This window comes from Bradyrhizobium zhengyangense, assembly GCF_022012555.1.
Lineage (GTDB): Bacteria > Pseudomonadota > Alphaproteobacteria > Rhizobiales > Xanthobacteraceae > Bradyrhizobium > Bradyrhizobium zhengyangense.
This window is the reverse complement of sequence record NZ_JAKLTZ010000018.1, coordinates 1-54,664: the sequence shown is the minus strand read 5'-3', so window position 1 is coordinate 54,664 and position 54,664 is coordinate 1. Positions and strand designations below refer to the sequence as shown.

Annotated in this window: 58 protein-coding genes and 3 pseudogenes (1 of these 61 cut by a window edge); 27 read left to right on the top strand and 34 right to left on the bottom strand. The window is 60.3% G+C overall.

Features of this window, described 5'->3' with window-relative positions; translation table 11 throughout:
* Positions 1-555 carry the 5' portion of a UbiX family flavin prenyltransferase gene (locus L6639_RS36740; RefSeq protein WP_237866379.1) on the bottom strand. 66 nt of this gene lie to the left of the window's left edge, so the window shows 555 of its 621 coding nt (coding positions 1-555); it begins with the start codon at positions 553-555; its stop codon lies off the left edge, out of view.
* 164 nt (positions 556-719) lie between these two features.
* Between L6639_RS36740 and L6639_RS36735 the strand changes: the two genes are divergently transcribed.
* Positions 720-1,679, top strand: a complete 960-nt coding sequence (locus L6639_RS36735) for a LysR family transcriptional regulator (RefSeq protein WP_237866426.1) — start codon at positions 720-722, stop codon at positions 1,677-1,679.
* A 212-nt stretch (positions 1,680-1,891) separates the two neighbouring features.
* Positions 1,892-2,932 carry a Bug family tripartite tricarboxylate transporter substrate binding protein gene (locus L6639_RS36730; RefSeq protein ID WP_237866378.1) on the top strand — a complete coding sequence of 347 codons (1,041 nt, stop codon included), beginning with the start codon at positions 1,892-1,894 and terminating at the stop codon, positions 2,930-2,932.
* Positions 2,933-3,699: 767 nt separating this feature from the next.
* On the opposite strand, the gene L6639_RS36725 is transcribed toward L6639_RS36730, so the two are convergent.
* The 3 genes from L6639_RS36725 to L6639_RS36715 all read right to left on the bottom strand — a co-directional run bounded on the left by L6639_RS36725 (position 3,700) and on the right by L6639_RS36715 (position 6,473).
* Positions 3,700-5,100: a TAXI family TRAP transporter solute-binding subunit gene (locus tag L6639_RS36725; protein ID WP_237866377.1), complete on the bottom strand. Its 1,401-nt coding sequence runs from the start codon at positions 5,098-5,100 to the stop codon at positions 3,700-3,702.
* A gap of 201 nt (positions 5,101-5,301) precedes the next feature.
* Complete coding sequence (locus L6639_RS36720) at positions 5,302-5,697, bottom strand: PRC-barrel domain-containing protein (RefSeq protein WP_237866376.1); 396 nt, start codon at positions 5,695-5,697, stop codon at positions 5,302-5,304.
* 131 nt (positions 5,698-5,828) lie between these two features.
* Positions 5,829-6,473, bottom strand: a complete 645-nt coding sequence (locus tag L6639_RS36715) for a response regulator transcription factor (RefSeq protein WP_377802876.1) — start codon at positions 6,471-6,473, stop codon at positions 5,829-5,831.
* Between the two features lie 263 nt (positions 6,474-6,736).
* Here L6639_RS36715 and L6639_RS36710 point away from each other — a divergent pair, with 263 nt between their 5' ends.
* Together L6639_RS36710 and L6639_RS36705 are read left to right on the top strand one after the other, a co-directional pair.
* The gene (locus L6639_RS36710) at positions 6,737-7,081 is read left to right on the top strand and encodes a DUF1236 domain-containing protein (protein WP_237866375.1); all 345 of its coding nucleotides are present in this window, start codon (positions 6,737-6,739) and stop codon (positions 7,079-7,081) included.
* Between the two features lie 91 nt (positions 7,082-7,172).
* Entirely contained in the window at positions 7,173-7,595 is a 423-nt protein-coding gene (locus tag L6639_RS36705; RefSeq protein ID WP_237866374.1) for a hypothetical protein, read from the top strand.
* Positions 7,596-7,654: 59 nt separating this feature from the next.
* On the opposite strand, the gene L6639_RS36700 is transcribed toward L6639_RS36705, so the two are convergent.
* Positions 7,655-8,071, bottom strand: a complete 417-nt coding sequence (locus L6639_RS36700) for a hypothetical protein (protein WP_237866373.1) — start codon at positions 8,069-8,071, stop codon at positions 7,655-7,657.
* A gap of 93 nt (positions 8,072-8,164) precedes the next feature.
* Between L6639_RS36700 and L6639_RS36695 the strand changes: the two genes are divergently transcribed.
* Positions 8,165-8,566 carry a hypothetical protein gene (locus tag L6639_RS36695; protein WP_237866372.1) on the top strand — a complete coding sequence of 134 codons (402 nt, stop codon included), beginning with the start codon at positions 8,165-8,167 and terminating at the stop codon, positions 8,564-8,566.
* A 625-nt stretch (positions 8,567-9,191) separates the two neighbouring features.
* Here the strand turns inward: L6639_RS36695 and L6639_RS36690 are convergent.
* Both L6639_RS36690 and L6639_RS43370 read right to left on the bottom strand, forming a co-directional pair.
* Positions 9,192-9,416, bottom strand: a complete 225-nt coding sequence (locus L6639_RS36690; RefSeq protein ID WP_237866371.1) for a hypothetical protein — start codon at positions 9,414-9,416, stop codon at positions 9,192-9,194.
* A gap of 316 nt (positions 9,417-9,732) precedes the next feature.
* The gene (locus L6639_RS43370) at positions 9,733-10,080 is read right to left on the bottom strand and encodes a hypothetical protein (protein ID WP_338076574.1); all 348 of its coding nucleotides are present in this window, start codon (positions 10,078-10,080) and stop codon (positions 9,733-9,735) included.
* Between the two features lie 94 nt (positions 10,081-10,174).
* On the opposite strand from L6639_RS43370, the gene L6639_RS43365 reads away from it, so the two are divergent.
* Together L6639_RS43365 and L6639_RS36680 are read left to right on the top strand one after the other, a co-directional pair.
* Positions 10,175-10,756, top strand: a complete 582-nt coding sequence (locus L6639_RS43365; RefSeq protein WP_333909376.1) for a DUF1236 domain-containing protein — start codon at positions 10,175-10,177, stop codon at positions 10,754-10,756.
* Between the two features lie 162 nt (positions 10,757-10,918).
* Positions 10,919-11,086, top strand: coding sequence for a hypothetical protein (locus L6639_RS36680; protein WP_237866369.1), 168 nt, complete (start codon positions 10,919-10,921; stop codon positions 11,084-11,086).
* A 926-nt stretch (positions 11,087-12,012) separates the two neighbouring features.
* Here L6639_RS36680 and L6639_RS36675 read toward each other — a convergent pair.
* Positions 12,013-12,495, bottom strand: coding sequence for a lipocalin-like domain-containing protein (locus tag L6639_RS36675; protein ID WP_237866368.1), 483 nt, complete (start codon positions 12,493-12,495; stop codon positions 12,013-12,015).
* A 484-nt stretch (positions 12,496-12,979) separates the two neighbouring features.
* Complete coding sequence (locus L6639_RS36670; protein ID WP_237866367.1) at positions 12,980-14,014, bottom strand: ABC transporter substrate-binding protein; 1,035 nt, start codon at positions 14,012-14,014, stop codon at positions 12,980-12,982.
* Here L6639_RS36670 and L6639_RS36665 point away from each other — a divergent pair.
* Positions 14,013-14,246: a hypothetical protein gene (locus L6639_RS36665; protein ID WP_237866366.1), complete on the top strand. Its 234-nt coding sequence runs from the start codon at positions 14,013-14,015 to the stop codon at positions 14,244-14,246. The genes L6639_RS36670 and L6639_RS36665 overlap by 2 nt on opposite strands.
* A 45-nt stretch (positions 14,247-14,291) precedes the next feature.
* Positions 14,292-15,990: pseudogene (soxB, locus tag L6639_RS36660) on the top strand (thiosulfohydrolase SoxB).
* A gap of 44 nt (positions 15,991-16,034) precedes the next feature.
* Here soxB and L6639_RS36655 read toward each other — a convergent pair.
* Positions 16,035-16,955, bottom strand: coding sequence for a transcriptional regulator GcvA (locus tag L6639_RS36655; protein ID WP_249798501.1), 921 nt, complete (start codon positions 16,953-16,955; stop codon positions 16,035-16,037).
* A 157-nt stretch (positions 16,956-17,112) separates the two neighbouring features.
* Here L6639_RS36655 and L6639_RS36650 point away from each other — a divergent pair, with 157 nt between their 5' ends.
* Together L6639_RS36650 and L6639_RS36645 are read left to right on the top strand one after the other, a co-directional pair.
* Positions 17,113-17,334, top strand: a complete 222-nt coding sequence (locus L6639_RS36650) for a DUF1127 domain-containing protein (protein ID WP_237866364.1) — start codon at positions 17,113-17,115, stop codon at positions 17,332-17,334.
* An 18-nt stretch (positions 17,335-17,352) separates the two neighbouring features.
* A complete protein-coding gene (locus tag L6639_RS36645; protein ID WP_237866363.1) occupies positions 17,353-18,042 on the top strand; it encodes a glutathione S-transferase family protein in 690 nt (229 codons plus the stop codon).
* Between the two features lie 148 nt (positions 18,043-18,190).
* On the opposite strand, the gene L6639_RS36640 is transcribed toward L6639_RS36645, so the two are convergent.
* Both L6639_RS36640 and L6639_RS36635 read right to left on the bottom strand, forming a co-directional pair.
* Positions 18,191-20,599, bottom strand: coding sequence for a 3-keto-alpha-glucoside-1,2-lyase-like domain-containing protein (locus L6639_RS36640; RefSeq protein ID WP_237866362.1), 2,409 nt, complete (start codon positions 20,597-20,599; stop codon positions 18,191-18,193).
* Between the two features lie 206 nt (positions 20,600-20,805).
* A complete protein-coding gene (locus L6639_RS36635) occupies positions 20,806-21,504 on the bottom strand; it encodes a 3-keto-alpha-glucoside-1,2-lyase-like domain-containing protein (RefSeq protein ID WP_237866361.1) in 699 nt (232 codons plus the stop codon).
* Positions 21,505-21,593: 89 nt separating this feature from the next.
* Between L6639_RS36635 and L6639_RS36630 the strand changes: the two genes are divergently transcribed.
* Positions 21,594-21,884: a hypothetical protein gene (locus tag L6639_RS36630; protein ID WP_237866360.1), complete on the top strand. Its 291-nt coding sequence runs from the start codon at positions 21,594-21,596 to the stop codon at positions 21,882-21,884.
* Positions 21,885-21,989: 105 nt separating this feature from the next.
* Here the strand turns inward: L6639_RS36630 and chrA are convergent, their stop codons facing one another.
* The 6 genes from chrA to L6639_RS36600 are packed head-to-tail and all read right to left on the bottom strand — an operon-like array spanning position 21,990 to position 25,570.
* Positions 21,990-23,174 (bottom strand): chromate efflux transporter, encoded by a 1,185-nt coding sequence (gene chrA / locus L6639_RS36625; protein ID WP_237866359.1) that lies wholly within the window; start codon positions 23,172-23,174, stop codon positions 21,990-21,992.
* Positions 23,174-23,581, bottom strand: a complete 408-nt coding sequence (locus L6639_RS36620; RefSeq protein ID WP_237866358.1) for a hypothetical protein — start codon at positions 23,579-23,581, stop codon at positions 23,174-23,176. Before L6639_RS36620 ends, chrA begins: the two co-directional genes overlap by 1 nt.
* Before the next feature lie 2 nt (positions 23,582-23,583).
* Positions 23,584-23,769 (bottom strand): hypothetical protein, encoded by a 186-nt coding sequence (locus L6639_RS36615; RefSeq protein WP_237866428.1) that lies wholly within the window; start codon positions 23,767-23,769, stop codon positions 23,584-23,586.
* An 11-nt stretch (positions 23,770-23,780) separates the two neighbouring features.
* Positions 23,781-24,377 (bottom strand): superoxide dismutase, encoded by a 597-nt coding sequence (locus tag L6639_RS36610; protein WP_237866357.1) that lies wholly within the window; start codon positions 24,375-24,377, stop codon positions 23,781-23,783.
* Between the two features lie 30 nt (positions 24,378-24,407).
* Positions 24,408-25,319 (bottom strand): DUF1259 domain-containing protein, encoded by a 912-nt coding sequence (locus L6639_RS36605; RefSeq protein WP_237866356.1) that lies wholly within the window; start codon positions 25,317-25,319, stop codon positions 24,408-24,410.
* Positions 25,320-25,336: 17 nt separating this feature from the next.
* Positions 25,337-25,570 carry a PepSY domain-containing protein gene (locus L6639_RS36600; protein ID WP_237866355.1) on the bottom strand — a complete coding sequence of 78 codons (234 nt, stop codon included), beginning with the start codon at positions 25,568-25,570 and terminating at the stop codon, positions 25,337-25,339.
* Between the two features lie 732 nt (positions 25,571-26,302).
* Between L6639_RS36600 and L6639_RS36595 the strand changes: the two genes are divergently transcribed.
* From L6639_RS36595 to L6639_RS36585, 3 genes are read left to right on the top strand one after another with little or no spacing between them, the layout of a single operon-like run.
* Positions 26,303-27,337 (top strand): Cj0069 family protein, encoded by a 1,035-nt coding sequence (locus L6639_RS36595; protein ID WP_237866424.1) that lies wholly within the window; start codon positions 26,303-26,305, stop codon positions 27,335-27,337.
* 3 nt (positions 27,338-27,340) lie between these two features.
* A complete protein-coding gene (locus L6639_RS36590; protein ID WP_237866354.1) occupies positions 27,341-27,937 on the top strand; it encodes an ABC transporter ATP-binding protein in 597 nt (198 codons plus the stop codon).
* Positions 27,934-28,740 carry an ABC transporter permease gene (locus L6639_RS36585; protein ID WP_237866353.1) on the top strand — a complete coding sequence of 269 codons (807 nt, stop codon included), beginning with the start codon at positions 27,934-27,936 and terminating at the stop codon, positions 28,738-28,740. The genes L6639_RS36590 and L6639_RS36585 overlap by 4 nt, the downstream gene beginning before the upstream one ends.
* A 59-nt stretch (positions 28,741-28,799) precedes the next feature.
* Here the strand turns inward: L6639_RS36585 and L6639_RS36580 are convergent, their stop codons facing one another.
* Complete coding sequence (locus tag L6639_RS36580; RefSeq protein WP_237866352.1) at positions 28,800-29,465, bottom strand: hypothetical protein; 666 nt, start codon at positions 29,463-29,465, stop codon at positions 28,800-28,802.
* Between the two features lie 588 nt (positions 29,466-30,053).
* On the opposite strand from L6639_RS36580, the gene L6639_RS36575 reads away from it, so the two are divergent.
* The gene (locus L6639_RS36575; protein ID WP_237866351.1) at positions 30,054-30,965 is read left to right on the top strand and encodes an NmrA family NAD(P)-binding protein; all 912 of its coding nucleotides are present in this window, start codon (positions 30,054-30,056) and stop codon (positions 30,963-30,965) included.
* Between the two features lie 42 nt (positions 30,966-31,007).
* The gene (locus L6639_RS36570) at positions 31,008-32,102 is read left to right on the top strand and encodes an NmrA family NAD(P)-binding protein (protein ID WP_237866350.1); all 1,095 of its coding nucleotides are present in this window, start codon (positions 31,008-31,010) and stop codon (positions 32,100-32,102) included.
* A gap of 145 nt (positions 32,103-32,247) precedes the next feature.
* Here L6639_RS36570 and L6639_RS36565 read toward each other — a convergent pair whose 3' ends face one another.
* Positions 32,248-33,204: a GlxA family transcriptional regulator gene (locus tag L6639_RS36565; protein WP_237866349.1), complete on the bottom strand. Its 957-nt coding sequence runs from the start codon at positions 33,202-33,204 to the stop codon at positions 32,248-32,250.
* Between the two features lie 247 nt (positions 33,205-33,451).
* Between L6639_RS36565 and L6639_RS36560 the strand changes: the two genes are divergently transcribed.
* Together L6639_RS36560 and L6639_RS36555 are read left to right on the top strand one after the other, a co-directional pair.
* A complete protein-coding gene (locus tag L6639_RS36560) occupies positions 33,452-36,316 on the top strand; it encodes an ATP-binding protein (RefSeq protein WP_237866348.1) in 2,865 nt (954 codons plus the stop codon).
* A gap of 77 nt (positions 36,317-36,393) precedes the next feature.
* Complete coding sequence (locus tag L6639_RS36555; protein WP_237866347.1) at positions 36,394-37,125, top strand: response regulator transcription factor; 732 nt, start codon at positions 36,394-36,396, stop codon at positions 37,123-37,125.
* A 229-nt stretch (positions 37,126-37,354) separates the two neighbouring features.
* Here L6639_RS36555 and L6639_RS36550 read toward each other — a convergent pair.
* From L6639_RS36550 to L6639_RS36510, 9 genes and pseudogenes are all read right to left on the bottom strand, one after another.
* Positions 37,355-38,178: pseudogene (locus tag L6639_RS36550) on the bottom strand (alpha/beta fold hydrolase).
* Between the two features lie 387 nt (positions 38,179-38,565).
* A complete protein-coding gene (locus L6639_RS36545; RefSeq protein WP_237866346.1) occupies positions 38,566-38,829 on the bottom strand; it encodes a hypothetical protein in 264 nt (87 codons plus the stop codon).
* A 175-nt stretch (positions 38,830-39,004) separates the two neighbouring features.
* Positions 39,005-40,582, bottom strand: a complete 1,578-nt coding sequence (locus tag L6639_RS36540; RefSeq protein ID WP_237866345.1) for an MFS transporter — start codon at positions 40,580-40,582, stop codon at positions 39,005-39,007.
* A complete protein-coding gene (locus tag L6639_RS36535) occupies positions 40,551-41,576 on the bottom strand; it encodes an HlyD family secretion protein (protein WP_237866423.1) in 1,026 nt (341 codons plus the stop codon). Before L6639_RS36535 ends, L6639_RS36540 begins: the two co-directional genes overlap by 32 nt.
* A gap of 196 nt (positions 41,577-41,772) precedes the next feature.
* Positions 41,773-42,675 (bottom strand): alpha/beta fold hydrolase, encoded by a 903-nt coding sequence (locus L6639_RS36530; RefSeq protein WP_237866344.1) that lies wholly within the window; start codon positions 42,673-42,675, stop codon positions 41,773-41,775.
* 215 nt (positions 42,676-42,890) lie between these two features.
* A pseudogene (locus L6639_RS36525) lies at positions 42,891-43,346 on the bottom strand (helix-turn-helix domain-containing protein); the annotation flags it as partial.
* Positions 43,347-43,470: 124 nt separating this feature from the next.
* Entirely contained in the window at positions 43,471-44,007 is a 537-nt protein-coding gene (locus tag L6639_RS36520; RefSeq protein ID WP_237866343.1) for a carbonic anhydrase, read from the bottom strand.
* 113 nt (positions 44,008-44,120) lie between these two features.
* Positions 44,121-44,546, bottom strand: a complete 426-nt coding sequence (locus L6639_RS36515) for a hypothetical protein (RefSeq protein WP_237866342.1) — start codon at positions 44,544-44,546, stop codon at positions 44,121-44,123.
* Positions 44,543-45,412, bottom strand: a complete 870-nt coding sequence (locus L6639_RS36510) for an alpha/beta fold hydrolase (protein WP_237866341.1) — start codon at positions 45,410-45,412, stop codon at positions 44,543-44,545. The genes L6639_RS36515 and L6639_RS36510 overlap by 4 nt, the downstream gene beginning before the upstream one ends.
* Before the next feature lie 247 nt (positions 45,413-45,659).
* On the opposite strand from L6639_RS36510, the gene L6639_RS36505 reads away from it, so the two are divergent.
* The 3 genes from L6639_RS36505 (at position 45,660) to L6639_RS36495 (ending at position 48,578) form a co-directional block, all read left to right on the top strand.
* Positions 45,660-46,526 carry an alpha/beta fold hydrolase gene (locus L6639_RS36505; RefSeq protein ID WP_237866340.1) on the top strand — a complete coding sequence of 289 codons (867 nt, stop codon included), beginning with the start codon at positions 45,660-45,662 and terminating at the stop codon, positions 46,524-46,526.
* 229 nt (positions 46,527-46,755) lie between these two features.
* Positions 46,756-47,670, top strand: a complete 915-nt coding sequence (locus tag L6639_RS36500; protein WP_237866339.1) for an ABC transporter substrate-binding protein — start codon at positions 46,756-46,758, stop codon at positions 47,668-47,670.
* Positions 47,671-48,191: 521 nt separating this feature from the next.
* Positions 48,192-48,578, top strand: a complete 387-nt coding sequence (locus L6639_RS36495) for a response regulator (RefSeq protein WP_338076573.1) — start codon at positions 48,192-48,194, stop codon at positions 48,576-48,578.
* A gap of 312 nt (positions 48,579-48,890) precedes the next feature.
* Here L6639_RS36495 and L6639_RS36490 read toward each other — a convergent pair whose 3' ends face one another.
* Positions 48,891-49,241, bottom strand: coding sequence for a carbonic anhydrase (locus L6639_RS36490; protein WP_237866338.1), 351 nt, complete (start codon positions 49,239-49,241; stop codon positions 48,891-48,893).
* Between the two features lie 280 nt (positions 49,242-49,521).
* Here L6639_RS36490 and L6639_RS36485 point away from each other — a divergent pair, with 280 nt between their 5' ends.
* From L6639_RS36485 to L6639_RS36465, 5 genes are all read left to right on the top strand, one after another.
* Positions 49,522-50,475, top strand: a complete 954-nt coding sequence (locus tag L6639_RS36485; RefSeq protein WP_237866337.1) for a GlxA family transcriptional regulator — start codon at positions 49,522-49,524, stop codon at positions 50,473-50,475.
* A 365-nt stretch (positions 50,476-50,840) separates the two neighbouring features.
* Positions 50,841-51,032 carry a hypothetical protein gene (locus L6639_RS36480; protein WP_237866336.1) on the top strand — a complete coding sequence of 64 codons (192 nt, stop codon included), beginning with the start codon at positions 50,841-50,843 and terminating at the stop codon, positions 51,030-51,032.
* 300 nt (positions 51,033-51,332) lie between these two features.
* A complete protein-coding gene (locus tag L6639_RS36475; protein ID WP_237866335.1) occupies positions 51,333-51,635 on the top strand; it encodes a hypothetical protein in 303 nt (100 codons plus the stop codon).
* Positions 51,636-51,637: 2 nt separating this feature from the next.
* Positions 51,638-52,360 (top strand): SOS response-associated peptidase, encoded by a 723-nt coding sequence (locus L6639_RS36470; RefSeq protein ID WP_237866334.1) that lies wholly within the window; start codon positions 51,638-51,640, stop codon positions 52,358-52,360.
* A gap of 128 nt (positions 52,361-52,488) precedes the next feature.
* On the top strand, positions 52,489-52,755 hold the full coding sequence (locus L6639_RS36465) for a hypothetical protein (protein ID WP_237866333.1): 267 nt from the start codon (positions 52,489-52,491) through the stop codon (positions 52,753-52,755).
* Positions 52,756-52,789: 34 nt separating this feature from the next.
* Here the strand turns inward: L6639_RS36465 and L6639_RS36460 are convergent, their stop codons facing one another.
* From L6639_RS36460 to L6639_RS36445, 4 genes are all read right to left on the bottom strand, one after another.
* Complete coding sequence (locus L6639_RS36460) at positions 52,790-53,092, bottom strand: hypothetical protein (protein ID WP_333909324.1); 303 nt, start codon at positions 53,090-53,092, stop codon at positions 52,790-52,792.
* A 79-nt stretch (positions 53,093-53,171) separates the two neighbouring features.
* Complete coding sequence (locus L6639_RS36455) at positions 53,172-53,468, bottom strand: hypothetical protein (protein WP_237866331.1); 297 nt, start codon at positions 53,466-53,468, stop codon at positions 53,172-53,174.
* A 60-nt stretch (positions 53,469-53,528) separates the two neighbouring features.
* Positions 53,529-53,816, bottom strand: coding sequence for a hypothetical protein (locus L6639_RS36450; protein ID WP_237866330.1), 288 nt, complete (start codon positions 53,814-53,816; stop codon positions 53,529-53,531).
* Between the two features lie 87 nt (positions 53,817-53,903).
* Positions 53,904-54,356 (bottom strand): Hsp20 family protein, encoded by a 453-nt coding sequence (locus tag L6639_RS36445; RefSeq protein WP_237866329.1) that lies wholly within the window; start codon positions 54,354-54,356, stop codon positions 53,904-53,906.
* Between the last annotated feature and the right edge of the window lie 308 nt (positions 54,357-54,664).

Genomic DNA, 54,664 nt, shown 5'->3' with positions numbered 1-54,664 from the left:
CACCACGCCGATGTCGATATCGAACAAGTCGAGCACGCGGCCGACGGTGTGCTCGACCATGTCTTCAAGATTTTCCGGCTTGACGTAGAAGGCCGGCACGGGCGGCGCGACGATCGCGCCCATCTCCGATAGCGCCGTCATGGTCCTGAGGTGCCCGGTGTGCAGCGGAGTCTCGCGCACCATCAGCACTAGACGGCGGCGCTCCTTAAGCACGACGTCGGCAGCACGGGTCAGCAGCGTCGTTGTCACGCCCGAGGCGATCTCGGACATCGAGCGCATCGAGCACGGTGCCACGATCATGCCGGCGGTGCGGAACGAGCCGCTCGCGATGGCTGAGGCCATGTCGTCGATAGCATGGTTGACGTTGGCGAGCGCCCTCACCTCCGCGATCTTCAGGTCGGTCTCGTAGGCAAAGGTCTGCTCGGCGGTCTTCGACATCACGAGATGCGTCTCGACGCCGGCATTGCGCAGAAGCTGCAGCAGGCGCACGCCATAGGTGACGCCCGAGGCGCCGGAAATGCCGATAATCATCCGCTTGGGGCTGGCGTCCTGCATAGGTCTGGTTTCGCTCCCTGGAACTTCACCCGAGGTTACCCGGTCTGTGGCCAGACTAGGTGGTTGCATCCATCATCACAAATAATGATTGATTATGCAGACGATCATTTGTGATGATAACAGGAGATCAGCGACCGAAGGACAGGCCAGTGGAACTCAGGCAGATGCAATATTTCCTGTGCCTAGCCGAGGAAAAGAACGTCACAAGGGCCGCGCGCCAGCTCAACATCGTGCAGCCGGCACTAAGCATGCAGATCGCCAAACTCGAGGCCGAGCTTGGTCAAAAGCTGTTCGACCGTAGCGTCCAGGGCATGACGCTGACCAGCGCCGGCGAAGCGCTGGTGCGGCTGACGGCGCCGATCCTGCGCGACGCCGAATATGCCCGACAGGAGATGGCCCAACTCGGCGGGCGCATCTCGGGCCGCGTCTCGGTCGGCCTCATCACCTCGGTGGCGCAGAGCACGATGGCGAGGTCGTCGGCGACCGTCGCCAGCCGCTATCCAGAGATCATGCTGTCGGTCTGCGAGGGCTATACCGAAACGCTGATCGACTGGGTCAGCACCGGCCAGCTCGATTTCGCGCTGATCAACGTGCCGCGCCGCAAGACGCCGTTAGCCGCGCAACATGTCATGGACGAAGAGATGGTGTTCGCCTGCCGGAAGGACGGGCCGATCAGGCCGCCTGCAAAACTACGCTTCGACCACATCGCCAAGGTCGATCTCGTGCTGCCGTCGAAGCGCCACGGCCTGCGCCTGATCCTCGACGAGCATGCCGCCGCAATCGGAATCGACCTGCGGCCACGCCTTGAGCTCGACACCCTGCCCGCGCTCTGCGACGTGATCGCGACAACCGATTTCGCGACGGTGCTGCCGACCATTGCGCTCCGGCAATCGCTCGCCAGCGGCAGCATCCGGGCGCATCGCTTCGACGAGCAGAGGATCGTGCGCTCGATTGCCTGGGTGCATCACCCCAGGCGCGCCGTGTCGGTCGCGGCCAAGGCCGTGCTCGACGTCATCAGCCAGGATCTTGCGCAGGCCGCCGCCGTGGCGAGCGGGTTCGTGGAGCCCGCCTCGCGCAACGCAACTTCGCCTTCGCGCAACGCGCGCAGGAAACCGATCTCCTGAATGCAGAATTCCGCACGGACAAGATGTCGCGCCCGCTGCAAAATGAGACGCGTTGGTAAGTTTTGAGACCAGCCGGCATCACGGCCGCAATGGCCTGCTAAATACGGTCCAGGCGCAGAAACTCGCGAACCTGGCGCTCATCACCGACGACTCCTGTCCCGGACGATTCCAGGTCTTGCAGAACAAGACACAGTCGGGAGGTCCAGTCCGAGATGACACCATTCGGTCGCGGCAAGATCACGGACAGCACGGCGCCGTGCGCCAACGGCTTTCACCTCAACCGCAGGTCCTTGCTGTCGTTCGGCGCGGGCGCTGTGCTCGCCGCCACAGGACTTAGTCCTGCACGAGCACAGGACTATCCCGCCCGGCCGGTGCAAGTGCTCGTTCCCTTTGCCGGCGGGAGCGCCAGCGACGTCGTCACGCGTATCCTGCTCAACCGTATGTCCACATCTCTCGGGCAGGCCTTCGTGGTCGACAACCGCCCCGGCGCCGGCGGCAATATCGGCACTGCCGCCGCAGCACACGCAGCCTCCGACGGTTACACGCTGCTGATGAGCACCTCCGGGCCGCTGGCCGCTAACAAGTCGCTCTACAAGGACCTCCCCTACGATCCGCTGAAGGATCTAGCCCCAATCGGCCTGTTCGCGACGCTGCCGAATGTCATCGTGATCAACTCAAAATTGCCGCCGAAATCGCTGGCCGAGCTGATCGACTACGCCAAGGCGCATCCGCGCGAGCTGAACTACGGGACGGTCGGCGTGGGCTCCTCGCAGCACCTGGCAGCCGCCTACTTCGAGCAACTCACCGGCGCCGAACTGACCCACGTGCCCTACCGCAACATCGCCGCCTACACGCCGGACTTCATCGCCGGACAGGTCCCGCTCGGCTTCCAACTCCTGCCGAATGTCCTCGGTCTGATCAAAAGCGGTGATGCACGTCCGCTCGCGGTTGCCAACGACAAGCGCATGACGGCACTGCCGGATGTGCCGACCGCGGCCGAGGCCGGCCTTAAAAATTACGAGAGCGCGGCCTGGCTCGCGCTGCTTGCGCCGGCGAACACCGAGAAAGCTGTGGTCGAAAAGCTATATAAGGCGATGGTCGCAGCGGTGAACGATCCGAAAGTGCGCGCCCTCTTCGTCGAACAGGGCGCCGAGCCGCTGGTGATGGACCCGCAAGGCCTGAAGGACTTTATGACCTCGGAAGCCGCGAAATGGGCGAGGATCATCAAGAAGATTGGCATCGAGCCGATGTGACTCCGAGGCCTTGCTTCTCGTGGCTCTGGCTGTTCTGCACGCTATGATGCGCTACAATACTCTGCCCGCGGAAGCACGTGGAATTCACGCACCGATCGGGGTTCAATGGGGTCAACGCTCGAATATGAGAGGAAGTGAGAACATCCCCACCAAACCACGCCAAATTACGTGACAGCCGCCTTCCCTACTACTCCCACTCGATTATTCGGGAAGGTACTTTCGCGTTGATTTCCAAACACAAATCCTAGGAGCTGACGGACAAATGCCGGCGGTACGGCCGTTCCAATTCTTTGGTCTTGAATTCACAGAAAAATTCGAGCTCCTCGCGATCCTCATCATTTCGCTACCTATTGGAGTCAATCGACTGATCGGCGCTGCCTGCCTAGGCAGGGCCGCAATTACCGCGCTTCTTCGGCGAAGGTTCAAATACCGTCAAAGAGCGGGAGCGCGCTGGTCCGGCCGTTCGATTTCTTTCACCTAGTCGTTAGGACGCCGTCGACATGGCTCCGTGGCGGCTTTGAGCTAGCGCAAGGGTCGGCCGCCGGACTCAGCGAACTTGATCCGCATGAACCAGCCAGACGACCAGAACCAGCTGAGCGCGCCGTCGGAATCCAAGCCCTCGCGTTTGGAGCAGGCGCGTCGGATCGCAGAGTAATATGCCGCAGATCTTCGTGAGATCGTGGGAAAACTTCGCTAGCGCCTTCTTCACTCACCCCACGCGCGGCGCAGAAACCGGTCGACCGCGGCGGAGCCACCGCGCTTGAGGCCTACCGGCGCGATGCCAGCGTCGGGCTCGGAGATCTCGCCGGGTCCGGACCGCTCTCCAGCGCCGCACGTCTGTCTGCAAGGGCATGATCGAACAGTTCGAGGACGAGGCTGAACGCTACCATGTCCTCCTGTTCGATCGTTCCGTCGTCGTAGCACTTCAACGTTTCGGCGATGATCGCATCGACTTCTCGTCGCGATGCCAACAGATCCTGTTCGGACCCCGCTTCACGAAGCTCCGACGCCAACGCCAAGATGCGGTTGCGGCGGCTGGTGTCGTCGTCCCGGTCGTCCCTGTTCAAATAGCGGCGCAGCCAGGCGGCGGCCGACCCGATGCCGGAGAGAAGAAGCAGGGCGAACCAGAAGTAGTCGCTGTACTTATCCAGGAAGGTACGCTCCGTCCCGTTGATGACGGCTGCGGCGCCGCGGTGCACGGAGGGCTCGGTTTCCTTCTCCGTGTCGGGTTTGGTGATGTGAGCGGCGCCGGCGACGCGTCGCGTGATCGCGTCGCGGACCGCAAACAGCTGGCGATAGAAGGCCGCCGCTTTGGTCTCCGATAGCGCCCGTCTGGCTACAATGAGATGGCTGACGCTGATGGTGTCGACTTTGTCCTCCGGCCAGGCCGGATTCGCGTTGAAGACGCTGCCCGGGATTTCCTCGGCTTCGTAGCGCGGTTGCCTCAATGCGATGGCCTCGGATGCATCGACCGGAAGAAACTTCGGAGCACCGCGCGATCGCGAGGTCGCGGTGATCGCGTCGGCCGTGATCCTGCTGTCGAGCGGACCGACCGCGAGATAGGCGTCGAGGGAGGTATCTTGCGCAAGCTTTTCGATCTGATCGGTCCCGAATTGAACCGTCGTCACCTTGTCCGGCTCTACGCCGGAGCCGACCAGAACGGTGCGCAGGAGCGCCAGATTGGCGCCGGTCCTTCCGATGATGCCGACCTTGTGGCCGGCGAGATCGGCGATCTCTCCGATCGTCCCCTTCGGCTTCTTCCGGGATTCCTTGCCCGGCCGTCCGGATGGCGTCCACAGGACGACGTAGTTCTTCCGCAGCACGGCCAACGTCTGCGCGTCCGACGGCATGCTCAGGTCGCCGCGACCGACCGCGAGGTCGGCCTTACCGGCGCCCAGCAGTGCGAGCGACTCGGCCGCGCCTTCGGTTGTGATCGGAGATAGCCTGACCGACCTGCTCTCATCGGCGAAGGCCTCGGCCATCGCCTCAACCACTTGATGGTCGTCGCTGCCGGCGGGGCCGACCGCGATCCGGAGGGTCTCGGGCTGCAGGATATAGTAGAGAGCGGCGGCGGCAGCAGCGAAGACGATGAATCCCAGCGCCAGCACCACCAGCAGCCTTCGTTGGCGTCCATTGTGCGCGATCTGGCCGGGGTCAGACGGGGTCATCGGCAGAGCCTCCGCCACCAAACGAGTGGCTCAGGGATCGGTTCACGCGCCGCTTTTATTTTCCTGCCGAGCTTCCCTCATTGCATCGGTTATATCGAGAAGCTGCCTCTCATGGATTGGGCGGACGGGTCACAACCGAGATCCCACGCCTGGATCGGAGAGCGAGCGCTTCGATCGCATTCGCTCTCCGCGATGGTCCAGTTACTTCTTTTCCGGCACCCAGGTGGTGCTGGCTCGATCGTACTTGAAGCCCGGGGCGCCCTTCAGGTCGTCCTTGGTTTCGTCGAGGGTCAGCCACCACTTGTCGTTCTTCTTGGCGGTCTTGACCGCGCTGAACGGCACGATGACGTCCTTCTCGCCCGCGCCGAGGAACCCGCCCACCCCGATGACGAGTCCCGTGATCTTGCCCGATTTGTCGACGAGGACATCATCGATGTCGCCGATCTTGCTCTCCTTCGGATCGTACACAGCCTGCTTGTAGTAGTTCGTCACAGTCCAGCTTTCCGTCGGGGCCGCGGTCAGCACGGTGGTGGCAGCGAAGGCCCCGGTCGCCGTCGTCGCGGCCAGCAGACATCCGATCGCAAGATTCTTCTTCATATCCGAACTCCTCGTTTCGTAATGGACCCATCCAACGGGATAAAATGGCAAATGTTCCGATGCTGGAACGGGCTGAGCGCCGTGCAGCAGGGCGTGGGGTTTGCGCGAAGCGAGCGCTGTCGGCCTCACCCTCAGTGCAGGTCGATCTCAACCGCCACCCTGACGAGGTCCGAGTGGCTCTTGGCGCCCAGCTTCGTCTTGAGCGCCGAAGTGACGTTCGCGACGGTTTTGTAGGAGATGCCGAGTTCGGATGCCACTTCCGCTATCCGGTCTCCCCTTCCCAGCAGCCTGAGTATTTCGAGTTCGCGTGCGCTCATCTGTGTCAACGGGCTGGCTTTGATCTCGGCGCCGGCGAAGGTCGTCGCTTCGGCCAAGCGAGGCGATACGAAGCGCCCACCCGCTGCAACTTTCCGTATGGCCTCGGCCAGGATCTTTGGATCGTCGCTCTTTGAGACGTATCCTTGGATGCCCATGTCGACGGCGCGCACCACGAAGGCCGGATCATCGCTCACGCTGAGCATGACGATCCGCGCGGCGGGATCGTCCTTACGGATCCGGCGCGTCAGTTCGAAACCCGTCAGGTCTGGAAGTCTCAGGTCCACGACGGTTACGTCCGGATGCTGCTGCAAGTACGCCTGATGGCCCGTCTTCGCGTCGAAGGCTTCCTCGATTTCGACGGAATGGTCCGATGCGAACAGCGCGCGGCATCCCGTCACGACGACAGGATGGTCGTCGACGACCAGCACCCGCACCACCGATTTTGTCTTATCCTGCACCAACGATCCTCGATTCACGCGACAGGAACGCCGGGCACGCGCCATTGGTTCGATATCATCCCAACGGAAAACGAGCGAAGCGCTCGAAGAGCGCAAGTTGCCGAAGCATCCAGATCGCTTCTTCCTACGGCGGCCGCAGCACGCCGAGGCTGCAAGCAAATGCACTAGCCGGGAAAAACAGGCAATCGGCCTCTCACAAAACCGGAACCTTGCCACCATCCGCGTGTTCTCGCAGGCCGCATGTTGCGGAGAGGGAGATATTCATGAAGAAGCTGATGCTGACGTGCGCGGTTGCCGCGCTGATCTCGACGGGCGCGATGGCACAGTCCACGGTCGTCACCACCACCGGCACGGGTCACACCGCCGCGGTCCAGATCGAGCCGGAATACCGCACGAAGATCCGCACCTTCGTGACCGAACACAAAATCCGCCCGGTGGAGACCCGCGAGAGGATCGTCGTCGGTCAGCCGGTGCCGCGCGAGGTGGAGCTCGAGGCCGTGCCCGCCGACTGGGGTCCATCTCTCACCAGGTATCGCTACGTCTACTCCGGGGAACGCGTGATGCTGGTCGACCCGTCGACCCGCACGGTCGTTCAGGAGATCGACTAAGTCCTTCGGGGTGGGTCGCCGAACAGTGGCCCGCCCCGACATCAATCCGGCGCCCGCCGAGTGTTGATTCCTTCCCCGCGAGCGGCCGTCCATGCCCATCATCCGGTACTTCGTTTTCGTCGGCGCGCTGCTGCTGGCGTTGCTCTTCGCGGCCAGCCGATACCTGCCGGCTCCCGTCGAACGCGCAGCGGCGGCCGAGCCGGACAGAACCATCATCCGGATCACCTCGGCGAGAAGACTTCCCGACCGGATCGTCTTCGATACGCGTCCGCGGTCCGACCTTCCAGCCATCGCGCAGGCCGATTCGGTGGCTGAACGGCCGCAGCAGCTTGGACGCGAAGCCATGGCCGCCGCGCCCGCAGCGCCTCTTCCGGAGTCCAAGAACGATCAGCCGATGCGCTTCTCCACAGCGCCTCGTCCGCGTCCCAAGCGCGTTGCCAAGCCATCGAAAAGAGTACCCGAGCCGCAGCTTGCCTTCGACCGACACGACCGGTTTTCAGCTGAATGGAGGTAGAGAAAAGGAAGAGGCAGCGCCTTGCGGAGCGCGGCCTCTTCTGCGTCGGACCGACAGGTTTACCAGTGGTGACGATGCCATCGATGTCGAACCACCGGATAGGATCCGCCATAGTAGGCGTAGGCGGGTCGCACGACGCGCCGATAGCGGTAGCCGTAGGAGACAGGGGCGCTGTAGTAGGTGCTCGTGTAGCCGCCGCCCCAGCCATAGGGTTCGTCGTACCCGTAGTCGTAGGCGTACGGGCCGCCATAGTAGCCGGCGCCGTAGTAACCGGGGCCGCCGTAATATCCGTAGCCGGGGCCCCAACCGTACGCCGAGGACGCAAGCCCGCCGATCACGGCACCTGCGACGAGGCCGCCGGCGATGCCCGGGCCCCAGCCACCACCCCGCCAGCGAGCTTCGGCGGGAGATGTCGTGGCCACCGAAGCCAAACCGAGGGCGCCGACCATGAGCGCCGACATTGCAATCTTCTTCATCGGAATTCCTTTCTCATTGCGTGCCCCGGCCGTTAACGGGAAAAATAGGCAATGGTTGCTACTGCGGCGGCATTCGGCAAAGCAGGATACGGCGTGAACTTCCAGGTCACGGTGCTCAAGATCCTCGTCAGCTATCCCGACGGGTTCGCCGTCATGGCGGATCTCAAGCGGGACATGGCTATCCTGGCCACCAGCGGCCGGGAGTGGGCGGACAGAACTCGTCGCCTTGCCGCCCGCGTCCCCGATCTCGACCTTTTCTCGCAGGGACTGGTCGAGCGCCTGAACGGCGGATGGCGGATCACCGATAAGGGGCGCGCGGTGCTCGACTTCATGGAAGGAAGGCCTGTCGAGGCGCAAGCGAAGCCAGGCGCTTCCGCTGCAATCCCCGCCTCCGAGAAGGCCACTCCAAGGCTCCTCGCCCGGACAAGGAGCGCCCGAAGCAGGCGCCTGCAACGCCGCCGGGCGGCACGCGAGAAAGCAAGTGCCAAGGCGTAGACGCCTCCGCGTACAGATCGGGAAAAACTGGAAACTTTTATGCGTGCGTTGAGTTTGCGTCGGATGCAAATGCCGGCGGCCGGAGCGCGACGATGTTCGACGATGTAGTGTTGAAGACTGCCGCGGAGACGGCATGGACGGTGTACCGGTCGCGGCACCCCGGCATCGACGCTCGAGATGACCGGCGTTGCCTGCTGCAGCGTCATCTGCGGAGGAGATGGGAAGAACGACGAAGCGATACCGAAGGACTCGCGAGCTTCGGAATAGCTTATCTCGACCGGCTCCCTAGAGAGGAATGCTAGGACGGCTAAGAGCATTCGTTGCGCGGGCGGCTCGCGGAAGCACCAGGCTTTGCTCGCGATCTCCTGTCTCGCCTCCGCCGCGATCGTCATGGCGCTGCGCTTTGTGGTCGAGGGCTGAAAAGCAGACGCGTCCATCAAAAGAAAACGGCCCGCCGGGTTTTTCCCGGACGGGCCGCTCCGTCGTCAACCGGTTCAGTGCATGTGAATCAGGAAGTATCCGGCACCGCCGACGAAGATCACTGCGGGGACAGCCCACAACAAGATGACGGGCATGACGTTCTCCTCCATTCCGATTCTATCGGAAGGACCTGGCGGCCCTTCAGTTACTCGGTGCAGACCTTCGTGGTCTTCACGGCGGATTCCGCCTCGACCTTGGTCTTGTACACGCCGTCGCCAACGACCGTGGTGGTGGTCGTGGTCGGCTTGCTGTCGACGACCGTGCACTTCTTCGTGGTCGCGTCGCGCACGATGTAGAACTCCGCGGCGCTCGCGGCCTGGGTGCCAAGGGCGAAAGCGGCGAGAGCGCTGCACAAGATCAGTTTCTTCATGATGTCCTCTCCTCCAGTAGCGTTTCAAGTATCACGCAAACGAGAGCGCGGACCTAAAGTTCCTCTTTTTCCCAATTCCGATGCAGCAGTGGAAAGGCCTCATCGTAACGGCTTTCGAGAAAGAGAGCGAAAAAAAATTGCCGTTAATTCCCGATTGGAACTGAAGGTGACGTTGCATGTTGATCGGCACCATGTTTCAGGAGGTTCAGATGAACAAACGTCTTTTGTTGGCAACCACCGCCTTCGTCGCGATTGCGACTTCGGCCTTCGCCCAGTCTTCGCCGAGCACCTCGACGACCGCGCCGTCGGCGCAGCGTCAGCAGGATTCCACGTCGACTTCGACACCTTCGACAACGAGCTCGCCGTCGGCTTCGACCACCAGCCCGTCGACGTCGAGCGCCGCGCCCAGCAACTCCGCGCAGACCTCGAATCCTTCGTCGACAAATTCGGCCCAGACGCAGCCGCCTTCGTCCCCGAGCCAGAGCGCAGCTGGCCAGGCGCCCAACTCTGGCAACAACACCAGCACCTCGCAGGCCCCGGCATCCTCGAATTCGCCGAGCCAGGCGCAGACGAACACGACCACTCCGCAGTCGAACCAGGCCCAGACTAGCCAGCCTTCCGGCAACTCGACCCAGTCGGCCAACCCGCCGGCGTCGAGCAGCAACCAGGCGCAGCAGAATCAGACCGGTTCGAGCTCCACAAACGCCGCGCAGCGGACCAACGATAGGCAGAACAATGCCGACCGGTCTTCGATCAACGTGAACGCGTCGATCAACATCAACGATCAGCAGCGCACCCGCGTCAGCCAGTCGATTGCGCGTCTCGACGTGAGGCCGCTCACCAGCGTGAACTTCTCGGTGTCCGTCGGCACGGTCGTTCCGCGCGACGTGCGCCTGCAGCAGCTGCCGGCCGACGTGGTCGAGATCGTTCCGCAGTACCGCGGCTACGACTTCGTGATCGTAAAGGACGAGATCGTCATCGTGGAGCCGTCCAGCTACAAGATCGTCGCCACGCTGCCGTATTCCGGCAGGTCGACGGCTTCCGCGCCGGCCCGCAGCGAGGAGCGCAAGACCACCTTCAGCGATCGCGACCGCGAGGTGATCCGGAAGCACGCGAGGGCACGGCCGGTCGAGCGTGAGAAGCACGTAACCACCGGTAGTACCGTCCGCACCGAGATCCGGACCGGCGAGCGCGTGCCCGAGGGCGTCGAGGTCGAGACTTTCCCGGAGGAGGTCTATCGCGACGCGCCGACGCTGCGCGAGTATCGGTACATCAACCGCGACAGCCACACCTACATCGTCGAGCCGCGCGAACGCCGCGTCATCGAAGAGATCGACTGATGTCGCTACGCTGACTTCGATGGCCCCCGGTCGTTGCTACCAGGATTGGGGGCCATTGCAGCGGCAGCCCAAGCAACGGTTTGGCTTCGGCGCTAAAACTGGCAAGCAAGACAAGGGCCGCTTTCCGAGCGGCCCTTTCGTTGACAATCTGGGATGAACCGTATGTCCACTCTCGCAAGGCTGACGGCACAGAAAAAACAATTGCTGGCGCGGCTCGGAGCCGATCCGGCCCCGAATGAGCGCGCCGAAATCCAGGCGCTGCTCGCCAAGATCGAAACCGCTCTCAAGCTGCTGGACCCGCAAGGCGCTTCTCTGCCGGACAGGGGTTGACGAGACCCATTAGGCCTATTTTTAAGGTGATGACGACGATGCGCTTGGTTGCCAGCTTGACGGAGGTCTGCCTGGTTCTCGGCAATTTCGGTTCCGCCGAGGCACGTTCCTATCGGAGCGACGCCTTCGACGGCTCGTGGCATCTAATCTTCGAGACGCGATCCGGATCTTGCGACCCAAGCTATAGTTTCGACGTCAACGTCTCGAATGGCAACATTTCTCATCCGAACCTTGTCAGGTTTCGGGGCCGCGTATCGAGGAGCGGCGCGGTGCGGGCCTCCGTGACAGTTCAGGACAAGCATGCCGAGGGCACCGGGAGACTAGACGCGACAAGCGGATCGGGCACGTGGAGCGGATACTCGGGCACCGCCAAGTGCGGGGGGATCTGGAGGGCGACTAAAGCCTAGAAAGCTTCTGAACTATGGAAAAGGGTGGACGCGTCCCGCTCGATAGAAGACTGGGGAATCTGGTTGGCCCCGACTGGCAGACGGCGGCCGAGATTCAAAGAATTTCCGGCGGAGAAACGCTTGAAGTCGCGAAGACACTCGATCGGCTGTGGGAGGCCGGGCTGATCGAGCGGGAGACCCTGGACATAGGCATTGGTGCTCGGCGCAAAGGTGGAGGAGCCCAATTGCGTCGCATCAGATACAGGCGCAAATCCTCGAAGCTGTAGCGATCGGTTTGAGCGTCGTGGGCGGATCTCTACTTCCCTACGAAACGGCTACCGCTCCTGAAGCGCGATGTCTCTATCGATGGAGACACCTTGTTGCTATTGACTCCGTCCCCGGGACGACGGCGTTAAGACGATTTTCAAGCAGCTCGCTTGGAATAAGGCTACCGGAGCGGGAGCGGCTTTTTTGGGAGAGGCGGATTCGAGTCAGCAATCTCAAGTTCGGCGACGCTCAGACACCGACACTTCGTCGCATTCATTTCGCGCGTGTCCAAACAACGTCGACGACCTCTCCGCTCAGCGGACGGATGGTGAGCGTGAGCCGATCTCCTGTGATCGCCACAAAGCGCTTCTGGTCCGTGCCGTTCCAATTCGGGAACGAGCTCCCTGCGACATGAATCGCGATGCTGTGGTCCGCCTCGTTCACCGAGTATGTTCCGAAGTAGGTCTGGGTCCCGTTCGCCGTAACCGTGTTCTCTTCGGCAGTGCCCTGCCAAAGCGCGCTGCTGGCGTTTTTCGCGCGATCCGACCGCATGACCGTGATGACGTACCGCCCGCCAGCGTCGAAGACGGCCATGCCCGCCGGGCTCGCTCCGAACTGCTGCAATGTGGTGCCATCGTTCTTCTTCTGCTCCCAAGAGACCGCCATCCATGTTCCGACGAGTTCGTCCTTCAGGGTTGATGCTGCCCCCAGGCTCCGTCCGCTGGAAGAGACAATCCCAGCGCCGCGATGACGCAAAAGCTAAGGATCCAACGGTGTTTCATATCGCGTTCTCCGTTTCTGCCTCGGAAATGCTGCCCGCAAATCCGGGCCGACGGTAGCGCGTCGCCGCACTGTGTTGTGATCGCGCGGCTTGAGCGGCGATCAACCGGGCACGGGACCTGCGGCGGATCGGCTTGTCGGCGCGAGGTCGGCAGGGCGTGCTCGGCCCGCATCTCTCGCCCGTCGGCGTTCCGAAAGAAACCGCGTCAGCCACCCGAGAAGGTCGGCGATCCGGCGATGCTGCGCGTCGTGGATAATGCGGTCGAGATCCTGAAATAGATTGGTTTGGTCCTGCATTGCCTACTGCGTTCGGAGGGAAGCGTCTCAGGGATTCGATACAAGACGAGAGACGGGCTTTTTCGGATGGTCAGTCAGCGACCCATCACGGCCCGGATCGCGACGCCGATCACGAACGCGGACAGGACGGTCGACGCGATGGGATATTTCGTGTTGTCCACGGCTAGTGCGACGCTTCGAGCTTCCGCATCTCTTGCAGGCGGGCGAGGCAATAGTCGCGATAAAGAACTTCGATGAATGTCCACATGACCAAATCCCCATCCGATCTAATGCGAACAGGGTGCTCCCGTTCGGTTTCAGCAGTGTGTCGCGACCGCGGGAAATGGTTTCCCCGTTCGGCTGGCCGGCGGCTATCGACCCGACCCCGCGCGAACCCTCGAGCTACTGAAGTCCGAGCCGCACGCTGCTGCACCTCCGGCGGAACCGTTAGGCCCAGGCGGCGCGCAGCGCGCATGTCCACGACAAGGCTCGGGCAACACAGGGACTCGATCGGCAACTCGTTTGCGGAACGGCCCTCGAGGAGACGGCAGGCTTGCCCCGCCATGCGGTGGGCAGCTTGCCCAAGCGATGTTCCGTAGCTCAGAAGGCCTCCGGCGCCGGCCTGTTCCAGCGCAACCAAGGCCGGCAGGTTCTGCGCCAGAGCACGCTCCGCGATCTGGACGGCATGAACGCCGATGATCGGGTTTTCCAGCGCCACGAGAGCTTGCGTGCCATCTTGGCCCATCCTGGCGAAGGCCGTCTGCAGATCGGGTTCAGGCCCGACGACACGCAGGTCGATTGCGTGCAGACCGGCTTCCCGCGCGGCGCGCGTGCCGGCATTGCGAAGGCAATCGGAGACGGCTGCGTCGGACAGATAGGCGATCCTTGTCAGGTCAGGCTTGATCGCGCGGAGCAGCGCGATCTGGGCCGCCGCATGGCCGTCGTCAAAGGTCGTAACGCCTGTCATGTTTGCCAAAGGGTCGCCCGAAGGACGCGCGAGCTCGTCCCCGGCCGGCTGTACGACCACCGCAAAGACGATCGGAATCGCGGCCGTGGCAGCTCTCTCTGCGCGCGCGGTCACTGCGCCGACCGCTGCAATCAGATCGACGCGGAGCCGCACCATGTCCTGCGCGTATCCGGCGAGTTTCGTCGAGTCCCCGTATGCGATCCGTTCATGGAATACGACGTTTTCGCCCTCGACCAAACCGTGCTCGCGCATGCCTTCCTTGAGCCAATGGCTCGGCGAACTCCGCGGACAGTTCGATCACTTCCCGACCTGGCGCACCAGCCAGCAGTCGGTGTGGGATATCCGCAAGCGCTTCCAGTGGTGCCAAGTCGCCATCTGGGCTGACGATCTGCCCCCCGACGCTCCCGAATATGGCGACCTCGAGCTCTATCTCGCGAGCCAGAACGCGGGACAAAAACTTAGCGTTCCCGGCATCCGCCACTAGCCGCACAGAATCGCTTGTACAAGCTTGGTTTCCGAGGAGTTCAATTTGGCAACGCGACGCGAAATCCTTCAGGTCGGCGTAGCAGCCGCAACGCTGGCCGCTGCGAACGGCCTCGGACAACTGGGCCGCGTTACTGCCCAGCAACGGCTGACTGAAGCCGAACTCCTCAGGTTCGAACCGATGGGCAACATTACCCTACTGCACATCGCCGATCTGCATGGTCAGTTGATGCCAGCTTACTTGCGCGAGCCTTCGATCAACGTCGGCGCAGGCAGCGTCATGGGCTTGCCGGAAGGGGCGAAAGCAAAGGACCTTCTGTCTCATTTCGGCATCCCGGCCGGCTCAGGTGCCGCCCACGCGTTGACTTCGGAAGATTTTGAGCAACTGGCAAATGCCTACGGCCGGATCGGCGGCCTCGACCGCACGGCGACCGTGGTCAAGTCCGCTCGTGCCGAGCGCGGCGCCGAGCGGGTTCTGCTGCTTGACGGCGGCGACACTTGGCAGGGCTCGCTGACCTCCTACAGGACGCGCGGGCAGGACATGGTCGAATACCTCAAGCTGCTCAAGCCCGACGCCATGACCGGCCACTGGGAATTCACGCATGGCGAGGCCCGAGTCAAGGAATTGGTCGAAGCGCTGGGCTGTCCGTTCCTTGCCCAGAATATGCGCGACAATGAGTGGCAGGATCCGGTGTTCGAGGCCTATTCCGTGATCGAACGTGGCGGCATCAGAATTGCCGTCATCGGTCAGGCGTTTCCGTTCACCGGGCTCGGCATTCCGCGCAGGCTGATTCCCAACTGGAGTTTCGGCATTCGCGAGGAAGACCTGCAGGCCACCGTCCTCAAGACCAGGCAGCAAGGGGCCGCGCTGGTCGTCCTGCTCTCGCATAACGGGTTTGGCATCGACCGTAAGCTCGCTAGACGGGTCGAGGGTATCGACGTGATCCTGACTGCCCATACGCATGATCCGTGGCCGCAGGTCGTCCGGGTCGGCAAAACGCTGCTAGTGGCTGGCGGCAGCCACGGCAAATTCCTCGCCCGCCTCGATCTCGATGTGCGCGGCGGCCGCGTAGAGGGTTATCTGTTCAAGCTGATCCCGCTGTTCTCGGACGTGATCCGTCCCGACCTCGAGGTGCAAGCGCAGATTGCGAAGGTTCGCGCGCCGTTCGCGGCGGAGCTTGCCCGCGTGGTAGGCCGCTCGGATAGCCTTCTCTACCGGCGTGGTCGCTTCGACTGCAGCGCCGACGACATGATCTGTGCCGCACTGCTCGAGGAGCGCGACGCCGAGATCGCGCTTTTCGCCAGGCTTCTGGTGGGGGACGAGCCTCTTGCCCGGCGCGCCGATCACTGTTGAGGACATCCACAACATGACTTCGATCGCCTATCCCGAAGTCTGCCGCGCGCCGCTGACTGGCGAACGCTTGAAGAATATCATGGAGGACGTTGCCGACAACCTGTTCCATCCTGATCCCTACTACCAGCAGGGCGGCGACATGATCCGCTGTGGCGGCGTCGGGTATTCCATTGATCGGCGCAAGCCGATCGGACAGCGGATCTCGGACATGGTGATCTTGAAGACCGGTAAGCCGATCGAATCCTCCCGCGACTACATGGTTGCAAGCTGGGGCTGCACGGGCGACGCGGTCGAGGGACCCCCTATCTGGGATCTGGTTGAGCGATATGTCGCGCGCAAGAGGGTCGTCACCGCATCGTCTGTTTCAGCGATATCAGTTGTCGACAGATAGGCGGCAAGCCTCTCCCTTTGCCGACCCGGACCGAGTTGATAACCTCACTTGGGCGCGCCGAGCTTTTTGAGCCGACGCAAGTCGCTTGCGGCCTCCGAGAGCAGCCACTCGCGGAACGTCACGATCTTCGGCAGGTTCGCGGTCGCCTTGGGGCAGAGAATCCAGTAGGTCTTCGACAGCGGAAGCGACAACGGAAACGGCCGCACCAGATGGCGGTTGACGAGGTCCCATGCCGCCAGAGCGGTACGCGCCAGCGCGATGCCTTGTCCGTTGATTGCGGCGTCGATCACCATGCTAGCGCGGTTGAGGACTGGGCCGTGAGTCGCGGCGGCATCATCAAGTCCGGCTTCCTGAAGCCAATTCTTCCAGTCGGCGCGACTGTCCATGTGGATCAGTGGAAACTTCAGGATGTCGGCGGGTTTGCTCAAGCGTCGTTTGCCGGACAGCAGCTTCGGGCTGCAGACGGCAAAAAGCTGTTCAGGGCTCAGCCGCACCGCGTCCAGCCCTGGCCAGTTGCCGTCGCCATGGCGGACCGCAAGGTCGACCTCCTCCCGCGCGAAGTCCACGTGATGCAGCGTGGCGGAAACCCGCAGGTCGATGCCGCTGTGCGCCTCCGCAAAATGGCCGAGCCGGTGCACCAGCCATTTGGCGGCGAAGTCTGGTGAGGTCGAGACGGTGAGCACGCCTGCATTCTGCCGCTGCAAGAGCCGCTCGGTGCCGATGGCGATGCGGTCGAGCGCGTCGCGCACCACCGTGAGATAATCGCGACCGGCCTCGGTGATGATCAACCGCTGCCGCTCGCGGTTGAACAGCTTGAGCGCAAGCTCCGTCTCCAGCGCTTTCACTTGATGGCTTACCGCGCCTTGGGTCACACAAAGCTCTTCGGCCGCGCGCGTAAAACTCTCGTGGCGCGCAGCGGCCTCGAAAGCCTTCAGGGCATTGAGCGGCGGCAGGCGTGGGCGCATCGAACCGACTTCATGAGAAAAACTAAGGCAGGCAGGAGAAACGATGCTTTGCGGGGAAGCATCCCGCAGCATTATTGAACAGCTCCAGCGCAGCGTTTCAAGCCATTTGGAGCTATCTATGTCCATCCTGCTGACCGTCCCCCGGTCGATCCCTCCCGTGCCGGCGACGAACCCGGCCACCCCGCTTCATCAATTCAGCTCAGGAATCAAGCCAGCCGTTCGGCGGCAGGGATGGTGGAGCTGGCTCGACCGGCAGCACGAACGCAGAGGCCTGCGCGAGATTGCCGATAACCCGCATCTGCTCAAGGATCTGGGACTAACTCGCGAACAGGCGCTGTGTGAGGCTACCAAGCCGTTCTGGCTCTGGTTCATGCTCTAACCCAGAGGAGAAAAACGGATGTCTGACCCGATCGTCTACGGTTTTCCACGCAGCACTTTTGTGAACATCGTTCGCCTAATCCTGACTCACAAGGGCGTAGCCTACCAATTCCATGACCTCGAGCCGGTGATGGGGAAGCCCGATCACCTGGCGCTACACCCGTTCAATCGCGTACCGATCCTCAGGCATGACGATCTCACCGTCTATGAAACGAGTGCAATCGCCGCCTATGTCGACGAGGCCTTTGGCGGCGTGTCACTGACGCCGAAAGACATCAAAGCGCGGGCGCGTATGAACCAGTGGATCAGCGCGGTCAATAACTACTACTACCCCTATATGATCTACCACGTGACGCATGAGCGTCTGGTTTTCCCGGAGCTGGGAATTGCCTCTGACGAGAAAGTCGTCGCGCATGCGCTGCCAAAAGTCGAGACGGCGCCTTCGGTCGCCGAGCGCCAGCTTGCGCACGGCAAGGACTTCTTGCTCGGCGACGAGCTCTCGATCGCGGATTTCTACCTGCTGCCGAGCACGTTTGCCTTCAGCCTCACGGCCGAGGGGCAGTCGATGTATCCCAAGTTCCCGGCCTTCTGCCGCTGGCGGGAGCGCATGGACCATTTGCCGGCGACACAAAGGCTGCGCGCGTCCGTGCAACGCTTGCCGATCGAACACGCACGCGAATGGGCCACTTCGCACCGGCCGAAATACTGACCATTTCGGCTGGCGCGCGGCGCTAACGATAGAAGCCGCTTCGTCAACCAGAGCCGTCGCCGGCTATGGAGGCCGGCCAGAAAGCCCCGAGTACGGCGGCGCTGGTCCCGCCATGCTAAACGCGACCAGCACCCAGCGGAGGTGAACGCTACGCGACCCTCGGCAGAGGCAGTTGGGCGACGCCCGGCACCACTTCCTTGATGCGAATATTGCGGAATTGCACCTTCGAACCATCATGATGGTTTTGCAGTGCGATATGGCCGCGAAGCGAGCGCGGGTTCGGGTCCGTGTAGTCGTTCACAAGCACATCATTCAGCGTCACTTTGATGCGGTTGCCGATGGCTTCGATCACGAACGTGTTCCACTGCCACGGGCCCTTCGCAACATCTGTGCGGGTCGGGGCGCTGATGTTGTAGATTGCGCCGGTGCTCCGTAAGGGATCATTCTCCTTCTGCGCCTCGGAATTAAATCCGCGCGGATCGATCTGGATTTCGTAGCTCTGGTCGATGGCCGCCATCCAATCGTTCGGATTCGAACTGTTCAGGTTCGGCACGCGGATGAAAACACCGGAGTTGTCGGTGCGGCTCGCGTTCTGCCATTCGAGCTCGAGCACGAAGTCCGAGAAGCTTTCACGCGTGTACCACAGCAGCCCGGATCCGCCGACGGACTCGAGAATGTCGAACACCTGAAGGAAGCTTCCGACGCCCGACATCTGCCAATCGGCCAAACTTCCGGTGTAGAGCGATTTGAACTGCACCGACGGGGCCGGCGTCAGTGCGGCAACGACGGCCGCGCTGGTCTCACGCGCGAGCGCCAGGCCAGTCAGGGACGGGTTGGCCGAGCCGAGGGTGGGGAACAAGGCAGGACCGGCAACGTAGGTGTTCGAGATGTGATGGAAGCGTCCGACGGGGTCCGTAATCGACATCGCCGGATCATCGCCCATCCACAGCGTGCCCCCTTCATGATGGGTGTTGCCCAACTGATCCTTCGTGACGGCAAACGGATCGGGGGGCGGAACGCCTTGCCAGCCGCCGTTGTACAAATACTGGACGTCGCCGGCGCTCTTGCCGAGGCGACCAGCCAACTCGACAGCCGCTGCGGCGAGCTTTCTCCAAGCGGCGTAGTCGTTCGGCGTGGGCGTGAAATTGACCCAAGCGCGGGCGCTCAAACCATCGCTCTGAAGCGGATCGGCTCCGTTCGTTAGGTTCACGAAGCTGGTCGTGCTGCCTGGTCCGCTGCGCTTGTCCCCGTCCATTTCTCCGAGGCCTCGGAAGACGATTGCCACCCAATCGGGGTCCTCGTTCGAAAGCAGGTTCCGCAAGAGGTCGATGTCGGGCACCATCGTCCACATCGTCGCTTCCGGGTTCTGTCCCCTCTCCGCCGATGCGAGCACCTGAAAATGATAGCGGCGCTTGCTTCCGTCAGGGTTTGTGATCTCGCCACGAACGATCGCGCCGGCCTGTTCGAGCGTTGTGAGCGCGCCGAGCCCGAGGGCGCTACGCTTGACGCGCACCGTGAGATTGGTGCGCAGATGGGCCATGAAATTGGCGCCCATGCTGAACGGGCCGCGAGTGACCGGAAACGACTCAAGGGCCAACCGCGTCGACTCGATGGTGCCCACCGCTAGGACCACCTGACAATCGGTACTGAGATTGTTCGGAGCGGAAAGCGACCGGAATTGACCATTATAGGTCAGATCGATCCCGCTGACCCTGCCTCCGGCGGTCTGCAAGCGTATGACGTGACACCGGGGAACGAGGAAGAAGCGGCGCCGCGAATTGTCATTCAGCGTCCAGCGCTTGGCGATGTCGTCGCGGATGCTTTCGAGCAGCATGGGTCCGCTGCTGAACTTGTCGAACGAAAAGAGCCCGGGGCCCGGCGCGTTCGCCTGCACCGCGATCGGAGCTTCTTCGACTAGATCCAAGCTCACGTCAGGCAGAATCACGTTCGTACCTGCAGCAACGGCTCCCAACTGGGCATTGACCGCCGTGTTGAGGGGACCGGATAGGTAATCTGCCTTGTCCTGTACGCCGATCTCTCGCTCGACATCCGGGTAGTTCGCGTTCAGAAAATCGCGCGCGCCTTTCGGCCACGCATTGAGGTCGGCCGGCATCAGCCGCGGCGACCAACCTCCCCAGAATAGTGAGCGGCCACCCGGGCAGTAAGCCAGTCCGGTGAACGGCTCGTTGCTATGCCAAGGAATGCCCCATACGCCATTGCGCGCGCCTGGATCCTGATTGTTGGCCGTGACCAGCGCGCTATCAGGCGGATTCAGGCCGAGATGCGGCATGTTCTGCACGTGCGTCGGCGCAAGATAGCCGCCCGCGTCCAGGAGCAGCACCCGCAAATTCTGGTCCGCGCCGGCGCGGTAGATTTTGCTGGCAGCGTAAGCGCCGAACATTCCGGCGCCGATGACGACGACATCAAATGGCCGGCCGCCATTGTTCACGGCTTCGTCGTACGTGCTGCACACATACCTGCCGAGCAGATCACGCGTGAATTCTGTGTCCTGGATATCGACTGGAGTCGAGGGGTCATTTCGCAGAAAGGTCAGCATCGGAGAGCTCCTTTCGAGGCGTTGTTGAAGCAGCCATGAGGCGCATGGCCTGGATAGCCGCAAAGACCTGGCCCGCAAGCGCGGCCAAGAACAAGAATATGAGAAGCTGGCGGCCGGTTATATGAGCCGGTTCACACGCACAGCGCGAATTGGCTCGGCTCGACGGAGGCCGGACGGCCCTTCGGAACTGCAGGTAGTGCAGAAAACTATCTGACCTCGCCATAGGCCAGATCATCGAACAGAGTCACGCTGTCCGCCTTGGTCCACAAGCCAATCATGCCAGCGTCAGCGATCGTAGTGTCCTCCACCTCGAAGATCGGCTTTCCGTCATAGGTTACCTTGAACCGACTTCCCGTGAAGTCGCAACGCAGCACGTGCCATTGCCCGGACGCCACCGGCGTACTGACGCCATAGCCGCCCTTGCGCCCGACAATATCCAGCGAGGTACGAACGCCTTTGATGGTCTTATAGAGCACCACGTTGTCCTCCAGCGCGTTGGCTCGCACGACATAGTAGTTGTCGGCATCTTTCGCGCGCCAGATGATTCCCGCTGCGCGATCCTCTGAGCCGGCGATGGCCTTGAATTTGACCTCCACGAAGCCGTCACGGAAACTGGAATCATTCTTGATGGCTACCGGGAAGGTCGCCCGCCCGGATTGCTTGAGCACGTTCGGCTTGCTCGGCGCCGTGGCGTCGGCCTCAACCGTCCATTTCGGTTGCCCCCGGCCGGTCTTTGTCAAAGTCCATCCTTCCAGCGGCATTCCGACAGGAGTGCTGTCAAAGTTCAGGGTGTTGGCCACGGCGTTACCTCCCAGCAAGAAAACCAGCATGGCCGTCAAGGCAAACTTCGCCCGCGCAAAGAATCTGCGCGGAGGGACATATGGGCAGATCATCGATTTGCGCATCATTACATCCTGTCTTTAAGCCCATTCTTTACGAACCAAGCCCATCCCGGCGAGTTGATGCAGACCTCCAGTGAGGAAGGGAGACCATCATGAGAAATTCAGCAGCGGCAGCCCTGTTGTCCTCTGTCGTACTGGCGTTCGCATTCAGTGAAGGCGCGGCACAAGCGCAGTCCACCCCTGTCCAGCAACCTCAGTCGCCCCAGCAGTCGGAACAATCCCGCGAGCAGGATCGCAGCCACGCGGAAGACGTCACGATCGGACGCGACTGGAAGGCTCAGGGCGGCGAAGCCGATCACACCGGCCAAGTCGCGCCGAACGAGGACCATCAGACGGTCGGCCGCGATTGGCGCGCTCGTCCGGACGACAAGGATCGGCAATAGGCGACCTGGCCAGACTTGCGATGTCGAGCGTGCGGCCGAAGAAACGATCGCCGCACGTCGCTCCACCGCCTGACCATTCTCAAGCGCCACACGCATGGTCACTCCTCACTTAAGCCCGGTGAGCACCCAATCCGGCTGAAGGATCGGATAGGCGATCAGCCCGACCACGGCCGTGACCGCAATCATCATGGGATTGCTGACCTTCCAGCGGAACAGCACGGCCAGCGACACGATCCCGATGAGCGCGGTCAACCAGTCGCCGATCGCGATCTTGCCGAGCAGGAAGCTCGCACCCAGAATGGTCCCTATTGCTGCCGCATAGGCGCCCTTCACAAACCCCTGCACGTTCGGATTCTTGCGATGGCGCGCCAGCAATGGCGCCACGATCAGGACAAGCAGGAAAGACGGAAGGAAGATGCCGACCGTCGAGATCAGCGATCCCCAGAAGCCCGCCACCAGATAGCCGACGAAGGTCGCCGTGATCACGACCGGCCCAGGGCTCATCATGCCGATCGCGACGGCCACCAGGAATTCGCGCTCGTTGAGCCAGCCATATTGCTGCACCAGCCCCTGCTCGAGGAAGGGAACGATGACCAGGCCACTGCCGAAGGTGAGCGAACCCGCCTTGAGGAAGAACAGCAGCAGCTTGCCCAACGTGGAGCCGGTCGCGGCTGGCACGGCCGCGGGTGCCGCTGCGGGGATCAGTGCAAGCTGCATTGCGACGGCCGGACGCCTGATGTGGCCGTAGTAGACGATACCCACGATGCCGGCCCCTATGAACAGCAGGGCGACCTCCGCCTTCAGAATGACTGTGACGGCCAGACAGACCGCGGCGATTACCCACTGCAGCCAGTCTTCCATGCCGAGCTTCGCGAGGCGGTAGCAGGAATGCAGGATCAGGGCGATCACGGCAGGGCTGACGCCATAGAAGATACCCGTGACAGCCCTGAGATCTCCAAGGTGGACGAAGAGCGCGCCGAGGGCCGCAACGATGACGAAATTCGGCAGGATGAACGCCCAGCCCCCGGCCCACGCCCCCCAAAAGCCGCAGCGCAAATAGGCGATAAAGATGCCGACCTGAATGGCGAGCGGCCCAGGAAGCGATTGGCAAATGGCGATGGTCTCGCGCATCTGCTCCTTGGTGAGCCACTTCTTGTCGTCGACGAGCTCGCGCTCCATCTGGCCGACCAACGCCACCGGTCCACCGAAACCAAGAAAGCCCAGTCGCAGGAAATAGCGCACCATCTCACCCATCCTTCTGCGCTCGGTGCTTGTCGTTGTCGTCGTCATCACTTCTCCCCGTCCCCGTGATATGCGGGCTGCAAAATTCCATCGAGCGAGCCGCCGAGCCCCATCGGCGTCAATTCGATCCGGTCACCGACCCTCGTCACTTGGAAGCAACCATCGTCCATTTCTCCGAGGTAAAGACAAAGTTCGTCCTTCTCGACGATCCATTTGCCGACCTTCTTCACGCCCATCGAGAAGCTCCGAAGCGTACCGTCCGGCTCATAAACAAAACGATAGTGACCTCGTCCGTGAGTTGCTTCCCCGGAAAAGCCGGCTCGAATCTGTGTACCGGTCAGCTTCCGAGCGCCTTCGGCGGCGACAAAGCCGGCATCGAGGGTGACCAGTCCCCCGATGCCGGTAGCGAGTGCCGCGATGAGACACCTCGCAAGTTGGCCTTTCGAAGCCGGCATCCTCACTTCTTGCAGGCCTTCAAACACATCTGGTACTCGGTCTTGCAGGCCGGGCCGGCGTAGTTCTTCATACAAGCCGCGCGCTGTTCGGCGCAGACCTTGCAGGATTGCGCGCGAGCCGCCTCTGAGGCAGCAAGCAGACCGGCCAGCGCGAAAACGGCGACAGCAAAGTTTCTCATCTCGCTCACCTCGACTCTCCTCAGCCTTCCCTAGCGTATTGATCATAGAGCGCGGCAGCGTTGTCCCAGCGAATAGCCTCCATGTAGATGTCGACGTAGCGGGCAGCCGCCGCACCGAAGTCCATGTGATAGGCATGCTCGTACATGTCGAGAACCAGCACGGGACGGCCGCCGGCGAGCGTCGTCGTATGATCGGCCGCCCACTGGTTGACGAGCCGCTTGTTCCGGGGGGAATAGGAAAGGATGACCCAACCCGAACCACCACCCTCCGCCTTGCCCATCGCCGCGAACTCCGTGCGCCATCGCTCGATACTGCCGAAGTCGCGTGCAATCGCATCGGCGAGAGCGCCGCCCGGCTTGCTCGCGCCACCGAGACCGTCAAAGTAGATCTCATGCAAGATCATCGAATTGGCCGCGATCAGCTCTTCGCGTTTCAGGCCGTTGATGACGAAGTTCGGCGCCTTGGCGAAGTCCAACTCGGCGAGTTGGGCGCCGATCGCGTTTAGCCGCTTCACCGCGCCGCCGTAGTTGTTCTCATAGTGGCTGACGAGCACCTTTTCAGAGATGCCGCCGATCGATTTCGGATCGAACGGCAGCGGCTTAATTTCGTAGGGCATTATAGGCAACTCCTTCGCTCAATCTGTGGCTCAACTCTTCGTACTAGCGGTCTTGTCGAGCGCGGCGCGCAGGCCCTCGGCGAGCTTCAAGGCGTCGTCGTTCGCCCAGAAGTGCATGAAGAACAGCCGCGGCTGCTCATCCAGCATGTGGCTGTGCAGCGCGGTCACCTCGATGCCGTGGGTCCGCAGCGCCAGGATGACCGGATTGACCTCCTCGCCGGTCAACACGAAGTCGCCCGTGATGGCGGCCTTCCCGCCGCCCGTCGGCTGGAAGTTGATGCCAATCGCGACACCCATCGGGCCGACGGGGGTCAACGGCATGCCGTCCTGCGTGATCGGGTCTCGCCGCTTGACGTTGAACTGATAGACGCCGCCGTTGGCCTGACCCTTTACGCCGATGATCTGGTCGAGCTTCGCGGTGTCGAGATCGACGGCGGGCGGCGGGCTCGCCGGCGCAGCGACCGTCAGCGGCGTTTTGCTCTCGGCCAGCGCGTCGTGGATGGCCGAGGCCAGCTTGACGGGGTCGCCATGGCCGGCGACGTGCATGTAGAAGGTTGCAGGGCTCGCCCGCAGCAGATGATTGTGCACGGCCGTGATCTCGAGACCGCTGGCAATCATCTTCGCCATTACGGGGTTGATCTCGGTCTCAAGCAACACAAGGTCGCCCATGACCATCGCGCCGCCGTGGCCTGGTTTGAACGCGACCCAGCCGCCGAGCGCCAGCGCCGGTTTTATCGACACGCCATCCAGCGTCACGGAAAGATCGGTACGAGGGAAGCCATAGCGGTGGACATCGTCCGAGACGGCGGGTTTGCGCCCCAGCGTCTCGTCGACCTTCTGCCAGTCGACGCTCTGCGCACGTGCCGCCGAAACAAAGGAGCCGGGACCAGATGCGAGGATGCATGCGCCGAGCGCGATCAAAGCGTGAATTGTTCGTTTCATCGTACTGCTCCTCGAACTCAGTTTCGCTCTTTGATCTGGCCGCGGCTGTCGACGACAAGCGTTACCGGCTTGCCGTCTTTCACCGCCTTGGCGGTGGTGCCTTCGGCCGTCGATTTGACGTCTTTCACCTGCGAGTAGCCGGCCGCCTGGATCTTGGCGATCAGCTCCTCTTGGGTCAGGGCATGAGCGGGCGAGAGGGCCGCCGCAAGCGCCACGAAAAGCACTGCCCGATAGATCATCGATGTTCGCATAACTGATCTCCTGGTTTGTCCCTGCCCCAGAAGTCATCAGGCCTTCGGCCTTACCTGCCCTTGTTGGTCGGCTAGTTTTGCAATTGCTTGGTCGCGTCGCGGCACCATCGGTGGAACGCGTCGTCGAACTGGAGATCCGCGTTCAACTTGCAACAGAGCTTGGCCGCGGTGCTTTCGCTGAGCTTCTTGCTCTTTTTGACAGACCACGACGGCGGATTGGCCCGTCACGCGAGAGGCCCACTCCTGGACGTCGAGATGCGAGCGCCGCCCGGCGTCCGGAATCAGGCGCGGGTCGGCTGAAAAATCCTGGTCGATGGGCACATCGACGAGCGTCCGCGCGGCCGACGGACCTACCAATCGGGACACCTTATCGGGTGAAATGGAGGAGTACGATGCTGACATGCTGCGCCCTTGGTGATCAGGACGCGATTCTTGGGCATGACGCCTCGCGGGGAGATCGCAAATCCCCGTCACGCAAATAGAACCCCTGATCCTCGAGCTGTCAACCCGCGTCCGCTCGGTGCTCCCCGAAACCATCGATGGACCGTCACGAAGATTTCATCGTCCGATTGGAACGGATCCGATATCGCCTCTGAGGCAACCTCCCCATCGGAAAACCGCAGCTTGAAGTATCCACGCGGTCTCACGTAGACTGTCGGTCCGGGACCAAGCAGACTCCCGGCGAGACTTCGGTCCAAGTTCTGCGCAGCACGCAACACGTGGAGCTTGCGCATGGATATCGAAAGACACCCCTCTCCTCGTCGTACCGTCGCCATCCTCTCGCGAGGAGATGCCGCCGCGCGCCGAGATGCCACCTCGAAGAACGGCCGCTTCGTGGACGTCTTCGACGCCCTCGCAACCGTTGGCGTCGAAGGGCGTCCTGCGATCTACGACGAAAGCTTCGCCGATGCAGTCCGCGAGCAACTGCTCGCGGTGGACGGCGTGCTGGTCTGGGTCAACCCGATTCAAGACGGCCGGAACCGCGCCGGCCTCGACGCCCTGTTGCGCGACGTCGCCGCGCAGGGCGTGTGGGTGAGCGCTCATCCGGACGTCATCCTCAAGATGGGCACCAAGGAGGTCCTCTATCGCACTCGCTCGATGGGCTGGGGATCGGACACGGCGCTCTATCAGACCGCCGCCGCGATGCGCGCCGAGCTGCCTGCACGGCTCGCCGCCGGTCCGCGCGTGATCAAACGCAACCGGGGCAACGGCGGCCAAGGCGTCTGGAAGGTCGAGAAGCTGCCGGCCTCCTCCATGATCAAGGTCCTGGACGCCACCAAGGACACGCCCGAGGACCTCACGCTCGATGATTTCCTTCGTCGCTGCGCGGAGTATTTCGAAAGCGGCAGCGTGATCGACCAGGCGTTCCAGCCTCGCCTGAGCGAGGGTGTGGTGCGCTGCTACATGGCTGGTGACCGCTGCGCCGGCTTCGGCCATCACAAGGTTAAAGCCCTTGTCGACTCGCCTGCCGCGCGTTCAGAGGCCGGACCGCGGCTCTACTGCTCGAACGCGGACCCGCGCTTTCAGCGGCTGCGGCGGCTGATGGAAGACGAGTGGACGCCGCAGCTAATTTCGCTGCTGGAGATCGCAGGCGGTGACCTGCCCGCGATCTGGGACGCCGACTTCATGCTCGGGCCGGTCCAGGCCGATGGGACGGACAGCTACGTGCTTGGCGAGATCAATGTCAGCTCGGTGCATCCCTATCCGAGCGAGGCCCCGATGGAGATCGCCCGGCGGGTTGCCGACCGGCTGCAGCTCAAGCTCTGACGCATGTTGACGGTCAGAGGGCTCAAGCGCCTGCACCTCTCCGTATCATTTGACCTGCCGGACGGCGAATGCGTCGCCCTGCAGGGGCCGTCCGGAGTCGGGAAGACCTTGCTGCTCCGCTCCATCGCGGATCTCGATCCCAACGAAGGAACGGTCAAGCTGGACGGCATGCTCAGAGAGGCGATGCCCGCCCCGGCATGGCGAAGGCGGGTGACCTACCTCGCCGCCGAGCCGGGCTGGTGGTCCGACACCGTGCAGGATCACTTCGCCGCCTGGGAGGATGCCCTTCCGCTGGTCGCGCGACTGGGCTTGCCGGACGACTGCGGAGCGTGGTCGATCCAAAGACTTTCGACCGGCGAGAGATTGCGGTTGGGACTTGCGCGGGCGCTCATGCTGCGATCACGGGTGCTTCTGCTGGACGAGCCGACCTCGGCCCTCGACCCGGCAGCCGCTGCGGCCGTGGAAGGTGTGATTGCCGAACGCATCTCGGATGGAACGAGTGTCCTCTGGACGACTCACGACGGCGCCCAAGCCCGCCGGGTCGGGGCCAGGATTTTTGTGATGAGAGCCGACGGCGGGATCGAGGAAAACCGGCCGTGACCTACATCCAGCTTTCGTACGGCGACCTGCTCCTACCCGCGCTCCTTGTCGTCATGGACGGCGTCTTCTCGCTTGTTCTCCGCCTTAAGCTTGAGAAGCAATTGGCTGTTGCGACCGTGCGCATGGTGGTCCAGCTCGTCCTCGTCGGATACGTGCTGACGTTCCTGTTTGCTGCGGTGTCCCCGCTCTGGACCGCTCTCGCCGCCCTGATCATGGTCCTGTTCGCCTCGTGGGAGATCGTCGCGCGGCAGAAGCGGCGCCTTCAGGGCGTTTGGAAGTACGGCCTGGGCGCGGGATGCACGCTGCTCGCCGCGGGGACGGTCACGATGTTCGCACTCCTGACCGAGCTACGACCCGATCCCTGGTATCATCCGCGCTATGCGCTGCCATTGCTGGGCATGATGCTGGGCAACACCATGACCGGAACAAGCCTGGGCCTGGACGTGCTGACGAACAGCCTGGTGCGCGAACGAGCCGGCGTGGAAGCTTGTCTTGCGCTGGGTGGCACCCGACACCAAGCCCTGCTGCCGGTCATACGGGACGCCTTGAGAAGCGGCTTCATGCCGATCATGAACAGTATGGCGGCGATCGGCCTCGTTTCCTTGCCAGGGATGATGACCGGCCAGATCCTTGCCGGCGTCGAGCCTGTGGATGCGGTCAAATATCAATTGCTGATTATGTTCCTGATCGCCGGTGGGACTGGACTCGGAACGTTGGCTGCTGTCCTGGGCGGCGCACGCCTGCTCACTGACCATAGACATCGGTTGCGTCTGGATCGCCTCGCCGCGGAAAAGTCCGCTTGAATCCGCTGGACGTTCAACTCTTGAACGCGGGCTCGCGGCAGACGCGATCCGCGTGAGGCTCAGCGATCCGTGCCCGCTTCGGTTCTCCTCATAAAAGATGAAGCCCTTATCCGAATGATGTTGGTCGAGATGATCAAAGAGGCTGGGCATTCGGTCGTTACGGAAGCAGGCGACGTCAAGAAGGGCGCTGCCCCTTGCAACTCACGCGGACTTTGATCTCGCCATATTGGATATAAACTTAGGCGGCGGCGCCGACTGGCTCTCAGGAGAAGCACAAAAAGCATGAGATGTACGCACAGTAAGAAGGGCACGTAAACAGTCGGAATGTAAAACGTGGCGCCGAGTGCCGAGGGAAAAAAGTTCGCATCAAAGAGGCCTTTGTAGAAGGCGAACAGAAGGTCTGCGGCCCCCCACAGGTTAAAGATCCAAAGCGCGGCGTATCCCGCGCGCTTACGCAAGAGCATTAAGGCCACCCAAGCGAGTATGACTGCAAAAAGGTCACCGAACGCACTGGCCACTGCGAAGGATCGGGGCAGCGATCCCGCAACGCCAGGAACAAGGAACGATGCACCGACGAAGCGAAATACATTAATATAGAGCAAAGGCGCAGCCGCATCCGGCAATGAGCGCGATCGGATTAATGGCCAGATGTAGCGATAGCAGACGGCTCCCCAAGCAGCAAAGCTGAGCGCGACGCTAATTCCAAAAATTATAAACTCTGCCATGAGACCCGTCCGTTACGGAGTTCAGATCCCGCATACTCCCGCGCGTAGACCTTTCCCCGCTCGCGCCCCACAAAATGCTCCGTGAACTGCTCTTCCCTTGCGGTTGACGATGTTGCGATGCCGCCGGCAATCACAGACGCTGCCGCGGCTTCAAGGATGGTGCGCCTAGAGAGGCTGCTCATGCGGTATCTCCTTTCAGTCTTTGCGGGAGGCACAGAAGTTCTTGTTCCTCGACCGCACTTCCAGTCGGTTCGCTCGCCCTTTCTTACGCCTGCAATGCCAAGTCCACGACATCGCGCAGGAAGAATTCTCAAGACGGTCGATTCAAACGTCCGTTCAGAGAAGACTGGAAGACTGACCACGGCAATTATACGCAGGTGTACAACGCGAAGGACAGGATGAGCGACCTCCGGGATTGAGTTTAGTGCGTCGCCGACACTCCAGACCCGCCATTGTGAAATGGCCGATACACCCATGTATAGTTTGACCGGAGACGTCTGATCGTTAGACCGCTGCCATCGCCGGCATAAGCCAAAGACCAATTGATGAAGGCCGATCTCCGCATCAGCAGCAATGAGAGTGTTTCCAATGGATCACAGTAAGCCGATTCTCGTGACCGGCGCCGCGGGCCAGATCGGATCCGTCGGCAGGCATGCGACTGAACTTCTGCTCGCGCGTGGATACCGCGTTCGTGCGCAAGTGCGTACAGACGACCGACGGGCGGCAGCACTGCGAGCGCTTGGTGCCGAGGTCGTCGTGGGCGATCTGCTCGACTTAAAAGCTGCGCATCAAGCGGTCGAAGGGTGTGATCGCCTCTATTTCGGCATGTCCCTGTCCCCGCAATATCTTGAAGCGTCCGTTAACGTTGCGGCAGTCGCCAAACACCATAAGGTCAAAGCCTTTGTGAATATGTCTCAGATGACAGTCAAAGAGATGTCCGTCTGCGAGACCACGTCGAGCCCGCAGCAGAAGCAGCATTGGCTGGCCGAGCAGGTCCTTTCCTGGTCCGGTTTGCCGGTTGTCGAAGTGCGCCCAACGGCATTTATGGAAGGACTCTTCCTTCAGCTCGCCGGAGCCGTGGCGGCGCAGGACAAGATCCTTGCACCGCTGGGGGGCGGAAACAACTCCGCAATCGCAGCTTTCGACGTAGCTAGGGTCGTGGCGGAAATACTCGGCGCCCCGGACAAACATATCGGTCAGACATACCACCTGACCGGGCCCGTGTCGCAGGACGTTGACGCAATCGCCCGAGAGTTCTCGCTCGCGCTTGGACGACCCATCAGTTACGTAAATGTCCCTCCGGACATATGGGCGGGCAAAGTTGCCACGCTGGGGCTCCCCTCACACGTCGTCTCCCATATCACGACGATGACCGAGTTGCACCGCGACAATCGATATGATCGATATTCCGACGACGTAGAAAAGATCACCGGACAACGGCCAATGAGCGTCCGGGAATTCGTCGAAAAGAACGCAGCGACGTTCACGCCATCATCCTGATTAGGCGGCCATCCGACGGCGCGATTTACCCGGAGAGATATTATGTCATCACACAACACGTCCAAAATCTTTGTAGTCGGGGGCACGGGCGCGCAGGGAATGCCGATCATTCGAGCCCTTGTCGCTGATCGCAAGAATTCTGCACGGGTACTCACTCGCGATCCGTTTTCGCGCCGCGCAAAATCTCTCGCCACCCTAGACAATGTTTCGATGCTCGAAGGATCATTCGCCGACGAGGTTACCCTGCGCGAGGGATTTCGTGGTTGCGATGGGGCCTTCATCAATATTGACGGCTTCAACACTGGCGAAAAGACGGAGACTTATTGGGCAATCCGTTGCTACGAAATTGCGATCGAAGAGGGGATCAAGTTTTTTGTTTACGGAAACCTAGATTATGGGCTCAAGAAATCGGGGTATGATTCCCGATTCCGTAGCGGGCATTATGATGGAAAAGGACGGATCGGAGATTGGATTTTGTCCCAAAATACGGTGAACAAGGGTCGCATGGGAGCGGCACTGTTCACATCGGGACCATACATTGAAATGGCATTTCAACCGATGATGCCCATGACGCCAACCGTTGAGGACGGCATTGTCACCTGGAGGGTGCCGCTGGGGGACGGCGCCGTAGTGCACGCCTCGAGCGAAGATTGCGGCTACTACGTTCGTTGGCTCTTTGACCATCCCGAGCGTACGAACGGCATGAACCTTGAGGTCGCCATCGAGCATGTAGCTTACGCTGGTCTTGCGGCCGCGTTCACGAAGGTCACGGGGAAACCTGCGCGCTATATTGACACGGACCTGCACTCCTACTGGAACGGACCACTAAAGTTCATCGCAAACGCGCCGGCGGGATATAACGCAGATCCCAATGACAAAAGCACCATGACTTTCCGCGACAACTTTACCGGCTTCTGGAATCTGTGGAAGTACGGCATTGTGAAGCGGGACTATGCGTTGTTGGATGAGATCCACCCCAAAAGGATCAAAAGCGCCGAAGAATGGATGAGGCGCGAAGACAAGCTTGGAAGAGAACTTGGAAAGGGGGGTCTTTGGGAGCGGGTACAACCTCAAAATATACAAAACGAGACCCCGATCTTGAAGAGCAACGAGGACCGGAGAAAAGGGCGGCTCTGATTCCGGTGGACGTTGTTTCATGCTTCAAACGCAAGCGTGGCCTCGCTTGCCGGGGTTGGCTGTAAAGATTGCCGCCCTCGCTCGAATTGTCGAGCGTATCATAATCATCCCCGTCCAGATGGAAGATTAGAATTTTGTCTGTTCGCTAGGCGGCGCTGATCGGCTCGCGCCTAGCCTTCCGCCGCAGCGCCTGCGGCGGCACGCCGAAAGTCCTGATAAAGGACCGGCGCATGCGTTCGCGGTCGGCAAATCCAGTGTACTCGACGACCTCTTTAACGGAGTGCCGCCCCTCTTCCATCATGAACCTGGCAGCCTCCAACCGAATGCGTTCAACGGCCTTGGCAGGCGACTGACCGGTCTCAGCAAGAAAGGTGCGGCTGAACTGGCGCGCGCTGAGATTGGCGACTTCAGCCAACTCCTCGACCGAAAGCTCGTTTTGCAAGTTCTCGCGAATATGCGCTAGCACCAACTCGATTCGGTCGGACTTTGGCGTCATGTCGAGGAGTGCCGAATGTTGCTTTTGCCCGCCCATGCGCCGTTGGTGCATGACCAACAGGCGGGCCGCCGCCTTCGCTGCCTCTGCGCCGAGATCACTGTCGATCAGTGCCAGAACGAGATCGAGGCCCGCGGTCATACCTGCGGATGTCCAGATCGGACCGTCGTTTATAAAGATCCGATCCTCTTCTGTCCGCACGTTAGGAAAACGGCGCCTGAACTCGTCGGCGTGCGCCCAATGCATGGTGGCACGCCGTCCGTCGAGCAGGCCGGCTTGGGCAAGCACAAAAGCTCCGCTGCAGATCGAGGCAATTCGTCTCGATGACATAGCGGCCTGACGCACGAACGCGACCACGGCGGCGCTCGCGGGCGGAATGTCGAACTCGGTTAAGGAACCAAGCACAACAGTATCGTACGTGGCGCCCGTGAATGGGGCCGTGTAGACTGCAACACCGGTGGACGACGGGACCGGCCCTCCTCGCTCCGACAGAAGCTCAACTTGGTAGCGCGGTCCCGAAGGCAGTAAGTTCGCGACCTCAAACCCGGTCAGGGCAGCCAAGCTGAGGATTTGAAAGCCTTGCGGCACGATGAAACCGATCCGATGCATCCAAATACCCGAGTGTCTGAAGTCTGCACTCTACTTGCGATTTAGCCCGCATTCGACACCTTTGTGATCGCCGCGGCATAAAGAGTGGCAAAAACGTCCTACAACGTTGAGAGCACAGAAGCTAATTTCTCGCGTGAAATTCGGGCGTTTAAAGAAAGGATCGACCGGCGGTAGGCTGAGCGGTTTCGCAATCGAGTGTCTTTGGACGAAGGAAGCGTAGTCGCAAAGCGGCTTAGGGCCAATTTGCATGCAAGATTCAGAAAACAAAGAGGCGCCAGGCCAGCAGGCCATATACGAGTGTGGGGACACGCAGATCGATCTCGATCGCCGCGAACTCCGCGTTGGGCGCGTTCCGGTGGCGATCGGCAGTCGCGCATTTGATATTCTCGAGGTGCTGGTGCAATCTGCGGGAGAGCTCGTCACAAAGAATGAGCTGATGGACAAGGTGTGGCCTGGAGCCGCCATTGGCGAAAATACCCTTCAGGTTCATGTTTCCGTTCTTCGTAAAGCACTTGGACCGGCCTCACGTGAAGTACTGAAAACCGTTTCGGGGCGCGGCTACCGATTGGTCGGGGATTGGATCCTTTGCCCCTCGAAGGGGACGCTTCCCGAATCCAGAACCGATGACCGCGGACGTGAGCCACGGTGGCGAAATCCACCCAGTCAGCTGACCCAGCCTCTCGGCCGCGAACAGTTCATCCGGGATCTTGTGACCGAGCTGCCGCGGCAGAGACTGGTTACAGTCGTCGGAGCAGGAGGCATAGGGAAGACCACGGTTGCCCTTGCCGTAGCGGAACGGATCCAGGCCACCTACGAACATCGCGTATGTTATGTCGACCTGGCACCCGTTGAAGACGGCCGCCATGTGCCTAGCGCCCTTGGTTCCGCGCTAGGGTTGTCGATGATGTCTGACATGCCGATACAAGGCATCGTCAGGTTGCTTAGAGATCAACAAGCTCTCATCATCCTCGACAACTGCGAACATCAGATCGAAGCGGCTGCGTTGCTCGTCGAAGCTATCTTGAGCGGCGCGCCGGGCGTCACCATTTTCGCAACGAGCCGAGAGCCCATTGGAGCAAGGGGCGAGACGACGCGCCAGCTCGGTCCCATCGACCTTCCCCCCGATGGGAGTTCGCTGTCCGCAAGCCAAGCCCTCGGTTTTTCAGCGATAGCATTATTCGTACAGCGCGCCAGAGCGGGCTTCGACCAGTTCGACTTCACAGACTTCCAGGCGCCGATCGTTGTGCGGATCTGCAGGCGTCTCGATGGCATACCTCTCGCGATCGAGCTTGCCGCAGCTCAGGTGCGTTTCCTAGGTGTCCAAGGGTTGGACATCCGTCTTCGTGACCGCTTTGCGCTGATGATGAGAGGGCGACAACGGACCGCCCTGCCCCGTCACCAGACACTGCAAGCAACGTTAGACTGGAGTTTTGTGACCCTTACCGAGAAGGAACAACGACTTCTCCTTCGCATGGCGGCTTTCAGAACCCCCGTCCCCCTCGACTGGATCGCAATGCTCGCTGATGACTTTACCGAGCTTGAGCTCGCGGAGGTTCTCGGAAGTCTCGTCACAAAATCGCTCGTTGCAAGCGATGTTGGCGGGCCAGTGGCATACTATAGGCTTTTGGAGCTGACGCGGAGCTACGGACTGACAAAGCTGTCGGACAGCGGAGAGCTTGACGGGTTGTCCCGCCGACACGCGGTCGTAATTTATAACATTATCGCGGGTATTGATCGGCAGGACATACCGGACAAAAGCCGGCCTTCCGATGTTCCCGTCGGGCTGGTTGACGAATTACGATCGGCGCTGGATTGGGCTTTCGCTTCCACGGGCGCCGCACTGCTTGCCGTAGAGCTGGCAGCGGCCGCGGCTTCGCTCTGGATTCGGCAAGGACTACTGGCAGAATGCCGAAACTGGCTCGAGAGCGCAGTTTCGCTGGTGGGGTCATCTGTCGAAGAGGATCGGTTCCGAGACATGCGCATGTACGCCGCGCTTGGCTCAGTGATCATCCAGACCGCCGGCCCCAACGACAGAATGTATCAGGTTCTGAAACACGCCGCTGATCTTGCGGATGAACTTGGAGACGATGAATACCGATTGCGCAGTATGTGGGGGCTCTGGATCCGGCACTACCTCACGGGAGATTACCGGGGGGCGCTCCTGATCGCTGAGCACTTCACCGATTTGCCGGAGACGATTCCAGATCGATTGATTGGGGAGCGGCTGCTTGGCATGACGCTGCATGTCCTTGGCGAACAGACTAAGGCACGTGAACACCTCGAGCACTTCCTTAGTCGGTATAGGGCACCCCCCGGTCGATTACACCTGGTGCGATATGGGTTTGAGCAGCGCGTGGTAGCCCTCATCTATCAAGCTCACATACTTTGGCTCCAGGGATTTCAGGAACAGGCCTGCCGACTCGTGAAGCAGGCGGTGGCAGACGTCATGGCCGACGGACATGCTCCAACAATTTCGAACGTACTGATCCATGGGGCATGTGCGATTGCGCTCCAGTCACGGGACTATCAGGCGGCGAAGGAATTCACGCGGATGCTATCGCAACTCGCTTCCTCGCAAGAATCGCAGGCGCTTGCAGCATGGGCTGAATGCTACGATGGAGCCTTGGAGTTGCGGCAACAAAGCTCTACCACGGCGATCGCTCGATTGCGGTCAGGCCTCGCCCTTCTCGATCGACAAACTTTCCAGACCCGGTACGTGACTTTTCTGGGAGAGCTGGCACTGGGAGAGCTGGCGGCCGGCAATCACGCTTCCGCCCTGCAGGCCATTTCGGAAGCGATCGGTCATGCCGATCGAGCCGGAGAGCGATGGTATCTCGCCGAGCTCCTCCGCATTAGGGGTGAAATCGCGCTCGGGCGACGGGACTACCCAGCTGCGGAACAATGCCTGCTGCAGGCCATCGACTTGGCAAAACAGCAATCCGTCCCCTCGTGGGAGCTCAGGGCAGCAACGTCTTTGGCGAGACTGTTCAAAAAGCAAGCACGGATCCCCCAAGCCCGCAATATCCTGGATCCAATCTACAGGTGGTTTACTGAAGGCTTTTCGAACCTCGACCTTGTCGACGCGCAAAACCTTCTGGCCGCGATCGGCTAAGGCCCGTTTCCTCAACCCAAGGGCCTAAGGGATTTTTCAGGTCTTGCCCAAGGACTTTACGGCCACGCCGGATCCTTATGACGCAGCAGAAGCACGGATCGGGCACGTTCGCCGGTCCTGCCGACAGCCTCAACCTATTGTGGAGCCAACTCATGCAAAGCCCGGCAAACAAGGCCGCTGTCTACGTAGTCGATGACGATCCTGGAGCGACAATCTCGCTCGTAAACACTCTGCAATCCGCTGATGTTCCCGTGAAAACCTTCCTCTCGGCCCAAGAGTTCGTTGCTGCTTGGCAGCCCTTCAACCGCGGTTGTGCCATCATCGATGCCCGGATTGCGGATTGCCGGGGATTGCGGCAGTCAGGCGTCGAAATCCCGATCATCGTCGCGGGGCGAGCGGATGTCTCAATTTCCGTAAGGGCCATGAAAACCGGGGCTGTCGATTTTCTCGCCAAGCCCTTTGAGGACGTGCGAGTGTTGGACGCAGTGGCGGAGGCATTTGAGTATGATGCCATCAGACTCCGCCGGAATTCGCGCCTTTCTGAGCTGACCCAATCATTTGCAACCCTAACGGTTCGGGAAAAGGAAGTCTTTTCTCTGGTTGCTCGGGGGTTGATGAACAAGCAAATCGCAGGTGAGCTGAAGTTGCGCGAGATAACAGTCAAGGTACATCGTGGATCGATGATGCGAAAGATGATGGTCCGCACGGTGGCCGACCTCGTGCGAGTCTCCGAAGCCTTAGCGTCTGCAAACGGCCCCGCTCTCTCATACCGCACCTCGCTGCCGGCGCTGCCAAGGGACTATCACTAGTCTGGGGATCGCTCGAGAGGCGCGCCGCCCTCCCATTGATCCGGAGATCCTCGTTTCCGCCTGCGTCGAAACAACTTCACGCGCGCGACTTGGAAGGGCACCGATCTTCAAGCGTCGGGGTAGCCCAACCCCTGTGTTGCTGCTCTTTCGGGTCGACCGGCCACCCACTGCAGGGATGGATGGCCGATCGGGCGCCGCAAGGCAGCGATGCGGCCCAAGCCCAGCGGGATCACGCCTTCAGGAATCCCAACAGATCGGCGTTGATCCTATCTGCATGCGTGACACAGAGACCGTGCGGGGCACCTTCGTAAACCTTAAGGTGCGCCATGGGCGCGAGCTTGACGGTTTTCTGCGAGGCAATTCCAATCGGGACCATCTGATCGTCGTCACCTTGAATGACGAGAGTCGGCACCGTCATCTTCTTCAAGTCTTCTGTGAAGTCCGTTTCCGAGAAGGCCTTGATGCATTCGTATTGGCCGGTTATGCCCCCCAGCATGCCCTGCATCCAAAATGAATCGATAGCCCCCTGCGAAACTTTCGCATTGGGCCGATTGTATCCGAAGAACGGGACCGCAAGATTCTTGAAGAAAGCCGAACGGTCCGCCGCTAGTCCGCTGCGAAGACCGTCGAAGATCTCTTTCGGCGCGGCCTCAGGATTGTCTGCCGTCTTGAGCAGATAGGGTGGCACCGCAGCGATCAGCACGGCTTTTGAAACCCTGCTGGTCCCATGACGTCCGATGTATCTTGCGACCTCGCCGCCCCCCGTAGAATGACCCACAAGGGTCACGTCCTTGAGATCGAGCGCCTTGATAACCGCCGACAGATCATCGGCGTACGTATCCATATCGTTGCCTGTTGACGATTGCCCCGACCGGCCATGTCCGCGGCGGTCATGCGCCACGACACGATAGCCCTGTGAGGCCAGGAAAAGCATTTGACTGTCCCAGGCATCGGCAGACAACGGCCAGCCGTGGGAGAACACTACCGGCTTGCCCATTCCCCAGTCCTTGTAAAAAAAATCGTTGTACCGTCCTTGGCCGTGACTGTCTCCACGTTATCTCTTCCTCGCGGAATCAGTTGTTTCGGCTGGCTCGCCGCCGCTGGCAGGTTCGTTGCCGCAGCTATGCCGCTCGCAGCGATTAGCAGCGTGCGACGAGAGTTCGAGACGGATTCGAGAGGTTTGGTCGACATATGCGGTCTCCTGTTGTTGCGCAAAACGCCCGTCCTGGATCGCGCAAGTGCACCGACTATACAACTATACAGGGGTTTCGCGGCGCAGGGTTCCGACGCCTGCGCGTCGTAAGGAGCTCGTTGTCGAGCGCTCAGGGCCAAGCGGCAGCTTCCGAAACGCACCGGCAAACGCCATCGTGTCAGCCATCGTACCAACACAAAGCGCTCGACGATCGGTGCCGTCTCGGTCTTGCGCTATGAAGCGCTGCCTCAACGCTCGGGCAAATCATCTTCGTTTAAGCGATGTGCCGGCTCATCGTAACCATGACGGCTGCTATAGAATACAAGCGCCATCAAACCAACGCCCAGAACCAATGAAAAGCCGACGCCAATCGCCATTGCGACGTAACCTGACGCCGGCACAAGAGCATCGGTAGAGGTCCACCCCAAATAGGCAACCACACAGGAGAACAGTAAGAGTCCTGCCAGTGTTGCGATCAGAACCAGCGACCGCAAGTTGAGCCAGCGTGCCATTCGAGCCACCCCCTCATTGCGCTTGAACCGCAGATCTTCTTCATGTCTCACTATCGCCGACGCGGCTTCACGTCGCTGTCGGCAGCGCCGTCAGCAAACCCTACAACCCGAGCCTTTCGGGCCTGCCAACCGGCTCGCCCGCGGCCATGGTGATCCGGCTGTTACGTCGAGCCGTTCATCGATCCGACGAGAACGGCCCTGGAGGAGATCTGGTCATCAATGTGACGAACCCCAATCCCAAGCCAGCGAACAACGCCGTCAGCCAGAATCCGTCGATGTACGCCAACGTATTCGCCTCCTGTTGGACAATCGACACAAGCGATCTGATGCTCAGTGCCGGCGCCAGGTTGGCCGGCGCAAACGCGAAGTGTTCCGTCAGTCTCGCAATGAAGTGCATCACGTCGGATTTACCTCCGTCGATATACTGCCCTAGTAGATTCGAGTGAAATTGCTCGCGCACGCGCAGCCATGTCGCCATCACACTCATGCCGATCTCCGCGCCCCCCAGCCGCATCACCTGGACGTACGCGGCAAATTCGGTCGACCGCGTCGGGTCGGAGCTTGCCAAAGCAATCATCATCAGCGGAAGAAGTGAGAAGGAATGTCCTAAAGCTTGAAGCAGCAAGATCGGGATGAAGTCGTCAACCGACCATTGATGGGTGATGCCAGTGCCGAGTATCCCCGCAAACCCGAACGCAGCAAGGCCGACAATTAATACAAGCCGAGGGTCGTGGCGCTGAACCAAATAGATCGTCGAAGGAAGCAAGATCAGCATGGGCAGGACGCCGAACGTTAGAAATAGCCCCCCGGTCTGCTCCGGTCGTAGCCGGCCGATCGAAATCAGGAAGTTTGGGACCAAACTCGCATTTGATAGCGCGGTGAGCGTGTAGAGCAGGATCACGATCAGCGCCAGGCAGATATTGCGGGTCAGGATGACGTCTATCCGTGCCCAGGGCTTACGGATAAGGGCCTCGTTCAGTAAGAACCCTAGCGATAAGGCCGCTCCCCCGGATAGAAGAGCGACGACGGCCCCCGATTGCAGCCAGTCCAACCTGTTGCCCTGATCCAGACCGGCATAGATCATCGCCATTCCAGAGCCGAGCAGCAGCATTCCCCCCCAATCGGCCTCCGCGACTAAGCGTCGGTTGATGGCCTCATGCGGTGTCCCGAGGAGAACACAGATGCCCATGAGCGGCGCGATAATAACGTCCTGCCAAAACAACCAATGCCAGCCAACGTCGCTCACGTAAAAGCCGACGATCGAAATCCCGGCGTTCAGCGACAGCCCAACTCGTGCCGAATAGATCGCCATAGCGACGATCCACCATTTACGCGGCAAATTTCGCACGACTATCAGCAACGTTGCAGGAACGAATGTCCCAAGCAGGAGCCCATGCAATATGCTTAGAGCTATCAGCACACCGTAGGTATCAGTGAGGGGCATCACAATAGAGATCGCCGCATAGACCACGCTGGGAATAGCAAGTATTTTGCGGAGACCGAAGACGGTACACATCCAGGCGACCGCGGGCGCGATAAATATCTGCGATGCCGTGGCCGCTGTGCTCAACCACGCCCCCTCATCAAAGCTGAGCGAGTACGCTCCGCGCAGGTCTGGAAGTCCCACCGAAAACAGCCTGGAATCGAAATTGGCGAGAAACGCGCCGAACAGTACTGCCCCCACTGCGAAAATCGGGCGATGACTTGACCTGGCGTCTACGTTAGCGGGCATTACTAACGGCCCGTTCGGCATCTTCCATCACGTGGATCCTGGTCACGGCTGACATTCCAGGCAACAGTTGTTGCACCAAGGGCTGCCCGTCTTCCAGGACAATGCGGACCGCGACACGCTGAACAACTTTCGTAAAGTTCCCTGTCGCATTATCCGGCGGCAGAAGAGCAAATTGAGACCCGCTTGCCGGGGATATGCGCTGTACTCTTCCGCGTAGGGGTTGATTGCGAAACGTGTCGACCGAAACCTCGACTGCCTGTCCCTCCCGTACCCTCCTTAGCTGCGTCTCCTTGTAGTTCGCGATCACATAGACATTCGGCAGTGGTACGACGCTTATGAGGTTAGTGCCGATGTTGACATAATCGCCGGTCTGCACTTGGCGTTCACTCACGACGCCGTCGAATGGCGCCGTGATCTTCGTATATCCCAGCCGAAGTCTTGCAGCCGCTAGGGCACCTTCCGCCGCGGCGACATCAGCTCTACGCTGCCTTTGCAGACCGGCGAGCACGTCCAATTGATGTTCCTGAGCTGCGATCAACGCCGCGTTCGATCTCACGTCAGCGTGTGCTTTCGCAAGAGCGGCGACCGCCTGCTCTAGTCGCTGCCTCGTCCCGGAGCTTGTGGTTGACAGCGTTTGCTGCCTTTCCTGTTCCTGCTCCGCCTCGACTTCGAGCGCCATGACGGATTGCCGTTGTGCCTTGCTCTGGGCGATTGTTGCATACTGAAGTTCAATTTCATTCGCCAGATTGTCGAGCCCAGCCTTGGCGGCAGCCACGGCCGCCGTCGACTGGTCAACCAACGCCTGATAGTCGGCAGGATCTACCTGCACCAAGAGCTCGCCAGCTCGAACGCGTTGAAAATCGTTGACGCCGACTTTGAGGATTTCCCCGGCAACTCTCGTGCTTATCCGCGCCGTCTCAGCCCGAACGTAGGCATCGTCCGTGACTTGTATGCTGCGCATCGCGACCCACTCATCCCAGCGGACCGCGACAGTCCCTGCCAAAATCAGCACCATAATCACGGCGACGATCGGAATCAGAGACCGCCCGAGAATTCCGCGGGCCGGCGTTGCTAGTATCTGTGATGAAGCGTCGGTCACATTGCTTACCTTGATCGGACCAGAAGAGGCTTGTGCTGCCCGGCGCAAATTCTTCACCCCGAGCGTTTGGTTATGATCACCGATACGATTCAGCCAAAGGGCACGCGCTGCTTCAAAACGGTCGAAGCATTCCGCGCGCGACCGCACCCGGCTCGTCCATCTGGACCCAATGTCCAGCTGGAAGCGATACCAGTTCTCCGTATTTCAGTGCAGAAGCCAAGTGCTCGGCCACGCCCAAATTGAGATAGGGGTCTCTGTCTCCCCAGATCAGTCTAACGGGAACTGTCATGGAGGACAGCGCGGGTAATCGCTGCGTATTTCGCTGCACTTCCTCGAAAAGTCCTGCCGTCATCTGCGCGAAAGCGCGGGCCGCACTGGGTTGCTCCCGAAAATTCGCATCGATGATTGGACCCAACACCGACGAGTAGTGCGCGCGATGCTGTTCCGAAAGCTCGGCCTGGAATGCGGCCCGCTGGAAATTGAGGACCCACGCGAACTGCTCAGGGCTCCTCCGAATCGTCTCGCTCAGCTTGTTGAGACTTTTGCTGGCGAACAGCTCGATGAATTCTGGGTACCTGAGCGTCGGCGCTTCGCAGTAAAACGAGTTCAACACAACTACGGCTGCGGTGCGTTTGGGATCCTTCAGCGCGAAGTTCAATGCTGCGGGCCCCGAAGAGTCGTGGGCGACCGGCATTGCACTCTCCAGAGCCAGGTGGGAGACAACCGCTTCCAGATTGCTGAGTTGCTGAGCAAAACTGTACCCACCTTCTTGCGATTTGTCAGAGGCGCCAAACCCAAGGAAATCGAACGTCACCACGCGGCGTCCTGCGCGTGTAAGTCGGGGGACAAGGTCATCGTAGATGTGCAGATTGTCCGGAAACCCGTGCATCATGACAAACGCGGGGCCGGTCCCAGCGTAATCGCGCGCATACACGCCCCCGCTTGGCGTTTCGACACGCGCCGTTCTGAAGCCCGCCCCGCTCTGGTCATCTTTACGTTCGGTTATCGCTGACATCCCGGTTTCCTCCTGGGCCGTTGCAATGTCGCCGCCTGCATACGCTGCAGTCGTGCATGACGGGGGGACGCAGGCCATTATACGAGCGTATCGCTCCCAACTCTCAAACGCTGATGTAGGCAACAACGGAAACGCGCTCGGAGCTCCGAGACCCTTTGAGATCATCACTTCAGTGTTGTTCTCAGAGTTGGACGGTTATGGAAACTGCCAGGAGCTTAGGCTAAGCCACTGGCGTGTTGGGACGCGATCAGTTTACACGATACCGGTGGATGCGGCACTGGGCCGATCCCTTGTCGCTGACGTCTAGCGACGGTTCGCCATCGTCCCGGCGCCTGGCCGCTGATGCTCTTGAACACCTTGGAGAAGCGCGGGTGTGTAGTAAATCCCGCCGCAATTGCGATCTCGGTTAGTGACAACCGGGTTGTCGTCAGCAGGGCTTTGGCCCGCTCGACACGATGATTGAGGAGGTATTCGTGAGGTCGGCATCCGGTCGCGGCCCGGAATTGGGCCGCGAAATGCATTCTAGAAAGCCCAGCGACACTGGCGAGTTCAAACAGGCTGATCGTGCGATCGAAATGTAGGGCGACGTGCTGTTCGACACGCCGAAGGCGCCATTTCTGCAAAGGGTTAACCTTTGCGCGGCCCGATCCGGGTCGCTCTCGACGTGCCAAAAGGCTAACCCCCGAGGAAGTGGTGCTCTGCACTTCAGTTAGCATTGCTTATCGCCATACGGTTTCGCGGCCATTTGTCGTGAGGACCTTCTAGCTTCACGGGCAGGGCGACTGGCACGCAGACCTATCCGCGCACCAGCTCGGGTGGAACCGTGATGTCGATCCTGCCGGTAGCGACGTCGTAGACCATTCCGGAGACTATGAGACCCGCCGGTAGTCGATCGCTTGACACGAGCATGGCGGCGTCGAGACGAACCGCCTCGTAAGGATCCGCGATAGCCATGTGATCGAGGTCCGAGGTCGAAACGCTCAAATTCTTTGCCAATAGATCGGGAGCATGCTTGAAGCACGGCACGATCCCGCAATTTGTGTGATGAAGGACGATCAGATTCCATCCCTCGCCCAGCGGCTTGCCGGCAGCACTGGCAACGACCTGCAATATCTCAAGCGTCTCATAGAGGGCGGCATTGACGCGGCCTCCCACATTGCGAATGACGACCGCTTCACCTTGCTCAAGCTCGAGAACTTCCGCCGGGTCCACCCGACCGTCCACACAGCCGACAATCACGGTCCGCATCGACGGCAACATCTTCAGCGTGTTATCGAAACTCTCGCTGGCAAAGTGAGCATTTCTCTCGGCCAACGTGCTGACAAATTCCATGTCAACCCTCCCCTTCGGAATCTTTTGAAATCGCTTTATTCTTGCAGGACCGCTTGGTGCGCTGCGCGCGCAACGGCCTGCGTCGACCGTTGCAGCAGCGCGAACGTCCCTCGTTAGTTTTTCGCTTTGAGCAACCTGCCCAGCGGCAGCAAGGGCCCGATCGGCGTGAGATCGAATGTCATCATGCCCGCCTGCCCAAGGGGCAGAGGCTCTAAAAGGGCGCGTGCCTCCTCGACCGAAGTGACATTGAGGAGGAAAACGACCTCGGTCTGTTCGGCCGTAGCATACCAATCGGCAATCTTGCCCCGAAGATAAAGCTCAAGCGTAGCTGGAACCTCTCGGGAAAGCACTTCCGGAAGGTCAGCTGACTTCGCTTTCTCCGTCAACTTACCGATCGCGAGGACCCGCGTCGTATGGTGCTGAGCCGCGACCGAGCCCGCACCAGGGTTCGCCGACGATTGCGCGAACAGCGGGGCACTTTCGAACAGGAAGCCGGCAACCAAAGCGCCTAAAGCAAGTCGAACACCAGTGTGGATCATGACAGCATCTCCTTTGCGACAAGGTCGGGGATATCGGCCTGGAGCCAGTGCCCTCCCGGAAGCGGGCTGAGCTTGGCATTCTTGAAATGGGATGCCCGATTGCGACCAACGCTCGTCGTCATGTACGGGTCAAAGTCTCCCCAAATCACCTTGACGGGAAAGTCGAACCTTTTCAGTTCGGGAAGATGCTGAGTATTGCGATGAAGCTCGGCGAGGAAATGCGAGGCCAACTGCACGAAGGCCGGTCCGCCGCTTGGTTGTTTCATGAAATTGTCGGCGATAAGTTGGCCAACGCTACTCTTGAAGGCATTCCTCTGTTCGATCGGCTGAGCCGCCATGAACTCGTCTTGTTGCCAATTGAGAAGCCATCCGAACTGGGCCGGATCGTTCGCGATCGCTGAAGCCAAAGCGGCCAGACCGGGTGTAGCGAACAGCGTCACCATTTCCGGCCACAAAACCGGAAAGTCATCGTCGTAACCCGAATTGAGTATGACAAGCGAGGCAACTTTTTCGGGGAATGCCAACGCATAGTTGATCCCAGCCGGGCCGGAGGAATCATGCGCGACGGGCACGCATGTCGACACGCCGAGAGCCGTCACGACAGCGGCGAGATCTTGCAACTGTCCTTCAAATGTATACTGGGCGCCATCCGGCCGGTCTGATTTTCCAAAACCAAGGAAATCAAATGTGACCACGCGCCGCCCTGCTGCCGTCAGCTCCGGCACCAGCTGATCGTAGATACCAAGATGATCCGGAAATCCGTGCATCAGTACAAACGGAGGACCTTCGCCAGGATAATCTCTCGTGTAGAGACGTCCCGCGCTTCCGGGGATCATGCGCTCGGTGAAGCTCGAAGGATTGCTCATGGGAAAATCTCGCTTGTCTCAGATGGCGAGATGCAAGCTATCTGACTGCCGAGATCTGCTAAATTATACGGCTGTATATTGCCTGCTCACAACGCAGTCTTGTCGCTTCAGGACTCCAAGCATCCACGACTGCATACATTGGCATAGTTGATTTTCGCATACCCTCAGCCTTTCTTGGCCGAAGTTGTGCGGCCGCCAGGCGCGTCGCACTCAAAGCTGTCAGCGATGAGCGATAGGAGACAACGGGATGTCACGGCCCGCAACGGTGGATTTCCTTCAAATCGGCGAAGGCATCGAATTGCGACGAACGGTTGTTCGCAACGAAGGTGCGAACGGGATCGTTTTTCTTCTGCATGGATTTCCAGAGACACTCTATGCATGGCAAGGCGTTGTGGGGGCTCTGGCGGGTGACTACGAAGTTCACGCCTTGGACTGGCCGGGCTATGGGTTTTCTTCACGGCCGACGGTCGACCGATTTCCGTACTCGCCCGCGGATTACGCGCAGGTTCTGGATCGATACATTCAGAAAACCGGCATCGAACCGTCGAGGCTTGTGATTTACGCAACCGACATCGGAGCGCTGCCCGCGCTCTTGTTGGCCGTGAAAACGCCTACTATCGCAAGAAAGATCATCGTCGGCGACTTCGCGCCCTTCAACAGACCTCAATTCATGTATGCGGGTCTGCAGGGTTTGAAGACGGGACCCGCGATGGAGCAGGTTCGTGCCAACATGAACGGCAGTCGCGACCAAATACTTGAGAGCGCTTTCACGATGGGTTTGCCCAAGGAGGCACATTTTGAGGTGGCGGCTGATTTCAAGGACGACATGCTTCGAGGTTGGTCGCACGGGCCGATGACTACAGTCGACGCATTCTCCCAATATTACTCGCATTTCACTCGGGACCAAGATTACTTCGAATCGAAACTGGCCGACCTCACAACGCCAGTGAAGGTAATCTGGGGTGAAGATGATTTTTTTATCAACAAAGAGATGGGAGTGGAGCTCGCCAAGCGCCTCGGTACGCAGCTGAAGCTTCTTCGCGGCATTGGACATTACCCTCACCTGCAGAATCCAAAGCTAGTGGCCGGTGAGATCCGTACTGAATTCGAATGATCGACGTGCCTTTAGCATCAGAAAAAGTTCGAATAGTCGTCCGGCTCATCTTCGCAGGTCCACGCTGTCCAATACGCTCGTTCGATTAGACTTGGTATCTGGAGTTGCGACTAAAGAAACCGGCCCTTACGATCCAAGCGGTAGGGTCGACGCAATCACTCTCGCATAAGCCGGTTGAATACATCCATATTTGTGCCGGCAATTCTTGTTCTAACCAGGTTAGCGAGACATGTCAGTCAATACACGATCGGCTCCTGCGTCCGTCGGTTTCTTAGGAACCGACACGCCTGCAACGCAACGCGGCTCCACCGTTGCCTTTGCGGATAAATTGCGCGAGCTAGGTTGGACCGAAGATCGCGCAGTCATAAGATATTGGTGGGCCGAAGGACAACCCGATCGGTTTGCAACACTCGCTTCCGAATGTGTCCACGCCCCCGTCGATGTCATTGTCACTGCCGGTACACAAGCGGTGACCATGGCGATGCAATCAACCTCAGCCATTCCGATCGTGTTTGCTCAAGCGGAAGATCCGGTCGCGGACGGCTTAGTCGCAAACCTGGCGCGGCCGGGTGGGAATGTTACCGGAGTGTCTTTGGGGCGCAAGGACATTTGCCGGCGGCTTTTGGAGACCTTGACTGATATACTGCCGAGTTTTCGACGACTGGCAATTCTTGTCAACGGCAACAGCCCCGCCGCCTTACTAGAGGCAGGAGAACTCCAAGTTGTTGCACGCCTACTCGGCATCGACATCGACCTATTAGACGTCCGAGTGGAAGACGCTATCATCCCAACGCTAGGGGCCCACTACCGGGGTATCGACGCTCTCTACGTAACCAGCGATCAGTTGACTTGGGGCAACCGCGACCAAGTGCTCACCTTTGCGCTGATATCCAGCTTACCAACCGTTTTTCGACGCCGCGGCTTTGTCGCTGCCGGGGGCTTACTGGCTTGCGGCCCGAACTATCAGAAGCAATTTGAGCGGGCGGCCGAGTTTGTCGATAGAATCTTGCGAGGCGCAAAGCCAGCAGAGTTGCCTGTGCAGCGATCACAAGAGGTTTCACTGGTCGTAAACCGGAAGACTGCAGCCTCGCTTCGGCTGGAGTTATCATCGCTTCTATCTATGACAGACGACATAATTGAGTGATCCAAATCCACGCTTTAGTATACGCAAACGCCCCATGGAAGTTTCGTCCGTGCTAATCTCTCTGACCGTCTTGTCCACTTCGACTGCACTCATGTGGATACCATACGTCGTGGCACGAATGATGACCCACTGCGTGCTACGACCAATTGGTACTCCCGGGTCCGACTACCCCGTAGATGCTCTCAGTAAAGTTTTGGCCAATTCGGCCGGTGAATACGATGGCCAAGCTGGTTGTTCGCCTGGGGCCTTTGGGCTTCGGAGGCTCAATGTCTGAACGATGTGGAAGACGGAGACGAAAAGGATCCCCGTCTCCGTACTTAGGTTTGCCCCATATCGGACTTTGCGCGAACTCAGGAAGGACGCTTCGCGAAAGCCCTGGCGCAATTTGGCTCTCTCATTCAGAGCGGGCGTTCAGTTCGCTGTGTCGACGGTGGTCTATGTTGTTTTTTCCTCAACGTAGAACTTGTGTGCACTTTTGTACTTAAGCTATTTGCCACACCGGGTGGCCGGAGGGGCGGGCGGTGCAAAATCTGTTGTGGATTCTGATCGTTGAAGACGACTACCTCATTGCCGAAATGGTCCGAGACGCGCTGTCTGATGGAGGGTTCGAACCCGAGGTAGTCGGCTCCGGTCAAGAGGCGCTACACCTGCTGGACGATGGCGGGACCTACTGCGCTCTAGTCACCGACATCAATCTCCGTGGCGACTACACGGGTTGGCAGGTGGCACAACGCGCCAGAGAGTTATCCACCGACCTTCCGGTGATTTACATGACCGGCGCAGCCGCCGACGAGTGGGCGTCGCGGGGGGTACCCAACAGCGTTCTTCTGAACAAGCCGTTCGCGCCTGCGCAGGTCGTGACTGCTGTCTCGCAATTGTTAAACCATACGACGCCACCGAATGATTGATGGCACAAACGGCACGGCCTTCGCTCTCAGTATCTGCTCGGCCAGCCAATGTTGCTTTTGTTGAGGGCTTTCCGTCGTATCGAAGACGTCCATCTCCTTGACGGTCATCTGAGACAGATTCACGAACGCCCTCACGTCGTGATGCCTTTCGGCGGCCGCAACGTTGGTTGCGACCTCTAGACATGGCTGGCACAGGCGTTCACATCCTTCGATCGGGCGGTGAACATCCGCCAGCTCGCGCAGATCGCGGCCGCGCCCGTCACCAGAATGGGGTTCTTGTATTCCCTGGGATTTTACTATCCTTCGCCTCGGCTACGGAGCCTGTTCATCCCGGAGGCGCGCCGGAGGGACCGTGATTTCGATCTTCCCGTTTGCGACATCGTAGACCACGCCGGACACCATTATCGCGGCGGGAAGGTTCGCATTCGCCTTCAATGCATCAACATCGATCCGCACGGCTCGATACGGGTCCATGATGGCCATCTTGTTCAGTTCGTCTTCGGTGACGTTCAAATAGCAGGGTATGATTCCGCAATCGGTATGGTGCACCGCGGCAACAAAGCCGGCCACGATTGCGATCAAGCTAATGGCGACGTGTGATAGCGTCAAAACTAACAACACCGCTATTTCTCCGAGCGCCGGAACGAGATTGTTGCGTACCATGCCAACCTAGGCAGCCATAACCATCTCACGTTCGTACTGCAGCAAGTTCTCGATGACCGTAGCCGTGCTGTCAGTTCTGGCGTAGGTCATTATTGCCGCCTTTTGTAACGGGCATGGTTGATGGCTAGGCAGGTCATCTGAACCGTGCCTCGCGCAAAGACGGATGAAATAGTGCAGAACGCATGCGTATTGGCTCAAGCAGCAGCGGAGCCGGCGGCGACACCAGATGTGGAGAGCCTCCAGGAATTCCCGACCAGACACTTTGACACGGAGTGCGGCTATGCATCGGATCGGCCTTATTCTCCCATACGATTTTCAATTGCTGAACCTCGCCGCGTTAACCGCGTTCGAACTCACGGCGGAATCGTCGGGCTCGCCGCGGTACGACCTGCACCTCTTGTCAGAGCAAGGTGGGCCTCTTCGGTCTTCTTCTGGCTTGATCGTTGAAACCGAGGCCCTCGGACATCCAGCCTTTGACACGATCGTAGTTGGCGCGATTACATCGTTCGCAATGCCTGCTCCGTCCACCGCAAACATGATTGCATTCGTCCGTGCAGCCGCGACAGCCTCGCGGCGCGTCGCTTCATTCTGCAACGGTGCGTATGTTCTCGCTGAAGCCGGACTTCTTCATGGTCGGCGTGCAACAACGCATTGGAGCCAAGTAGCCAGCTTCAAAGCCCGCTTTCCCAACGTAAAGTTGGAGGAGAACAAGATATTCATCAATGACGGCCCAATCTGGACCTCCGCGGGGATGACCGCCGCGGTCGATCTAGCGCTGGCAATGATCGATAGAGACTTGGGGCCCCGAGCGGCTAATTTGGTAGCGAGGCTGCTTGTCGTCGATCGGATCCGCATGGGAGGGCAAAACCAGCATTCAGCGATGCTTGACATGACGCCGAAGTCAGACCGCATCCAGTCGGCCTTGGCCTATGTCCGCCAAAACCTCAAGAGTACCCTTTCCGTCGAGGAGTTAGCAGGCGTCGCTGGTCTTAGCCCCCGTCAATTCAGCCGCGCCTTTCTGACCGAGACGGGTCAGCCTCCGGCCAAAGCTGTTGAGCTACTTCGTTTAGAGGCTGCGAGATTCATGATGGAGGAGGGACGCCATCCGGTCAACGTGGTGGCGCAAGAGGCGGGTTTTCTGGACCGCGAACGAATGCGCCGCGCATTCCTGCGAATGTACGGCCTATCACCCCAAGCTATGCGCAAGAAAGCGAAAGGCGCGACAGTTGATTAGCTGCACGGTGAGGTAAGTTCCGCTTCCGGGCCCTTGGCTGACCTTCGCGGGGCGGGCTACGACGTCTGCTTCGAAGTGGTGAGCTGACTCCGCATTGCCTTCTTGGTGACCTCGCTCGTAACGTGCTACTTTGATTATGATGCCTCTCAGAGGTGCTACACAAAAAAAGTCGACGGACCGAAAAACGAAGCAAAATCAATATACTCTGGGATTGCTCTAACAGTTCAAGCCTGCCTGGCAGCTGACTTTACAGCTCTAACTGTTGCCCCGCGTCAAGACATTGACCAACAACGGGTACCGATACTTTCCTCATCCCCTAGCCCTAGCGACTTCCCCCAAGTTGGATTCAGCGCGACCATGACTGAATGTCCCCTCGCATCATTCCTATCCCCCTCTCCGGCGATCTGAGGAAAGCTCAGGCCAAAGGCGTCCGTCATGCTGACGGGCTGCACGACACCTACTTCGAGCAGTCGAAGCTGATCCGCAGTACAGCAGAAGCCAAGATACGTGAAGCCGACAGGCTGGAATGCACTCATGTGGGCGTGGACAACTGGTGAGATGCGCCCGGTGGTCGACGACCGGCAAGCGAATCCTACGATCGGCAAGGCTATCAACGGCGGATACGATCTGCTTGAGGCTAAGTGCAAACGATGCCGGCGCCTTTCACTAGTTTCACTGCGTGAAATTCGACGACCCGCGCGGACGCCGATCTTGATGCTGGAAGACGCACTGTTCTGCGAACCGTGCAGCGAGGGCAAACACTATACTCATCGCCAGCGGGCGTTCATCGTTGGCCTTACAAATGCCAAGCCCGATGCTCCGTCGTCAGGAGCGGCAAGCGATGGGAAACGGCGACGATGACGCTCTTCCGATTAGCTCCGATCGATATCCGTGCCGCTGACGAAAAGTGGTCTGCCTCTACGATTCAGGAGACTGTGTGGGTCGAAGCACGCGATGAACTACATGCGCGCCACCTGGTGGAAGCGGCGACCCTAAAGATGGTTGACCTGAAGCCGGGACGGCCACCCCTGTTCTCGCCCTGGCTCGATCAGGTAATCACGTCGTGCTTTGCAGACCAGGATGCGAAGAAGCCAACAACAGGACAAATACTGACTGCGACCGGCAAAGCGATTGCCATTCCCGGCGCCGAGACCGCTTAAAGATGTGCAATCTTTATTCGATCACGACGAACCAGGCGGCGATTAGTGCCCTTTTCAGGGTCGTCAATCGCTACGTCGGCAATCTTGCACCCATGCCCGGAGTGTTTCCGGACCACAGAGCACCGATCATCCGGACCGGTGCCGACGGGCGTGAACTCGCGACAGCGCGTTGGGGCATGCCGTCGTCATCGAAAGCACTCATGGACGCGACGAAGAAGCGTGCCGAGAAATTGCAGGCCAAGGGCAAGGAGGTCGATTTCAAGGAGCTGCTCCGGATGGAGCCGGATTCCGGAACCACCAACATCCGCAACGTGAAGAGCAAACACTGGACGCGGTGGCTGGGTACGGAGCACCGGTGCGTGGTGCCGTTCAACTCCTTCAGCGAGTTCAACAAGGCCGAAGGCGGCGACATCTGGTTCGCACTCGACGAAACCCGCCCCCTCGCGTGCTTCGCCGGGATCTGGACCAACTGGACGTCCGTCCGGAAGGTCAAGGAAGGCGAGACGACCAACGATCTCTATGCGTTCCTGACGACGGAGGCCAACGCCGAGGTCTTCGCCATCCATCCCAAGGCGATGCCGGTGATCCTAACGACGCCAGAAGAGGTCGAGACGTGGATGACGGCGCCGGCCGAGGAGGCGCTCAAACTACAGCGGCCCCTTCCGGACGGAACGTTGAGGATCGTTGGCCGCGGCGTGAAGGAGGATCCCGCGCCGGCGACGTAACATTTTCCACAAGCGCTGCGGAACAGATGGACAAGGCCCAGCCCTGCAGATTGCGAATCCCTGACCCGTGGTAACTGCCCGGAACGAGCAGGCGGGCGGAAGGATTCGTCCAGGCAGGAGCCATCTCGATGCTGATGACGAAAGAAGGACGGCCGGCGATCCGCGCGCTGCGCGGCTGGGCGATCAGCGTGCTGCAGGACGCCGGCGCGATTCACGAATGCGAGGAGCACGGCTGGGCAAAGGATCGGACCGACCCCCATGCCCGCGAACGCGCACTGGAGCTTGCTCGGCACGATCACCCCGACGGCGTCTCCCCCGCCGATGCTGTCGCAGAAATCTGCTCCGTCTTGGATTCCATCGGTGATACCTGCCCGGAGTGTCCGCCGAGCGATTGAGCGCGTCCTTATCCCCAGCGCGCTCGTTACAGAGTCACGGTGCTGGGCTTTGGGAGCAAGCGCTTCGATTGTCTGAGGCTTGCCGCCTGGACCCGGCGTACCAGTCGGCGTACGGCGTGTTCTTGACCGCGTGTCGATTGAAATCGGGCGTGCCGTCCTTCCACCACACCGGTCCGCGCTCACCCAAGCCACGCTTGGTCTGATCGACGAGCCGATGCGCTGCAGCTTCAGCTTCCGGATCTCCGGCCGCTTTGGCCGTCTTCACTGCGCGGCGCGCATCCATCAACTGCTTCACCAGCCGCGCCTTGTCGCCGGGAGCTATGGTCGGATCGCTCATCCGCCAGAGTTTCCCCCGGACGACGAAGTAGCGCCCGTCCGGAGTCACGGGATGCCTGAGACCTGCCATCCAGAAGAGCTTACTTGGTACGAACGGTCTTCGCGCCGGCGCCCTTCAGCGCCTCGGCGATCTTGTCCGGCTCGTCGCCGTGGAAATCTACCGACACCTCGATCTCGCCTTCAAGCCTTTGCTGCCCTTCCGGCGCTGGTGCAGCCTTCACGTCCGCACCGGCCGATCGTGTTCCAGACGAATTGGCGGCGCCCACGGGCTGAACGAAGACGTCGCCTCGCGCAACGCCACATTCCTGGACGACGTGCTCGACGGCCAGCTCGGCCTCGTGCCGCGTGGCGAACTCTCCGATGATCGTGCTTTCCAAGGTTGTCCTCCGACTCCAGGGATCGTGAGGCGGACAACCGGCGAGTGACGTCGAGAGTTCCTATAGCCAGTCCGGCGCCCTTCCTCCGACAGACGCCGCGCGCGATGCGCTGGCGCTCAGCAGCAGAAACAGCGCCCGCTCGGCCTTGTACCTCGCGGCCGCCCGGCTGCACTCTGACCCTGACATCAGAATTTCTCCGCCAGCCCGGCGCACGGCCCACTTCCACCGGCCGCGTCCGCGCGGCTTCAAGACGATATCGTAGCAACTCGGATGTTCGGTCGCCGTGCCGGGCTGCAGCAGGGCATTGATGTCCATGACCTTGTCGGCGGGGGCGGTCGTCGGCCGCATCGCTTGCTCCATTTCTAAAGACGAGTTGAGGGATCGCCGCGCGGGAAAACCCGCGCGGCTTCGGATCGAACCCGGCTGCCTGCCTGGTCAGGCAGCCCTGGATTCGATTTGGGTCACGTTGCTCGGTGCGGCGCCGTTGATCTCGATGCGGCGCGGCTTCATCGCCTCGGGGATCTCCCTCTGCAGGTCGATGACGAGCAGGCCGTTCTCGAAGTGGGCCCCTTTGACCTCGATGTAGTCGGCGAGCGTGAATTGGCGCTTGAAGTTGCGGGTCGAGATGCCGCGATGCAGGAAGGTCTTGCCTTCCTTCTCGGACTTCTTGCCTTCCAAGGTCAGGACGTTCTGCTCGGACGTCAGCGCGACCTCGTCAGGCGTAAAGCCGGCGAGCGCCACCGAAATCTGGAAGCGGTTCTCGTCGATGCGTTCGATGTTGTAGGGGGGATAGGTCTCTTCGGCGGTCCGCTGGACCTCGTCGAGGGCGTCGAAAAGGCGGTCGAATCCGATGCTCGACCTCCACAGGGGAGTCCAATCATACCTCATATCCAAATCCTCCTTGGAGCAAGATGGGTACGAGCAGGCTCCGGACACCGTCCGGGCGCCCGTCTCGGCCGGGACCCTACAGGCGTCCCGGTCGCCGAAAAAAAATGAGAACCGATGCGAAAGTTTCAAGGGGCGCGGCTCGATTTTTTGCCGCCGAAATCGGGATGGTTAATGCTTTGAACTAGCCGGCGGCCGCGAAAAGATCCCACTTGTGTCAATCGGCTTGCAAATTTGGCTCTGACTCACTTTTGATGCAGTTCGAGGGATGTCTGGCGTTTTGATTGGAGGAGAATCAGCGCCATGCAGCA

Excerpts from the sequence above, each read along its gene's own strand:
- L6639_RS36735 (WP_237866426.1), top strand. The coding sequence starts at position 720 with ATGCAATATTTCCTGTGCCTAGCCGAGGAAAAGAACGTCACAAGGGCC.
- L6639_RS36730 (WP_237866378.1), top strand. The coding sequence starts at position 1,892 with ATGACACCATTCGGTCGCGGCAAGATCACGGACAGCACGGCGCCGTGC.
- L6639_RS36725 (WP_237866377.1), bottom strand. The coding sequence starts at position 5,100 with ATGACCCCGTCTGACCCCGGCCAGATCGCGCACAATGGACGCCAACGA.
- L6639_RS36720 (WP_237866376.1), bottom strand. The coding sequence starts at position 5,697 with ATGAAGAAGAATCTTGCGATCGGATGTCTGCTGGCCGCGACGACGGCG.
- L6639_RS36710 (WP_237866375.1), top strand. The coding sequence starts at position 6,737 with ATGAAGAAGCTGATGCTGACGTGCGCGGTTGCCGCGCTGATCTCGACG.
- L6639_RS36705 (WP_237866374.1), top strand. The coding sequence starts at position 7,173 with ATGCCCATCATCCGGTACTTCGTTTTCGTCGGCGCGCTGCTGCTGGCG.
- L6639_RS36700 (WP_237866373.1), bottom strand. The coding sequence starts at position 8,071 with ATGAAGAAGATTGCAATGTCGGCGCTCATGGTCGGCGCCCTCGGTTTG.
- L6639_RS36690 (WP_237866371.1), bottom strand. The coding sequence starts at position 9,416 with ATGAAGAAACTGATCTTGTGCAGCGCTCTCGCCGCTTTCGCCCTTGGC.
- L6639_RS36680 (WP_237866369.1), top strand. The coding sequence starts at position 10,919 with ATGTCCACTCTCGCAAGGCTGACGGCACAGAAAAAACAATTGCTGGCG.
- L6639_RS36665 (WP_237866366.1), top strand. The coding sequence starts at position 14,013 with ATGCCTTCCTTGAGCCAATGGCTCGGCGAACTCCGCGGACAGTTCGAT.
- L6639_RS36670 (WP_237866367.1), bottom strand. The coding sequence starts at position 14,014 with ATGCGCGAGCACGGTTTGGTCGAGGGCGAAAACGTCGTATTCCATGAA.
- L6639_RS36655 (WP_249798501.1), bottom strand. The coding sequence starts at position 16,955 with ATGCGCCCACGCCTGCCGCCGCTCAATGCCCTGAAGGCTTTCGAGGCC.
- L6639_RS36645 (WP_237866363.1), top strand. The coding sequence starts at position 17,353 with ATGTCTGACCCGATCGTCTACGGTTTTCCACGCAGCACTTTTGTGAAC.
- L6639_RS36640 (WP_237866362.1), bottom strand. The coding sequence starts at position 20,599 with ATGCTGACCTTTCTGCGAAATGACCCCTCGACTCCAGTCGATATCCAG.
- L6639_RS36635 (WP_237866361.1), bottom strand. The coding sequence starts at position 21,504 with ATGCGCAAATCGATGATCTGCCCATATGTCCCTCCGCGCAGATTCTTT.
- L6639_RS36630 (WP_237866360.1), top strand. The coding sequence starts at position 21,594 with ATGAGAAATTCAGCAGCGGCAGCCCTGTTGTCCTCTGTCGTACTGGCG.
- chrA (WP_237866359.1), bottom strand. The coding sequence starts at position 23,174 with ATGACGACGACAACGACAAGCACCGAGCGCAGAAGGATGGGTGAGATG.
- L6639_RS36620 (WP_237866358.1), bottom strand. The coding sequence starts at position 23,581 with ATGCCGGCTTCGAAAGGCCAACTTGCGAGGTGTCTCATCGCGGCACTC.
- L6639_RS36610 (WP_237866357.1), bottom strand. The coding sequence starts at position 24,377 with ATGCCCTACGAAATTAAGCCGCTGCCGTTCGATCCGAAATCGATCGGC.
- L6639_RS36605 (WP_237866356.1), bottom strand. The coding sequence starts at position 25,319 with ATGAAACGAACAATTCACGCTTTGATCGCGCTCGGCGCATGCATCCTC.
- L6639_RS36600 (WP_237866355.1), bottom strand. The coding sequence starts at position 25,570 with ATGCGAACATCGATGATCTATCGGGCAGTGCTTTTCGTGGCGCTTGCG.
- L6639_RS36595 (WP_237866424.1), top strand. The coding sequence starts at position 26,303 with ATGGATATCGAAAGACACCCCTCTCCTCGTCGTACCGTCGCCATCCTC.
- L6639_RS36590 (WP_237866354.1), top strand. The coding sequence starts at position 27,341 with ATGTTGACGGTCAGAGGGCTCAAGCGCCTGCACCTCTCCGTATCATTT.
- L6639_RS36580 (WP_237866352.1), bottom strand. The coding sequence starts at position 29,465 with ATGGCAGAGTTTATAATTTTTGGAATTAGCGTCGCGCTCAGCTTTGCT.
- L6639_RS36575 (WP_237866351.1), top strand. The coding sequence starts at position 30,054 with ATGGATCACAGTAAGCCGATTCTCGTGACCGGCGCCGCGGGCCAGATC.
- L6639_RS36570 (WP_237866350.1), top strand. The coding sequence starts at position 31,008 with ATGTCATCACACAACACGTCCAAAATCTTTGTAGTCGGGGGCACGGGC.
- L6639_RS36565 (WP_237866349.1), bottom strand. The coding sequence starts at position 33,204 with ATGCATCGGATCGGTTTCATCGTGCCGCAAGGCTTTCAAATCCTCAGC.
- L6639_RS36560 (WP_237866348.1), top strand. The coding sequence starts at position 33,452 with ATGCAAGATTCAGAAAACAAAGAGGCGCCAGGCCAGCAGGCCATATAC.
- L6639_RS36555 (WP_237866347.1), top strand. The coding sequence starts at position 36,394 with ATGACGCAGCAGAAGCACGGATCGGGCACGTTCGCCGGTCCTGCCGAC.
- L6639_RS36545 (WP_237866346.1), bottom strand. The coding sequence starts at position 38,829 with ATGGCACGCTGGCTCAACTTGCGGTCGCTGGTTCTGATCGCAACACTG.
- L6639_RS36540 (WP_237866345.1), bottom strand. The coding sequence starts at position 40,582 with ATGCCGAACGGGCCGTTAGTAATGCCCGCTAACGTAGACGCCAGGTCA.
- L6639_RS36535 (WP_237866423.1), bottom strand. The coding sequence starts at position 41,576 with ATGGTGCTGATTTTGGCAGGGACTGTCGCGGTCCGCTGGGATGAGTGG.
- L6639_RS36530 (WP_237866344.1), bottom strand. The coding sequence starts at position 42,675 with ATGTCAGCGATAACCGAACGTAAAGATGACCAGAGCGGGGCGGGCTTC.
- L6639_RS36520 (WP_237866343.1), bottom strand. The coding sequence starts at position 44,007 with ATGGAATTTGTCAGCACGTTGGCCGAGAGAAATGCTCACTTTGCCAGC.
- L6639_RS36515 (WP_237866342.1), bottom strand. The coding sequence starts at position 44,546 with ATGATCCACACTGGTGTTCGACTTGCTTTAGGCGCTTTGGTTGCCGGC.
- L6639_RS36510 (WP_237866341.1), bottom strand. The coding sequence starts at position 45,412 with ATGAGCAATCCTTCGAGCTTCACCGAGCGCATGATCCCCGGAAGCGCG.
- L6639_RS36505 (WP_237866340.1), top strand. The coding sequence starts at position 45,660 with ATGTCACGGCCCGCAACGGTGGATTTCCTTCAAATCGGCGAAGGCATC.
- L6639_RS36500 (WP_237866339.1), top strand. The coding sequence starts at position 46,756 with ATGTCAGTCAATACACGATCGGCTCCTGCGTCCGTCGGTTTCTTAGGA.
- L6639_RS36490 (WP_237866338.1), bottom strand. The coding sequence starts at position 49,241 with ATGGTACGCAACAATCTCGTTCCGGCGCTCGGAGAAATAGCGGTGTTG.
- L6639_RS36485 (WP_237866337.1), top strand. The coding sequence starts at position 49,522 with ATGCATCGGATCGGCCTTATTCTCCCATACGATTTTCAATTGCTGAAC.
- L6639_RS36480 (WP_237866336.1), top strand. The coding sequence starts at position 50,841 with ATGTCCCCTCGCATCATTCCTATCCCCCTCTCCGGCGATCTGAGGAAA.
- L6639_RS36475 (WP_237866335.1), top strand. The coding sequence starts at position 51,333 with ATGACGCTCTTCCGATTAGCTCCGATCGATATCCGTGCCGCTGACGAA.
- L6639_RS36470 (WP_237866334.1), top strand. The coding sequence starts at position 51,638 with ATGTGCAATCTTTATTCGATCACGACGAACCAGGCGGCGATTAGTGCC.
- L6639_RS36465 (WP_237866333.1), top strand. The coding sequence starts at position 52,489 with ATGCTGATGACGAAAGAAGGACGGCCGGCGATCCGCGCGCTGCGCGGC.
- L6639_RS36460 (WP_333909324.1), bottom strand. The coding sequence starts at position 53,092 with ATGAGCGATCCGACCATAGCTCCCGGCGACAAGGCGCGGCTGGTGAAG.
- L6639_RS36450 (WP_237866330.1), bottom strand. The coding sequence starts at position 53,816 with ATGCGGCCGACGACCGCCCCCGCCGACAAGGTCATGGACATCAATGCC.
- L6639_RS36445 (WP_237866329.1), bottom strand. The coding sequence starts at position 54,356 with ATGAGGTATGATTGGACTCCCCTGTGGAGGTCGAGCATCGGATTCGAC.